We start from the raw sequence: 56,191 nt of genomic DNA, 5'->3' as shown, positions 1-56,191 counted from the left end.
CAGCCCGCGCGGCCCAGGCCAACGCCCATGCGCCGTACTCGCGCTACAAGGTCGGCGCCGCGCTGGCCACGCCCGACGGGCGCGTGTTCGCAGGCTGCAACGTGGAGAACGCGGCCTACCCGAGCGGCACCTGTGCCGAGGCCGGCGCCATCGCGGCCATGGTTGCGGCCGGCGGGCGCGCCATCGCCGAGATCCTGGTCGTGGGCGACGGGCCCGAGCCCATCACGCCCTGCGGCAACTGCCGCCAACGCATCCGCGAGTTCGCCATCGACGGCACGCGCGTGCACGCGGCGGGCGCTGCTGGCGTGCTGGCCAGCTTCACACTCGACGAACTGCTGCCGGCATCGTTCGGCCCCCGACACCTGCCTTCCGCCCAGACCTGATCCCATGCCCCACATCGTCATCGAATACACCCCCAACCTCGGCGCGCTGCCGTTCGACGCCATGCTGGCCTCGACCACGCAGGCGCTGTCCGAGAGCCCCGAGGTCCAGGACGAGGCCGACCTCAAGGCCCGCGTGCTGCGCGCCGACCACTTCCGCGTGGGCCTCGCGGACCGCGGGCGCGGCTACCTGCATGTGCAGCTGCGCATCCTGGCAGGCCGCACGCCCGAGGCCAAGAAGGACCTGAGCCGCCGCGTGGCCGATGCGCTGCACGGTCACCTGAAAGCCCTGCCGCCGGGGCTCGAAGCCTTTCTGAGCGTGGAGGTGGTCGACATGGACCGCGGCAGCTACACCAAGGTCAAGCTGGCCTGACGCTCGTCGTACACTGGTCGGGCCGCGCTTACCCGCGCGGTACCCAGGGGCCGGCCGCTTACCCGTGACCATGCCCTGTACCAACCCAGGCACGCCACCGCGTGCGGAGACATCGATGCGCGAGCACCCAGCCCTGCGGCTGCACGTGCCGGAGCCCACTGGGCGGCCCGGCTGTGCGACCGACTTTTCCTTCCTGCAGATTTCCGGCGCGGGCACCGTCCGCAAACCGCCGGTCGACACCTCCCACTTCGAGACCGCGGACCTGGCCTACGCCCTGATCGGCGTGCTCGACCGCGACGGCCAGGCCGTCGGCCCCTGGGCGCCGCAGATCGACGGCACCCAGCTGCGCCGCGGCCTGCGCGCGATGATGAAGACGCGCATCTTCGACGCGCGCATGACCATTGCCCAGCGCCAGCGCAAGACCTCGTTCTACATGCAGTGCCTGGGCGAAGAAGCCATCGCGGTCGCGCAAGGCATGGCCCTCGCCAAGGGCGACATGCACTTCCCGACCTACCGCCAGCAGGGCCTCTTGCTGAGCCGCGACGACGTGTCCATGGTCGAGCTGATCTGCCAGCTCATGAGCAACGAAGCCGACCCCATGAAGGGCCGCCAGCTGCCCGTGATGTACTCGTTCAAGCGGGCCGATTTCTTCAGCATCTCGGGCAACCTGGCCACGCAGTATCCGCAGGCCGTGGGCTGGGCCATGGCGTCCGCCATCAAGGGCGACACGCGCATCGCCTCGGCCTGGATCGGCGATGGTGCGACGGCCGAGTCGGACTTCCACACCGCGCTGACTTTCGCCCATGTCTACCGCGCGCCCGTGATCCTCAACGTGGTCAACAACCAGTGGGCGATCTCGAGCTTCCAGGCCATCGCGGGCGGGGAGTCGACCACCTTCGCCGCGCGCGGCGTGGGCTGCGGCATCGCCTCGCTGCGCGTGGACGGCAACGACTTCCTGGCGGTCTATGCCGCCTCGCAGTGGGCGGCCGAGCGCGCGCGCAGCAACCAGGGCCCCACGCTGATCGAGTGGGTGACCTACCGCGCCGGCGCGCACTCGACATCGGACGACCCGTCCAAGTACCGGCCGGCCGACGACTGGGAGCGCTTCCCGCTCGGCGACCCGATCGAACGGCTCAAGGCCCACCTGATCGTCCTGGGCATCTGGTCCGAACAGGAGCACGGGCAGGTGCACAAGGAGCTGGAGGCCGAGGTGGCCGCCGCGCAGAAGGAGGCCGAAGGCCACGGCAGCCTGCTGGACGGCCACATCCCGAGCGCCGCGACGATCTTCGAGGATGTCTACGAGACCATGCCCGAGCACCTGCGCCGCCAACGCCAAGAGTTGGGAGTCTGAAGATGCTGACCGAAGTCAAGAACCCGGCGGTGGAAACGGCAGAGACCACCAGCAAGCCCATGACCATGATCCAAGCCCTGCGCTCGGCGCTGGACGTGGTGATGGCGCGCGACCCCGACGTGGTCGTGTTCGGCCAGGACGTGGGCTATTTCGGCGGCGTGTTCCGCGTGACCGAAGGCCTGCAGGCCAAGTACGGCAAGACGCGCTGCTTCGACGCGCCGATCAGCGAGGGCGGCATTGTGGGCGTGGCCGTGGGCATGGGCGCCTACGGCCTGCGCCCCGTGGCCGAGATCCAGTTCGCCGACTACTTCTACCCGGCCTCGGACCAACTGGTCTCCGAGGCCGCGCGGCTGCGCTACCGTTCGGCCGGCGACTTCACCTGTCCGATCACGGTGCGCATGCCCTGCGGCGGCGGCATCTACGGCGGGCAGACGCACAGCCAGAGTCCCGAGGCGCTGTTCACGCACGTCAGCGGGCTGCGCACCGTGCTGCCCAGCAACCCGTACGACGCCAAAGGCCTGCTGATTGCCGCCATCGAGTGCAACGACCCCGTCATCTTCCTGGAGCCCAAGCGGCTGTACAACGGCCCCTTTGACGGCCACCACGACCGGCCGGTCGTGCCCTGGTCCAAGCATGCGCTGGGCATGGTGCCCGAGGGCTACTACCGCGTGCCGCTGGAGTCGGCGGCCGTGTTCCGACCCGGCAGCCAACTCACGGTGCTGACCTACGGCACCATGACCTGGGTGGCCGAGTGCGCGGCGCGCGAGACCGGCATCGACGCCGAGATCATCGACCTGCGCTCGATCTGGCCGCTGGACCTGGACACCATCGTCGCATCCGTCAAGAAGACCGGCCGCTGCGTGATCGTGCACGAAGCGACCAAGACCAGCGGCTTCGGCGCCGAACTGTCGGCCCTGGTGCAGGAGCACTGCTTCTACCAGCTGGAGGCGCCCATCGAGCGCGTGACCGGCTGGGACACGCCGTACCCGCACGCCCAGGAATGGGCCTACTTCCCGGGGCCCGACCGCGTCGGTGCCGCGTTCCAACGCGCGATGGAGAAATCATGACCCCCCACGCTCATCACTGCGTGTATCGCTGCCCCCCCGAGGGGGAGCTTCAGTGCCTTCGGGCGGCCGGGCGGCACTGACATGGGCCACTACACCATCAAGATGCCCGACATCGGCGAAGGCATCGCCGAAGTGGAACTGGTCGAATGGCGCGTGCAGCCCGGCGACACGGTGGCCGAGGACCAGATCCTGGCCGACGTGATGACCGACAAGGCGACCGTGGAGATCCCCTCGCCAGTGGCGGGCACGGTGCTCGAACTGGGTGGCCAGCCCGGGGCGCTGCTGGCGGTCGGTGCCGAGTTGATCCGGCTCGAGGTCGCGGGCGCTGGCAACGTGGCGGCCAAAGCGCCGCAGGTGGCCGCTGTTGCCACACCGGTCGCCACACCGGTCGCCGCACCGGTCGCCGCCCCTGCAGCGGCAGCACCGGTCCCCGTGCAGCGCCCACCGGTCGCCGCCCCCGTGGCCATGCGCGCGCCCGGCGAAAAGCCGATCGCCTCGCCGGCCGTGCGCCAGCGCGCCTGGGAACTCGGCATCGCGTTGCAGTTCGTGCACGGCAGCGGCCCGGCCGGCCGCATCACGCACGAGGACCTGGACGTCTACCTCGTCTCGGGCGGCCAGCCGCGCACGCCCAGCGCGGGCAGCGGCTACGCCCAACGCCATGGCGAGGAGGCTGTACCGCTGATCGGCCTGCGCCGCAAGATCGCGCAAAAGATGCAGGAGGCCAAGCGCCGCATCCCGCACTTCAGCTACGTGGAGGAGATCGATGTCACCGATCTCGAGGCCTTGCGCGCGCAGCTCAACGAACGCTACGGGGCCACGCGCGGCAAGCTCACGCTGTTGCCGCTGCTGGCCCGTGCGCTGGTGATCGCGCTGCGCGATTTCCCGCAGATGAATGCGCGCTTCGACGACGATGCCGGCGTGGTCACGCGCTTTGAGGCCGTCCATCTGGGCATGGCCACGCAGACCGACAACGGCCTGCTGGTGCCCGTGCTGCGCCATGCCGAAGCCATGGATCCCTGGGCCTGCGCGCGCGAGATCGCTCGCCTGGCCGAGGCCGGCCGCAGCGGCAAGGCCGGGCGCGACGAACTGTCGGGCTCGACCATCACGATCAGCAGCCTGGGCCCCTTGGGCGGCCTGGTGACCACGCCCGTCATCAACCATCCCGAGGTGGCCATCGTCGGCGTCAACAAGATCGTCGAGCGCCCGGTGTTCCGTGGCGGCGCCGTCGTGGGGCGCAAGCTCATGAACCTGTCGTCGTCCTTCGACCACCGCGTGGTCGACGGCATGGACGCGGCGCAGTTCATCCAGGCCGTGCGCGCCTTGCTGGAAACCCCGGCCCTGTTGTTCGTGGAGTGACCATGGCATCGAAGACAACGACATTGCTCGTCATCGGCGGCGGGCCGGGCGGCTACGTGGCCGCCATCCGCGCGGCGCAGCTGGGCGTGGCCACGACCCTGGTGGAAGGCATGGCGCCGGGCGGCACCTGTCTGAACATCGGCTGCATCCCCTCCAAGGCGCTGATCCACGCGGCCGACGAATACGACCGCGTGCGGCGTGCCACGACCGCTTCGCCGCTCGGCATCCGTGCAGGGTCGGCCGGCATCGACCTCGCGGTCACGCAGGCCTGGAAAGAGGGTGTGGTCGGCAAGCTCACGGGCGGCGTGGCCGCACTGCTGCGCAAGGCCGGCGTGCAGGTGGTGGCAGGCTGGGCCCGCATCGTCGACGGCAAGACCGTGGACGTGGCGCGCGAGGACGGTGAGGCCGTGCGCATCCAGTGCGAGCACCTGTTGCTGGCCACGGGCTCCGAGCCCATGGCGCTGGCGCAGCTGCCGTTCGGGGGCAAGGTGCTCTCGTCCACCGAGGCGCTGGCGCTGACCGAGGTGCCGCGGCAGCTGGTCGTGGTCGGCGCCGGCTACATCGGCCTGGAACTGGGCATGGCCTGGCGCAAGCTGGGCGCCGAGGTCACGGTGGTCGACGTGGCCGAGCGCGTGCTGCCCGGCTACGACGAGGATCTGGGCAAGCCGGTACTGGCCGCCTTGAAACGCATGGGCATCGTGCTGCACCTGGGCTGCACGGCCGAGGGCCTCACGGCCGACGGCAGCGGTCTGCGCGTACGCAGCCGGCATGCCGACGAGTTCGTGCTGCCGGCCGACCGGGTGCTGGTCGCGGCGGGCCGGCGCCCGCGCACGGCCGGCCTCGAATCGCTGCAGCTGGAGATGGAGGGCCGGGCCGTGAAGGTGGACGCCACGGGCCGCACCTCCATGCGCAACGTCTGGGCCATCGGCGACCTCACCGGCGAACCCATGCTCGCGCACCGGGCCATGGCCCAGGGCGAGGTGGCGGCCGAGTGCATCGCGGGCCACAAGCGCCGCTTCGCGCCACTGGCGATCCCGGCCGTGTGCTTCACCGACCCCGAGGTGGTGGCCGTGGGCCACACGCAGGCCCAGGCCGCGCAGGCCGGCATCGCGGTGCTCGCTGCGCAGTTCCCGTTCGCGGCCAATGGCCGGGCGCTGACGATGGAGGGCGGCGAGGGCTTCGTGCGCGTGGTGGCACGCCAGGACAACCACCTGGTGCTGGGCTGGCAGGCCGTGGGCCACGGCGTGTCCGAACTCGCGGCGGCCTTCAGCTACGCGATCGAGATGGGCGCGCGGCTGGAGGACGTGGGCGGCATCGTCCACGCCCATCCCACGCTGGGCGAGGCCGTGCAGGAGGCGGCCCTGCGCGCACTGGGCCGGGCCATCCACGTGTAGCCGCGCCCGCGGCCCCGGTCAGCCGATGAAGGCGAAGCGGGGCTGCTCCCGGCCGTCGATCTCCACACTGCCGACGAACATGGCGTGCGGCCGCACCCACCAGCCCGTGGTGTTGTAGAGGGGCCGGTAGACGACGAGCGGCTCCAGCGTCTCGCTGTGCCGCGCGACGGCGAGCACCTCGTACTCGCCGCCCTTGTAATGGCGGTAGCGGCCGGGCGCGATGGGGGGCAGGGGCGGCAGATCGTCGTCCATGGAAGCGGTGCAAAGCGGCGAAGCTTGCCACAGCCGTGGGAGCGGCCTGCGGACGAGGCCTGTGCGATGGCCGGTCGCATCCGTGTCGTCAGCGGATATTCCGATCCAATAACAGAAATAATTTGCGCAGAAAATAGACAAATTGATGCACCCGCCCTGACAGGGCCGGGTCACTGCCTTTGTCCTTTTCGTTTCTGCTCGCATGAAGAATCTACGCATCGGTACCCGCCTGGGCGGCGGTTTCGCGCTCATCCTGGTCGTGATGGCCCTCATCACGGCGGTCGGCCTGTGGCGGCTGCAGACGGTGGCCCAGGCCACGCAAGCCATGACCCAGCAGCCGCTGGCCATGGAGCGCATGATCAGCGACTGGTACCGCTACGTGTACAGCGGTGCGCGCCGCACCACGGCCATCGTCAAGAGCACCGACCCCTCGCTCGGCCAGTTCTTCGCCGCGGACGCTGCCACCAGCACCAAGGAATCGGGCGAGCTGCAAAAGCGCATCGAGCCGCTGCTGACCAGCCCCGAGGAGCAGGCGCTGTGGGCCCAGATCCAGCAGGCGCGCGTGCTCTACCTGTCCTCGCGCGACCAGGCCGTCAAGGCCAAGACCGACGGACAGGCCGAGGAGGCCGAGCGCCTGCTGACCCAGGTCTACCTGCCCGCCACCGACAAGTACACCGACCTGATCCAGAAACTGCTGGACATGCAGCGCGCCAGCATCGACGCCACCGCCGCGCGCATCGACGGCATCTACGCGCAGAGCCGGCTGCTCATGACCGGCCTGGGCCTGCTGGGCCTGCTGGCCGGCGGGCTGTTCGCCTGGCGTCTGACCGTGGGTATCACGCGGCCGCTGTCGCAGGCCGTTCGCGTGGCGCGCGCCGTGGCCGCCAGCGACCTCACGAGCCGCGTGCACGTGGACTCGCGCGACGAGACCGGCCAGCTGCTGCAGGCGCTGCAGGACATGAACGCCAGCCTGGCGCAGGTGGTGGCCAGCGTGCGCTCGGGCACCGACAGCATCGCCACGGCCTCCAGCGAGATCGACGCGGGCAACCAGGACCTGTCCTCGCGCACCGAGGAGCAGGCCAGCTCGCTGCAGCAGACGGCCGCCTCGATGGAGCAGCTGACCAGCACCGTGCGCCAGAACGCCGACAACGCGCGCCAGGCCAACCAGTTGGCGGCCTCGGCGTCCAAGACCGCCGTGCAGGGCGGCGAGGTGGTGGCCGGCGTGGTCGGCACCATGGGCGCGATCAACGACAGCAGCCGCAAGATCGCCGACATCATCGGCGTGATCGACGGCATCGCGTTCCAGACCAACATCCTGGCGCTCAACGCGGCCGTGGAGGCGGCGCGTGCCGGCGAGCAGGGCCGCGGCTTCGCCGTGGTGGCGGGCGAGGTGCGGGCGCTGGCCCAGCGCTCGGCCGCCGCGGCCAAGGACGTCAAGCAGCTCATCGGCGACTCGGTGGCCAAGGTCGAGGAGGGCAGCGCCCAGGTGGCGGAGGCCGGCCGCACCATGGACGCCATCGTGCAGAGCGTGCAGCGCGTGAGCGACCTGGTGGCCGAGATCACGGCCGCCAGCCAGGAGCAGAGCCAGGGCATCGAGCAGGTGCACCAGGCGGTCTCGCAGATGGACACGGTGACACAGCAGAACGCGGCGCTGGTCGAAGAGGCGGCCGCTGCCACCGGCGCCTTGAAGGCCCAGGCCGGCCAGCTGGCGAGCGCCGTGAGTGTGTTCCGGATCGAAGGCGGGCCCGCGCTGCAACCCGCCGCAGCCGCGCCGCAGGCGCCGCGCAAGAAGCCGCAGCCGGCGCCGCGCGCCCGTCCCGTGGCCGCAGTCAAGGGCGCTCCGGCGCTGAAGGCCGCTGCCCCCGCCCCGGCCAAGGCAGCCCGGCCGGCACCGGCCCTGGCGCACGAGCAGGGCGACTGGGAATCCTTCTGAACGCAGCGGCGTCCAAGGCCCATCAAAAAACCCCGCCGGGGCGGGGTTCCTGGAGGCTCGACGACCTGTTCAGGCCTTGTTCAGCCGCCGGCGGCGCGTGCCGGCCAGGCCCACCAGGCCGAGGCCCAGCAGTGCGACCGATGCCGGCTCGGGCACTTCGACCACCAGCGGCGTGCTGGTGACCTTCAGCAGGAAGTTGACGGCGTTCTCCTGGCCTTCGACCGTCGTGAAGCCGATGCAGCCATCGGCGGCGCCCGCGGCGGCGCAAACGGCATCGGGCAGCGTGGCCAGTGCGGGAGCGGCGAAGAAGCTGAAGAAGTACTCGTCACCGCCCAGCGTGATCGTCTCGTTCAGGGAACCGTCCAGCACCCAGATGTCGTTGCAGGGATTGCCGACCGGGCTGGTCGCCGCACAGGTGCCGGCCGTGTTGGGCGTTTCGGCGAACAGGATCTTGTAGGTGGCGGTCTTGTAGATGTAGGGATCGGCCGAGCCGGCGGCCCGCAGTCCCAGCGTGGCGTTGATGGTGGCGCTCTTCAGCGTCGCATAGGCACCGGACACCACGTTGTTGCTGTGCGTGTAGGTGTTCGCGCTTTCGGCTGCGCCGTTGGTCGTCAACATGCCGGTCTGGGGGTTGTTGCTGATGCCGATGCCGCTGCGGCCGGGACCGGCGGGACCGGTGGGACATGCCCCCCAGGTGATGGACGAAGCCGAGACGCTCTGGCAGCCGGAGCCGCTGGTGAAGGTGGTCGAACCGGGGAGAACCGAGAAGGAGCTGGTGACTGTGTAGTCCCAGTTGATCGGGGCGGCGGCCGCATTGCCGCTTGCGATCGCCAGGGCGAGGCCGGCGGCCGCGATCGCGGCAATGGATGTCTTTTTCATGTGTACTCCTTTTGCATTCAATGCTGTCTGAACATAATGGGATCGACTGCAGTCGACCCTGTCAGAAATAGCAGCATGCATGCCACATGTGCGACGGCGTTGTTTCCAAAAGAAATTTTGTATGGAATTTACGAGACGGCCAGGCGGGCTGGAAATCTTGTCGACACGGTGGGGCGCGCGCCAACAGGTGCTTTCAAAATCAACGGCTTGCATTGCGCGCCAATGCTGGCCGTGATTTGCGCGGGGGCCAGATCAAGTCTCCCTGCGGGGCGGCGGCGCCTGCTCCAGCAGCTTGACCAGCGCCCACATGGCGCGGTTGACCGGTGTGGCGATGCCCCGCGCCTTGCCGCGCTGCACCACCAGGCCGTTCAGGTGGTCGATCTCGGTGGACTTGCCGCGCGCCAGGTCCTGCGCCGTGGAAGAACTCTGCGTGGGCATGGTCTGCGCCAGGCGCTCGACAGCCTGGTGGATGTCTGCCGGCAGTGCCACGCCCTCGGCACTGGCCACGGCCAGGCATTCGGCCACCAGGTCGGCCATGACCTGTGGCACGCCCGCGCCCTGCACCATGCGGCCGTAGGGCAGTTGGGTGATGGCCGACAGCGCGTTGTACGCGCAGTTCAGCACGAGCTTGGACCACAGCGCGGCGCGCGCATTGGCGGACACCTCGGTCGGCACGCTGGCCGCGCGCAGATGCTGCGCCAGCGCCTCGCTGCGTGGGCCGGGCTCGATGACCAGTTCGCCGCGGCCGTGGTGGCGCATGTGGCCGGGCCCGGCCATCTCGGTGGCGACGTAGACCACCGCGGCCGCCACCTCCTGCGGCAGCACCGTGCGCAGGCGCTCCGCGTTGTCCACGCCGTTCTGCAGGGTCAGCACCAGGGCCTGGCCGGGCAGGTGGGCCAGCAGCTGGCGGCCCGTGGCTTCGGTGTCGGGCGACTTCACGCTGAACAGCACGAGATCGGTGCCGGCCACGGCGGCGGGGTCGGTGCTGGCCTGCACGCGGACCTGCTCGTCGAAGCCCAGCGTCTGCATGCGCAGGCCCTGCGCACGGATGGCGTCCACGTGCTGCGGCCGGCCGATCAGCGTGACGGCATGGCCGGCGCGGGCCAGCATGCCGCCGTAGTAGCAGCCGACGGCACCGGCGCCGACGACGGCGACCTGCAGGCGGGAGGGGAGCGAGGCGGTCTGGGACATGGCACGGTGGTCGAAATGGGAGAGCTGCATTGTGGCGGCCCCGCCTACACTCGCGCCCCATGCCCATCGCCCGCCGTCTTTCGCTCCTTCCCCTGTGCCTGGCCGCGGCGCTGCTGCTCGCCGGGCCTGCCCATGCGCAGTCGCCCGCCCCGGGCGCGGCGCCCGAGATGGCGGCCCGGCCCGCGGGGCCGCCGCAGCCCGGCGGCCGCTACGTGGTGGACCCGACCCACACCTTCGTGCTCTACGAGATGGGCCACTACGGCACCAGCACCAACCGCGGCCGCTTCGGCACGCGCGACGGCCAGGTGCAGGTCGATGCCACCGGCCAGCTGGCGCGCGTGGACGTCGTCTTCGACATGGCCAGCATCAACACCGGCGTGGACCTGCTGAACCGCCATGTGCAGAGCAGCGACTTCCTGAACGTGGCCGACTTCCCCACCGGCCGCTACCAGGCCGAGGACGTGCGCATCGAAGCGGGCCGCGTGCAGGCGCTGCAGGGCCGGCTCACGCTGCTGGGCCAGACCCATCCGGTGGACCTGCGCGCCGTGCGCTTCAACTGCTATGTGAGTCCGCTGCACGGGCGCCAGGTCTGCGGCGGCGACTTCGAGGCCGAGATCCAGCGCAGCCAGTGGGGCATCAACTGGGGCCTGCAGTTCGGCTTCGAGGACCGCGTGCGGCTGCTGGTGCAGGTCGAGGCGGTGCTGGTCCCCACGGCCGCACGCTGAGTCAGAGCATGTGCTCGGGCGTGAACGGCGCCACGAGTTCCAGCAGCAGCCGGTCCCACCAGCTCGCGTCGGGCTCGTTGTGCAGCACCGTGGGCGCGCCGTCGTCCTCGCCATGCCATTCCAGTGTGCCGCCCGCGCCGGCCCGCACGCGCCAGACGCCCTGTTCGCGCAGCACCTGGGCCAGCCGCAGCATCTGGGCCGCCAGCGGGCGGCTGCGGATGAACAGGCCGATCTCGGTGTTGTGCAGCTCCGAGCGCGGGTCGAAGTTCAGCGAGCCGACGAACAGCAGCTCGCCGTCGAGCACCGCGGTCTTGGTGTGCAGGCGCCCGACGGCGGCGCCGAACAGCGGCAGCCGGGGGCTGCCGGCCACGCGCCGGCTGCTGACCTCGTCGATCTCCACGCCCAGCGCCACGAGTTCGACCCGGTAGCGCCGGTAGGCGGTGTGCACGAAGGGCTCGTCGCTGGCTGCCAGCGAGTTGGTGATGAGCTGCACGGTGGCGCCGCGCGCGCGGGCCTCGCGCAGCACCTGCAGGCCGTACGCGCCGGGCACCAGGTAGGGCGAGCACAGCAGCACGCTGCGGCGCGCGCGGCGGATGCTCTCCACCAGGTTGTAGCGCACGCTGTCCACGTCTTGCAGCGGCACGCCGCCGTACTGGGCCTGGTAGCCGATGGCGCGCTCGGGCGTGTCGGCATAGGCCTGGGCCGGGGCCCAGATGAGGCTGAGCTGGCCCGCCTGCAGCTCCTGCGAGACCGGTGCATAGCCCAGCATGTCGTTGGGCGGTGGCGCGCGCGGCGCGGGGGCGTGGGTGGCATCGGTTCGCGCCTCGAAGCGGGCCTGCCGGGCGGCGGCATCGCCGTCGGGCGGGACCAGGCGCGCCAGCGGCACCACGTGCGGGCTGTTCCAGTAGCGGTCGAACAGTTCGCCCAGGCGCGGCAGCAGCGCGCCGGCCACCAGCACGTCCAGGTCGAGGAAATTCTCGCCCGCGGTCTGGAAGAAGTAGCGCCCACCGATGTTGCGGCCCCCGGCCACGGCCAGCGCACCGTCGGCCACCAGCAGCTTGTTGTGCATGCGGCGCTGCAGCCGGTCGAACTGCCACAGCGAGGCGGCGAAGCGCAGCGCCACCTTGGGGCTGCGCAGCGGGATCGGGTTGTACAACCGCAGTTCCAGGTTGGGCGTGGCCGCCAGCGCGTCGAGCAGGGCGCCGTCGCCGCCCGTGTACAGGTCGTCCAGCAGCAGGCGCACGCGCACGCCGCGTTGCGCCGCATCGCGCAGCGCACGCAGGAAGAAGAGTCCGGTGGCGTCGGTCTCCAGGTGGTAGTACTGCACGTCCAGCGTGTGGCGCGCACCGGCGATCAAGGCCAGCCGTGCGTCCAGCCCGTAGTCGCCGCTGGGGATCAGGCGAAAGCCACTGAGTTCGGCGTCGGGCTGGGTGGCACGGGCGGTGCGCACCAGCGGCGCGTCGGCGACTGCGGGCAGAGCCCGGGCAGGCGGCCCGGCCAGATCGGGCGGCAGGCTGGCGCAGCCGGCCAGGCACAGGACCAGCAACAGCCATGGCATCCAGCGGGTCAGGGCGGCGGCACGGCTGGTGGGGGAGGGGGGCATGGCGCGACGGGCATGGGGCGGTGCCGTAGTGTGCCAACTTCAACCTGCGCAACAAACCGCAGCCCGGCGCTTCTGGCAACGTGCGGCGCGCGCCCGACGTGCGGTCGATGCCCGCCACCCGCCTGTGCCAACGTGCCGGGCATGTCGTTCCCGGTTTCCCGCCTGGGCTGAGGGCGAACCTGGCTGTCGTCAGGCGCGCCGGGATGCCTCCTGGTCTTGAATTCGCCGGCGCGAGATCTGCGCGAGCCGATCGCCAGCGTTCATCGCACCGCGGGCAATGCTGGCGAAGAGTGCGATGGCGGAGAGGGTCAGGATGGTCATGGGGCCTCGCGAATGGCGTGACGTTGCAATGGATCTGGCTGCGTCGCTGACTTCTGGCACAGGCCTGGTCGAGCGATCGGATTGTTCTGCGCGGCAGCAGCGCAATGTGGCGGAACTGTGTCGCGGTGTTCGCGCCGCGGCCTGCCACAGCGCGCACAGCCCTTACAGCGCGTGCGTCACGAGCCGGAAGTCCGGGTCTTCCGGGAACGGCTTGATCGCGAAACCGAGCGAACGCATGAGCTTGAGCATGTTGGGGTTGACCGAGAGCACCAGGCCCTGGATCTCCGACAGGCCCTTGTCGCGCGCCACCTGCATGATGGCGTCCATGAGCCGCGAGCCAATGCCCTTGCCGGCCATGTCGTCGGCCACCACGAGCGAGAACTCACAGCTGGTCTGGTCCGGGTTGGTGACGTAGCGCGAGACGCCGACCACGCGCTCGGTCTCGACGATGGAGCCATCTGTGGCCGCGCTGCGCTGCTTCATGACGGCCACCAGCGCCATCTCGCGGTCATAGTCGATGAGCGCGAAGCGCGCCAGCATGGACGGCGGCAGCTGCGTCATCGAAGAGACGTAGCGGAAGTAGCGGCTCTCGGGCGACAGCGCCTGCACGAAGGTCTGCAGCATCTGGGCGTCGCCCGGGTGGATCGGCCGGATCGTGTACTCGCCGCCGCCGCGCAGCGGCAACTGCTGTTCGTAGCGCGCGGGGTAGGGCAGGATGGCCAGGTGGTCGTAGCTGCCGCCGGCCTGGCCCAGGCTCTGCGGTGCGTGGTCGACGACGATGCGCGCGTCCACGGCCACCACGCCGTTCTCGTCGACGATGAGCGGGTTGATGTCCATCTCGCGCAGCTGCGGCAGTTCGCAGACCATTTCGGACACGCGCAGCAGCACGCGCTCGAGCGCCTCCATGTCCACCGGCGCGGCGCCGCGCCACTCGACCAGGGTTTCGGCCACGCGCGCGCGCTCGATGAGCCGGCGCGCGAGGAACTGGTTCAGCGGCGGCAGCTCCATGGCGCGGTCGCGGATCAGCTCGATCATGGTGCCGCCTGCGCCGAACACGATGACCGGGCCGAACGGCTCGTCCGTGACCATGCCGATGCAGATCTCGCGGCCACGCTGGGCGCGCGCCATCTTCTGCACCGTCACGCCGTGGATGGTCGCGCCGGGCTGCAGGCGTGCCACGCGTTCGACCATGTCCTGGTAGCTGTCGCGCACGGCCGCGCCGCTCATGATGTTGAGGGCCACGCCCTGCACGTCGCTCTTGTGCGTGATGTCCGGCGAATCGATCTTGAGCGCCACCGGAAAGCCCAGCTGCGTGGCGATCATCATGGCCTCGGTGGCGTTGCGTGCCAGCGTGGTCTGCGTGACCGGGATGTGGAAGGCCGACAGCAGCGTCTTGCTCTCCATCTCGGTCAGCACCTTGCGGCGTTCGGCCAGCACGCTCTCGATGACCAGGCGCGCGGCTTCGATGTCGGGTTTGGCCAGGGTGGACAGCGGCGCCGGCGTCTGCTGCAGCAGCTGCTGGTTCTGGTAGAACGAGGCGATGTTGCCGAAGGCGCCGACTGCGGCCTCGGGCGTGCGGAAGTTCGGGATCGCGGCCGCGTTGAGGGCCTGGCGCGCCGCGCCGACCGAGGCGTCGCCCATCCAGCAGGCCAGCAGCGGCTTGGACATGCCCGGCTTGGCCGCCGCCAGGGCCTGGGCCACGTCGTCCGCCGGGCCACCGGGCTTGGCCGAGTAGATGGCCAGTACGCCATCGACCTGGCGGTCGCGTGCGGCGGCCTCCACGGCCGCGCGGTACTGCGCGGCGTCGGCCTCTTCCGAGAGGTCGACGAGTTCGGTCAGCGAGGCATGGGCCGGCAGCTGCGGCGCGAGCGCCGCCGCCGTCGCATCGGACAGCCGGCCCAGCGCCAACCCGATCTCGTTGGCCCAGTCGGCCGCCAGCACACCGGGGCCGCCGCCGTTGGTGACCACGGCCAGGCGCCGGCCCACGGGCCGGTAGCGCGATGCCAGGCATTTGGCGGCCGAGAACAGCTCGACGAAGGAGCGCACGCGCACGGCGCCGGCGCGGCGCAGCGCGGCGTCGAAGACTTCGTCGGCGCCGACGATGGCGCCGCTGTGGGTCTGCGCCGCGGCGTTGCCGGCCGGGCGCCGGCCGGCCTTGAGCACCAGCACGGGCTTGGCGTTGGCGGCCGAGCGCAGTGCGCTCATGAAGCGGCGCGCGCACAGGATGCCCTCCAGGTACAGGATGATGCTGTGCGTGGCCGGGTCGTTGGCCATGAAGTCCAGCGCCTGGGCGACGTCCACGCCGGGATGGGGGCCCAGTGCCACCACCGAGGAAAAGCCCACGGCATTGCTGCGCGCCCAGTCCAGCATGGCGGCCGTCAGCGCGCCCGATTGCGCAATGAGGCCCAGCGGCCCGGGTGCGGCCAGTGCGCCCAGGGCCGAGGCGTTCAGCCCCAGCGCGGGGCGCTGCAGCCCCAGGCCGTTGGGGCCCATCAGGTGAAAGCCCTCGCGCTGCGCGATGCGCTGCAGTTCGGACGCCAGGCCCGCATCGATGCCGCTGCCCAGCACCAGCGCGGCGCGGCAGGCGATGCGACCGACCAGGTCCAGCGCCTGCGCGATCTGGTCCGGCGGCAGCGCGACGATGGCCAGGTCGGCGCGGGCCTGGGCCAGGTCGGCCAGCGTGCCGCTGGTGCGCACGTCCAGGAAGCTGAGCGTTCCCTGGAAGCGCTGCGCGCGCAGGGCCTGGTGCAACTGGCGCGCCTCGCGCGTGAGGCTGTCGGGGGCCTCGGGGTCGCCGGCCAGCACGACGACGGCCTGCGGTGCGAAGAGCGGAGTCAGGTAGTGCTTGTCCATGGTGGATCGATTGTGAAGGGCGCGGACGCGAGAATCGCTTGATGCAAAGCAAGCAGAACAAGGGGCCGGCGCGCTGCGTCATGGTGCTGGGCACGACCAGCGGCGCCGGCAAGAGCTGGCTCGCCACGGCGCTGTGCCGCTGGTATGCGCGCCAGGGTCTGAAGGTGGCGCCGTTCAAGGCCCAGAACATGAGCAACAACGCGCGCGTGGTGGAGGGCGGCGAGATCGGCAGCGCGCAGTACTTCCAGGCCCTGGCCGCGCGCGCCGTGCCGGAGGTGCGCATGAACCCGCTGCTGCTCAAGCCCGAACGCGACACGCACAGCCAGGTGGTGCTGCTGGGCCGCGTCGACGCCGAACTGACGGGCATGCCCTGGCGCGGGCGCAGCGCCAGGGTCTGGCCGCAGGTGGCGCAGGCGCTGGACGCGCTGCGCGCGGAGTACGACGTGGTGGTCATCGAGGGCGCGGGCTCGCCGGCCGAGATCAATCTCGCGGACAGCGACATCGTCAACATGCGCGTGGCCGAGCATGCCGGCGCGCGCTGCCTGCTCGTGACCGACATCGACCGCGGCGGCGCCTTCGCCCATCTGTACGGCACCTGGGCGCTGCTGCCGCCGGCCCAGCGTGCGCTGATCCGCGGCTTTGTGCTCAACAAGTTCCGCGGCGACGCGGCCCTGCTCGCACCCGCACCGCAGATGCTGGAGCAGATGACGGGCGTGCCCACGGTGGCCACGCTGCCGATGTGGTGGCAGCACGGCCTGCCCGAGGAGGACGGCGTGTTCGACGACCGCAGCACGGCGTCCGGCCAGGTGCAGCGCACGGTGGCCGTCATCGCCTACCCGCGCATCAGCAACCTGGACGAATTCCAGCCGCTCAAGAACGTGGCCGGGCTGCGCCTGGTGTGGGTGCGTTCGCCGGCGCAGCTGGCCGGGCTGTCGGTGGCGACCGACTGGATCGTGTTGCCCGGCTCCAAGCACACCAGCGGCGATTTGGCCTGGCTGCGTGCCCAGGGCCTGGACGCCGCGATCGCGGCCCACGCCGGCGGCGGCGGCGCCGTGCTGGGCATCTGCGGCGGGCTGCAGATGCTGGGCGAGGCGCTGGTCGACCCGCATGGCATCGATGGCAACGCGCCCGGCCTGGGCCTGCTGCCGCTGGTCACGCAGTTCGCGCCCGACAAGACGGTGCGTGCCACGCGCACGCGCTTCGGCACCCTGCAGGGGCCCTGGCGGGCGCTGTCCGGCCTGGCGGTGCAGGGCTACGAAATCCACCACGGGCAGACCGCCGCCCACGCGGCCATGGCGCACGGCGGCGACCTCGCGACGGCCGTGCTGCCCGGGGGGCTGGGCTGGCAGGGCGGGCAGGGCGGTGTGCTGGGGCTGTACCTGCATGGCTTGTTCGAGGATCCGGGCGTGCTGCGGGCGTTGTTCGGCGCCGCCGGCAAGACGCTGGACCAGGTGTTCGACGGGCTCGCGGACTTTCTGGACGGCCATGTCGACCCGACGGTGCTCGGCGAACTAATGCACTCATAATGCAACAAATCAGTACACTTTGCCGCTCGTAAACCGCGCGACCGAAACCTTGACCACCAGCTACAACCTTTGGCTCGTTGCGCTGTCCGTGGCCATCGCCGTGGTCGCTGCCTACGCCACGCTCGGCCTGGCCGGACGGCTGGCCTACAGCCGCGACAAGTCCTGGCGCGGCTGGCTGGCCGGCGGCTCGCTGGCCATGGGGTTCGGCATCTGGGCCATGCACTTCGTTGGCATGCTGGCCTTGCGCGTGCCGATCGAGTTGAGTTACCAGGCGCTGTGGACCGGGCTGTCCATGCTGCCGGCCACGCTGGCCTCGGCCGGACTGCTGATGCTGATCCGCAAGGTGCCCAAGCCGCACGCCGGCCACATCCTGCTGGGTTCGGTGATCCTGGGCTCGGGCATCGGCGCCATGCACTACAGCGGCATGCTGGCGATCGAGCTGGCGCCGCCGATCCGCTTCGACTGGGGCATGGTGCTGGTGTCCGTGGGCGTGGCCGTGGGGCTGTCCATCGCTGGCGTCTGGTTGGCCTTCCGCCATGCGCGCCAGGCCGGCGCGGCCTGGACGCGTGCACTCGGCGCGCTGGTCATGGGCTGCACCGTGGCGGCCATGCACTACACCGGCATGGCGGCGGCACGCTTCGCCGAGAACTGCGTGAGCGTGCCCAGCGCCTGGGGCCTGCCGGGCACCGGACTGGCAGCAGCCGTCAGCGTGCTGGCCTTCGTGGTGCTGGGCTTCACCATCATCCTGACGGTGCTGGACGCGCGCATGAGCGAGCGCAACTCCGAGCTCATGCACGACCTCATGGCGGCCAAGGAGCAGGCCGAGCAGGCGGCGCGCGCCAAGAGCGACTTCCTGGCCAACATGAGCCACGAGATCCGCACGCCCATGAACGCCATCATCGGCATGTCGCTGCTGGCGCTGCAGACCGACCTCACGCCGCGCCAGCGCAACTACGTGGAGAAGGCGCACCGCGCGGCCAAGGGCCTGTTGGGCATCATCAACGACATCCTGGACTTCTCCAAGATCGAGGCCGGCAAGCTGACCATCGAGCAGGTGCCCTTCCGGCTGGACCAGGTGCTGGACGACCTGGCCAACCAGGTCGGCTTCAAGGCCGACGAGAAGGACCTGGAGCTGGTGTTCGACCTGCCCAGCGAGGTGCCGACCCTGCTGGTCGGCGACCCGCTGCGCCTGGGCCAGGTGCTGCTGAACCTGGCGAACAATGCGATCAAGTTCACCGACCGGGGCGAGGTGACGGTCAGCGTGCGTGCTCTGCGCGCCGATACCGGCCACGCCGAACTGCAGTTCCAGGTGCGCGACACCGGCATCGGCATGACGCCGGCCCAGGTGGAGAAGGTGTTCGAATCCTTCACCCAGGCCGACAGCTCGACCTCGCGCCGCTACGGCGGCACCGGGCTGGGGCTGGCGATCTCGCGCCACCTCGTCAGCCTCATGGACGGGCGCATCTGGGCCGAGAGCCAGCCCGGCAAGGGTTCGTGCTTCCAGTTCGTGCTGCCCTTCGTGCGCCAGACCGAGACCACCGACCAGGCCGCCCCGCGCATGCCGCTGGCGCAGCAGCTCGAGGGCCTGCGCGCGCTGGTGGTGGACGACAACGCCATGGCGCGCGACATCACGGCCGCGCTGGCGACCGAGATGGGGCTCAAGGTGGACACGGCGACCAGCGGCGAGGCGGCCGTGAAAGCCGCGGCCGAGGCGGCGCGCGGCGGCATGCCCTACGAGCTGCTGCTGGTGGACTGGAAGATGCCCGGCATCAGCGGCGTGGAGGCCCTGCGCCAGCTGCAGGAGCAGAAGGTGGACCATGCGCGCGCGAGCATCATGGTCACCGCCTATGCGCGCGAGGAGGTCATGGAGTCGGCCCGCTCGGCCGGCGTGTCCCTGCAGGCCGTGCTGACCAAACCGGTCACGCCCTCGACGCTGCTGGAAACCATCGGCGAGGTGCTCGCGCCCAAGGCCGCGACGGCGCAGGCCACGCCCACGCTGCTGCCGGGCGCTGCGGCCGCGGCGCTGGCCGGCGCGCGCGTGCTGCTGGTGGAAGACAACGCGCTCAACCAGGAGCTGGCGCTGGACCTGCTGGCACAGGCCGGCCTGCACGTGGTGGTGGCCGAGCATGGCCGTCAGGCGCTGGAGACGCTGGCGCGCGACGCCGATTTCGACGGCGTGCTGATGGACTGCCAGATGCCCGTGATGGACGGCTTCGAGGCGACGCGCGCGATCCGGGCCGAGGCGCGCTGGGCCAATCTGCCGGTGCTGGCCATGACCGCCAACGCCATGGCCGGCGACCGCGAGCGGGTGCTGGCGGCCGGCATGAACGACCACATCTCCAAGCCCATCGACGTGGACGAGATGTTCGTCACCATGGCGCGCTGGATCCGGCCCAAGGTGCGGCGCCCGGCCGTGGTGGCCAAGGCCGCCGCGCCCGTGCCGGCCAGCGGTGCGCCCGGCGCGCTGCCCGGCATCGACGTGGCCGGCGGCCTGCGCCGCACCCAGAACAACGCCCAGCTGTACCGCCGCATGCTGGACAAGTTCGCCAGCAGCAACGCGCGCTTCTCGCAGGCCTTCACGGCGGCGCTGGATGGCGGCGACCTGGCCCTGGCGGCGCGGCTGGCCCACACGCTGCGCGGCACGGCCGGCACCATCGGCGCCAACGGCGTCTGGGAGGCCGCCACCGAGCTGGAACTGGCCTGCAACCAGGGGCGCGCACGCGCGCAGCAAATGGCGGCGCTGGCCCGCGTGGGCCGGGAGCTGTCGCCCGTGCTGGCCGGCCTGGCCACGCTGCTGGCGCCGGCGGACGAGCCGGTCGTGCCCGTGGCCAGCGTGCCGCCGGCGCAGGCGCAGGCGCGCCTGCTGGAATTGGCGGGCGAACTGCGCGCGCTGCTGCTGGACTCCGACCCCGATGCCCTGAACCTCGGCGAGGCGCTGCGCGCGGCCGCCGCCGGCAGCAGCGCGCAGCCGGTCATGGAAGAGGTGATGGAAGCCGTGGGCGACTACCGCTTCGACGAGGCGCTGGACGCACTGGACCGCTGGAGCGCCCACCACGCCGGCGCCTGAAGCAGCTAGGCGATGGCCGGCGAATCGGCGCCGGAGGCCAGCACTTTGCCGCTGGCCGAGTGCAGCACCTTGGGGGCGCCGCTCTTTTCGCGTGCGGCGGCCTTGCGGCTGCGTGCGGCCTCGGCCTCTTCCTTGGCGCCCTTGACCATCTCGCACACCCAGTTGACCAGCACGTTGGTGTAGGACTGGCTCCAGGCCTTTTGCGACAGTGCGTGGTCCGCGCCCTTGATCACGCGGTAGGTCATGGAGTGGGCCTTCTGGAAGGCGTCCAGGTAGTTCTTGATGACCGGGTGCGGCACCATGGTGTCGAACTCCGACTCGACCAGCAGCACGTCGCCTTCGAACTGCGCGGCGGCCGACAGCGCCCGGTTGCTGGCCGGCGCGACCACGCTGTTGCGGTAGGCCACGAGCTCCTCGCGGCTCAAGGCGCGTTTGGGCACCAGCCAGTCTTCGTCCTTGTAGAGCGCCGGCACGCGCAGACCGAGCCAGCGCACGGGGCGCAGGGTGGACAGGATGGCTGCCAGGTAACCGCCGTAGCTGCTGCCGACCACCGCCACGGCCGAGCCGTCCACCGAGGGGTGGCCGACCAGCACGTCGTATGCCGCGAGCATGTCGGCGAGGTTATCCTCGCGCGTGACGGCGTCGCGGGCGGCGCGGTCCTGGGCGTGGCCGCGCAGGTCGAAGGTCAGGCAGATGCAGCCCAGCGCGGCGATCTCGTGGGCCCGCGCGATGTACTGCTCCTGGCTGCCGTCCCAGCCATGCACGAGCATAACGCCGGGCATCAGGCTGTTGGGCCCGACCAGGGTGCCGGCGATGCTGCGGTCGCCGACCGGGATGTGGATGCTGTTATGCCGGGTGGTGGTCATCGCTCGCCGTGACGGTGTATTTGGTGAGCGGGCCGACCTGGTCGTCCACACCGCGGAAATAGACCACCGCGCCGGGCGGCAGCGTCTCGCACGGGCCGAAAACCTCGTAGCCGCTGGCGCGCACGACCTGGCGCTGCGGGTCGGCCTGGAACGCCTCCAGCGCGGCGATCTCCGCGCCGGTGGCGCCGCCGGCGCGCCAGGACTGCTCCAGCACGCCGGAGCGCCACTGCCCGTCCGGCATCAGGCCCTGGGCCACGTCGTAGTTGATGCGCGAGGCGAAGAAGCCCGGGAACGCGGCCTGGGCGGCGCTGTCGTACAGCAGTGCCTGCTCGACCGCGGTGCGCACCTCGGGCGCCAGCACGAGCGACAGCAGCGCCTGGAAATCCCCGCGCACCACGGTCAGATCCGAGCCACCGTAGACCTCGGCGCCCTGGTGGTTGTGCGTCAGCCGCTGTTGGCCGAAGTAGGTCGCCACCATGCCGGCCACGTGCACCTGGCCGACGCTGAGCGTCTGCACCTCACGCAGGTTCTGCTCGATGACCACGCCGTCCTGCGCGAGCATCTCGTCGGCAATGCCGGCCAGGCAGGCGTCGAAGGCCGCGCGGTCCCGGGCCACGGTCTGCCCGTTGCCACCGGTTTCGCGCACCAGCTTGATGCGGACCGGGCCGGCCTGCAGCAGTTCTTCGGCCGCCACCGCCGCATCGGCGCGCGTGAAGGCCGTGTAGCCGGGCAGCACGGCGTCGCCGACCATGCGGCTGAAGGCAGGGTTCCAGCCTTCGGGTGCCTGGGCGTCGGCCGCGACCAGCGGATGGGTGATGGCCTTGGTCGAGACGAAGGGGTAGGGCACCACGCCGCCGAAGAAGTCCTCGCGGCCGTGGATGCCCAGGGCCTGCGCGCGCTCGGTGCCGACCAGCGTATCGCTGGGCACGAGGTAGACCGGGCCCAGCGGCGCCTGGGCGAATTCCTCGGACACCGCGTAGCCCTTGAGGCGGGCCAGGCGGCGCACCACCTCCATGCGCGTCATCTGCTCATGGGCGCTGGCGTAGCCGCGCAGGCCCTGGGTGTAGGCCATGGCCGTGCCGGCACCGCGCGGGGCAGCAGGCCCAGCCGGGCAGGCCAGTGGCCCGGCCCGCTCGGCGGGCAGGGCGCTCATGGCGGCCAGGGGGGACGGGAGCAATGTCATCGGGCACCTCGTGCGGTCAAAGTGCCCCACTGTCGCCAAGGTGGCGCACGGTCTGCCATCCGCCGATCCCGTCATCGCGCGTCGGTGCCGGCCTACGCCCCGGCGCGCGACAATCGTGCGGTGACCGAATCCGACATCCTTTCCCTGCTGCGCCTGCCGGCCATCGCCGATGCCGAGGACAGTGCGCAAGCCCTGCGTCTGCAGCAACTGCTGGACGACAAGACCAAGCCGCCCGGATCCCTGGGCCGCATCGAGCAACTGGCCCAGCAACTGGGCCTGATCCTGGCCAGCGAGGCGCCCGTGCTGCAGGCGCCGCAGATGCTGGTGTGCGCGGCCGACCACGGTCTGGCGGCGCAAGGCGTGTCGGCCTTCCCGCAGGAAGTGACGCGCCAGATGGTGGAGAACTTCCTGGCCGGCGGCGCGGCCGTGAGCGTGCTGGCGCGCCAGCACGGCATCGCGCTGACGGTGGTCGATTGCGGCGTGGCGCACGATTTCGGCGGCGACCGGCCCGGCCTGCGCGTGCGCAAGGCGGCGCCCGGCACGGCCGATGCCTCGCTCGGCCCGGCCATGCGCGCGGCCGAGTGCGCCCAGGCCATCGCCCACGGCATGGACCTGGTGCGCGAGTTGCCCGGCAATGCACTGCTGCTGGGCGAGATGGGCATCGCCAACACCTCGGCCGCCACGCTGCTGACCGCCCGCCTGACCGGCCACGAGGTGGCGGCCTGCACCGGCTCGGGCACCGGCCTGGTCGGCCCGGCGCTGGCGCACAAGCTGCGCGTGCTGCAGTCCGTCTATCTGCGCCATGCCGATGCGCGCACGCCGCTGGCGGCGCTGGCGGCCTTCGGCGGCCTGGAGATCGCCACGCTGGTCGGCGTGCTGCTGCAGGGCGCGCGCGAACGCCGGGTGCTGGTGGTGGACGGCTTCATCACCACCGCGGCCGTGCTAGTGGCGCAGGCGCTGGCGCCGGCCGTGCGCGGCTACTGCGTGTTCTCGCACTTGTCGGGCGAGCGCGGCCACGCGATCGCGCTGGCGCACCTGGGCGTGCGGCCCCTGCTGGATCTGGGCCTGCGTCTGGGCGAAGGCTCGGGCGCTGCGCTGGCCTGGCCGTTGCTGCAGTCGGCCAGCCTGTTGTTGCGCGAAATGGCCAGTTTCGCGGGCGCAGGTGTGTCCAAGCGCGGCGAACTGGCCGTTTAGACTTTCCCGATGGCCCACGACGCTTCCCTGCAGACCTTGGCGGCGCTCGTGGTCGAGGCCAGCGACAACGCGGTCGTGGTCTGCGGCCCCGATCTGCGCACGCTGTACGTCAACCCCGGCTTCTGCCGGCTGATGGGCTACCAGCTCGAGGATCTGAAGGGCAAGCGCCCGGCCGACGTGCTGGCCGGCCCCTCGACCGATCTGCAGGCCCTGGCCGCCGCGCGCGATCCGGAGCGGCCCGCCAACTTCCGGCTCGAGCTGCTGCTGTACACGCGTGCCGGCCAGCCGCTGTGGGTGTCGATCACCAGCAACGTGGTGCGTGATGACCAGGGCAGCGTGCAGTACATCTGTTCGATGTTCTCGGACATCACGCTGACCAAGGTGCACGAAGTGCTGCAGCACCGCGTGCTCGACGCCATGGTGCACGAGCTGCCGGTGGCCGCGCTGATGGACCTGGTCTGCGAGGAGGTCGAGCGCATCGCGCCCGAGCTCTTCTGCACCGTGCTGGATGTGGACGATTTCGGCCGGCTGCATCCCCTGGCCGGCCCCAGCCTGCCGAGGGCACTGGGCGAGGCACTGGACGGTCTGCCGATCGGGCCGCAGACCGGCGGCGGCGGGGCGGCGGCCTGGACCGGCGCCGACGTGGAGGTCGTCGACATTGCGGCCGATCCGGCCTGGCAGGGCCTGCTGCACCTGGTGCTGCCGCAGGGCCTCAAGGCCTGCTGGGCCTGCCCGGTGCGGGCCAGCGACGGCACCGTGGTCGGCGTCTTCGGCCTGTACTTCGCCAGTTGCCGGGGGCCCAGCGCGTTCCACCGCAGCCTGGCCGGGATCTGCGTGCGCCTGTGCGCGCTGGCGCTGGAGCGCGAGCGCGCCCGGCTGCGCATGGAGCGCCTGGCCAGCGTCGACATGCTGACCGGCCTGGCCAACCGCATCGCGCTCAAGTCGCGCGCGACGCAGCTGCTCGAGGAGCTGGCCGGCAAGGGCGCGCCCATGGCCGTGCTGTGCCTCGACCTGGACCGCTTCCGGCTCGTCAACGAGACCCAGGGCCCGGACAGCGGCGACCAGCTGCTGCGCGAAACCGCGCGGCGGCTGATGGGCTGCGTGCGCAGCATCGACCTGACCGGCCGGCTCGGCGGCGACGAGTTCGCGGTCATCCTGCCGTCCTGTCCGGTGCGGCAGGCGGCGACCGCGGCCGAGCGGCTGCTCGCGGCGGTGGCGGCACCGCTGGTGCTGCCGGGTGCGACGCTGCAACCGACCGCCAGCATCGGCGTGGCCATGTTCCCCGATGACGGCACGGACGTGGACACCTTGCTGCACCACGCCGACATGGCGCGCACGCAGGCCAAGCTGGGCGGGCGCGGCGGCGCGCGCTTCTTCAACGAGGAGATGCAGCAGCGCACGCGCGAGCGCGTGGCGCTGGAGGCCGCGCTGCGCCTGGGCCTGCGCGACGGCGGCCTGCGCCTGCACTACCAGCCGCAGATCGACCGGCGCTCGGGCAGCCTGTACGGCGTGGAAGCACTGGCGCGCTGGTCGCACCCGCAGCTGGGCGAGATTCCGCCGGCGCGCTTCATCCCGCTCGCCGAGGAAGCCGGCCTGGTGGCCGAACTGGGCCGCTGGGCGCTGGGCGAGGCCTGCCGCCAGATGGCGCAGTGGCGGCGCGCGGGCATCCCGGTGCCGCGCGTGGCCGTGAACCTGTCCACGCGCAACTTCGAGGAAGAGGGGCTGGTGCCCATGGTGGCCGGCCTGCTGGACGCCCATGGCCTGGTGCCCGGCGACCTCACGCTGGAGATGACCGAGAGCATGCTGCTGGACGCCACGCCCAGCGTGCTGGCCGCGCTGCAGGCGCTGCGCGCCATGGGCGTGCACCTGTCGCTGGACGACTTCGGCACCGGCTACTCCAGCCTGAGCTACCTGCACCGCCTGCCGATCCACGAGCTCAAGCTCGACCAGAGCTTCGTGCGCGACCTGGCGGACAACGCCACCGCGCGTGCGCTGACCAACACCATCCTGCGCATCGGCGACAGCCTGAAGCTCACGGTGGTGGCCGAGGGCGTGGAGAACACGTTGCAGGCGCAGCTGCTGGCCGAGCGCGGCAGCACCATCGTGCAGGGCTACCTGTACGGCCGGCCCATGCCGGCGCAGGCGCTGGCCGACTGGATCGCGGGCAAGCCGCAGCAGTAGGGCTCAGGGCGCGACGGTCTTGGGTTCGTAATCGCACCACGGCGCCACGCTGCAGCGCCAGCATTGGGGCTTGCGCGCCTGGCACACGTAGCGGCCGTGCAGGATCAGCCAGTGGTGCGCGTCGACTAGGTAGCGCGGCGGCACGCGCGCGAGCAGGCCTTGCTCGACCTTGTCCGGGGTCTTGCCCGGCGCGAGGCCCGTGCGGTTGGCGACGCGGAAGATGTGCGTGTCCACGGCCATGGTCGGTTCGCCGAAGGCCACGTTGAGCACCACGTTGGCGGTCTTGCGGCCCACGCCGGGCAGGGCCTGCAGCGCCTCGCGCGTGCGCGGCACCTCGCCGCCATGGCGTTCGACCAGGATCTGGCAGGTGGCCAGCAGGTTCTTCGCCTTGGTGCGGTACAGGCCGATGGTGCGGATGTAGCTCTCCAGACCCTCCAGGCCCAGCGCCAGGATCTTTTGCGGCGTGTTGGCCACGGGGTAGAGCCGGCGCGTGGCCTTGTTCACGCCCACGTCGGTGGCCTGGGCCGACAGCAGCACGGCGGCCAGCAGCTCGAACACGCTGGTGTATTCGAGCTCCGTGACGGGTGTCGGGTTCGCTTGCTGCAGTGTGGCGAAGAACTGCGCGATGTCGTCGGATGTCATGGCGCGGCAGTGTAGGAGCACGGCCGCGTGCCCGCGGGGTGCCCTCCTACAATGGCCGGCTTGCCAGGAGACTGCCCCGCCATGCATTTCGACTTCGCCAACCCCTATCCCTCCGTGCGCACGCCGGTGTTCGCACGCAATGTCTGCAGCACGTCGCATCCGCTGGCCGCGCAGGCCGGCCTGCGCATGCTGCAGCAGGGCGGCAACGCGGTCGACGCCGCGGTCGCTGCGGCCGCGGTGATGACCATCGTCGAGCCGGTCAGCAACGGCCTGGGATCGGACGCCTTCTGCATCCTGTGGGACGGCCGGCAGCTGCACGGCCTCAACGCCTCGGGCCGCGCGCCGGCCAGCTGGTCGCCGGGCTATTTCCAGGCCAAGTACGGGAAGGACGCGGCCCATCCGCCCAAGCGCGGCCTGGACTCCGTCACCGTGCCGGGTGCCGTGAGCGCCTGGGCGGCACTGTCCGAACGATTCGGCAAGCTGCCCTTCGCCGACCTCATCGCGCCGGCCATCGACATCGCCGAGCGCGGCTACCTGCTGCCCGTGGTGGTGCAGCAGAAATGGGAAGCCGCGACCGAGGAACTGCGCAGCCAGCCCGGCTTCGCCGACGCCTTCCTGCCCTGGGGCCGGGCGCCGCGCGTGGGCGAGCTGTTCCAGTTCAAGGCCGCGGCGCGCGGCTTGCGCGCGATTGCGCAAACGCGTGGCGCAGCCTTCTACGGCGGCGAGATCGCGGCCGCCATCGCCAGATTCTCGGCCGCGCACGGCGGCAGCCTCACGGCGCAGGATTTCGCGGCCTACCAGCCCGAGTGGGTGACGCCGCTCGCGCGCAACTACCGCGGCCACACGCTGCACGAGATCCCTCCCAACGGGCAGGGCATCGCGGCGCTCATCGCGCTCGGCATCCTCGAGAAGTTCGACATCGCCGGCATGGAAGTGGACGGCGTGGATTCGCAGCACGTGCAGATCGAGGCCATGAAGCTGGCCTTCGCCGACGTCTACCGCTACGTGGGCGAGCCCGGCAGCATGGAGGTCACGGCCGAGCAGCTGCTGGACGACGCTTACCTGAGCGAGCGCGCCAAGCTGATCGACCTGGGCCGCGCGCAGGACTTCGGCGCCGGTAACCCGGTCAAGGGTGGCACCATCTACCTGACCGCGGCCGACGAGAACGGCATGATGGTCAGCTTCATCCAGAGCAACTACATGGGCTTCGGCTCGGGCGCGGTGGAGCCGGACTTCGGCATCAGCCTGCAGAACCGCGGCCACGGCTTCGCGCTGGCGCCGGGCCACAACCAGGTGGCGCCGGGCAAACGGCCGTTCCACACCATCATCCCCGCCTTCCTGACCAAGGACGGCGAGCCGGTCATGAGCTTCGGCGTGATGGGCGCCAACATGCAGCCCCAGGGCCATGTGCAGACCCTGGTGCGCATGCTGGACTACGGCCAGAACCCGCAGGCCGCCTGCGATGCGCCGCGCTGGCGCTACAACGCCGGCCTGGAGCTCAACGTCGAGTCCGCCATGCGCAGTGCCACCATCGAAGGCCTGGCCGCCCGCGGCCACCGCATGGAGGTGATCCAGGACTCCTACCAGGACTTCGGCGCCGGCCAGTTCATCTGGCGCGCCGGCGATCCCAAGGTCGAGGGCTACGTGGCTGCCAGCGATGCGCGCCGCGACGGCCTGGCCGCGGGCTTCTGATACCCACGAAAGACACGCATGCAATTCGCCGACCGTCTCCAGAACGTCGAAACCTCCGCCATCCGCGAGCTGTTCAAGCTGCTGGGCAAGCCCGGCATCATCAGCTTCGCCGGCGGCTTTCCCGACCCCTCGCTGTTCGATGTCGAAGGCATCCGCGAAGCCACGGCCGCCGTGCTGCGCGACACCCCTGGCCCGGTGCTGCAGTACGGCGCCACCGAGGGCTATGGTCCGGCGCGCGAGCAACTGGCCCGCTTCATGGCCGGCAAGGGCGTGCAGGTCGCGCCCGAGGGCCTGATCGTGACCACGGGCAGCCAGCAGGCGCTGGATCTGATCGGCAAGACCATGATCTCGCCCGGCGACAAGGTCATCGTCGAGGCGCCGACCTTCCTGGCCACGATCCAGTGCTTCCGCCTGTATGGCGCCCACGTGATCGGCGCGCCCATCGATGCCGACGGCGTGCTGGTCGAGCCGCTCGAGCGCCTGATCGCGGAGCACCGCCCCAAGCTGGTTTATCTGATCCCGAACTTCGGCAACCCGCATGGCGCCATGCTGAGCCTGGAGCGCCGCCGCCGCATCCTGGAGATTGCCGCGCGCACCGGCACGCTGGTGGTCGAGGACGACCCCTATGGCGAGCTGTACTTCGACCAGCCCGCGCCGCCCTCGCTGCTGGCGCTGTCCGCGCAGGTGCCGGGCAGCCGCGAATGGCTCGCGCACTGCGGCTCCATGAGCAAGATCCTGTCGCCCGGTCTGCGCGTGGGCTGGCTCATCGCCCAGCCGGCGCTGCTGGCCAACGCGACCATGTGCAAGCAGTTCAGCGATGCCCACACCTCCAACCTCACCCAGGCCACGGCCGCGCACTATCTGACGCTGAACCGCCTGGAAGGCGCGCTGGACCAGGTGCGCAAGGTCTACGCCGAGCGCGCGCGCGTGATGGCCGCGCGCCTGCGCGCCGAATTGGGCGACGCGATCACCTTCGATGCGCCCAAGGGCGGCATGTTCTTCTGGGCCCGGCTGACCGGCGGCCGCGACGCGAGCGCGTTCGCGCAGCGCGCGATCGAGAAGCTCGTGGCCTTCGTGCCCGGCGCGCCGTTCTTCGCGCACGACCCCGACCTGTCCACGCTGCGGCTGAGCTTTGCCACGGCCGACGTGGCGAAGATCGAGGAAGGCATCGCGCGGCTGGGCCAGGCCCTGTGATGAAGGGCGGTGGTGGCGGTCTGGTCTATTCGACCGAGGCCGGCCGCATGTGCCCGGCCTGCCGCCAGCCCGTGGCGCAGTGCGTCTGCAAGAAAGCGTCCGCTGCGCCGCAGGGCGATGGCACGGTGCGCGTGCGCCTGGAAACCAAGGGCCGCAAGGGCAAGGGCGTGACCGTGGTGTGGGGTGTCCCCGTCGACGAGGATGGCCTGCAGAAACTGGGCAAGCAGCTCAAGGCCGCCTGTGGCACGGGCGGCACGGTCAAGGACGGCCAGATCGAGGTGCAGGGCGACCACGTCAGCCAGGTCATGGAAGCCCTGCGCAAGCAGGGCTACCAGGTCAAGCGCGCTGGCGCTTAGGCGCCTGCAGCCTCCTCGGCCAGCGCTTGTCGCACGGCCGGCCGTTGCGCCATGCGCTCCATGTGGTCGCGCGTGGCCGGCAGGCCGGCCAGGTCCACGCCGTCGCCTTCCAGCCAGCCGGCGATCGTGAACAGGTAGGCGTCGGCCACGGAGTACTGTGCGCCCATGACCCAGGGGCCGCGCAGCATCTGCGCCTCGATGAGCTCGAAGCACTCGCGCATGTTGGAGGCGACCTTGCGCTGCATGGATTCGTGGGCCGACTTGTCGTCGGCCCAGCGCGCGCCGCGGAAGCGGTGGGCATGGGCCACGTGCACGGTCGAGCACAGGTAGCTGTTGAAGGCCTGCAGCTCGGCGAACGCAAAGGCGTCGTCCAGCGGTGCGAGGCGGGCTTGCGGTGCGCTTTGGGCGATGAAGGCGAGGATGGCAGGCGTTTCCGTCAGCGCGCCGCGTTCGGTGACGAGGGCCGGCACCCGGCCCTTGGGGTTGATCGCCAGGTAGGCGGGCTGGCGCTGTTCGCCCTCGGCGAAGTTCAGCCGCTGGGTGCGGTAGGGCAGGCCGCTTTCCGCCAGGGCGATGTGGGAAGCGCGTGCGCAGGTCTTGGGGGCGTAGTAGAGCGTCAGCATGGTGGATGTCTCGTCATGGGAACGGGCGCGAGTGTAGGCGGCGACCTGCAGGCAGCCTTGTCCTACAGGCTGGCGGGCGTTCGGGGTGCGGACGGCGCCGGTGCCGTCCGGCGCGCCGGCGGCTGTACCGTTCCTAGACTTCGGAACATCGTCAGCCAGAACACGAGAGGTTCACCATGTCTGTGCAATACCGCAACGAACGCTTCCAGCGCAGCCGGCCCTTCGCGTACTTCGGGCTGGTCTGCGCCCTGGCCGTGGGCGCTGCCAGCGCCCAGGTCGCGACGTCGACCCAGACGGGCATCGACAACTCCGGCAGCTACGAGCGTGAACGCGCCGCCTGCCTGAGCGGGGCCACGCCGCAGGCGCAGGACACCTGCCTGCGCGAGGCCGCCAACGCCCAGGCCGACAAGCGCAAAGGCGAGCTGCAGACGCAGGGCCAGGACCAATTGACGGCCAATGCCATGCGCCGCTGCGACGCGCTGGGCGGCGAAGACCATGCCGCCTGCACGGCGCGCGTCCTGGGCTACGGCAACCAGAGCGGCAGCGTGGGCGGCGGCGGCGTGATCCGCGAGGTCGAGACGGTGGTCGTGCCGCCCGGCCAGACCGAAGTGACCATCGAGCCCAAGACCGAGAACCCGGTGCTGGTGGTGCCGCGCTGAGGCGCGGCCGCGCTCAGCGTGCGGCGCGCACGCGGCGGTCGTCGCGGGCCTGTGCGAGCAGGGGTGCCACGGCCTCGGGCGCAAGGCCGTACTGGTCGGCAAACACCGCTTCGCTGAGCCCGCCCAACTCGAACGCGCGCAGCAGGGCCTCGCGCCGGGCGATGTCGGCGGCCTGGTCCTGGTCCGCGGCGTCCAGCAGAGCGGCCAGCGTGTCGGGATTCACCTTGGCTGTGGCCGCATAGCCGGCGCGGTCCAGCCCGCTCTGCACGAACAGTTCGCGCACGCGCGCACGCAGCGCAGGCTGCAAATCTTCCTTGCTGCGGGCCTGGCGGCGCTTGAACAGCTCGACCAGGGCATGGTGCTGGTGGTCCAGCGCCAGCGGCGCGACGGGATGGCCGTCCAGGTCGTGGCGCTGGTCGCCACGCGCCAGGCTCTCGAGATAGCGCGATGAACGCGCGTGCTGGCCCAGCGCCTCCTTCAGTGCGGCAGGGTCGAACAGGCCCGCATGGCGCTCCATGAGGTCCTGGAAAGTGCCGAGCTTGAGCGGGCGGAAGCGCGCACCGAACAGCGCCGGGTGCAGTTCGGCCAGCTGCTCCAGCAGCGGGTGGACCGGACGGCCCTGCGGGCGCTGCTGCTGGCCTTTGCGGCCGGGCTGGCGGCGACGCTTGCGTTGCTGCGAGGGTGCGTCGGCGGGGGCCGAAGAGGTGGTGGAGGCGTCAGTCATTGCGGGGGCGATTGTAGGAAGCCGGCCGTTGTCACAACCGTTTGCAAATTTCTGGGTCGGAACGTGCATACGTCACGTTGCGTGCGTGCCCATGTCACGCGGTGTTCATCGGGTGCTCCTTACACTTTCGTTGCCCGAACGCAACAGGAGCCGCGCCATGCCATCCCCCCACGACGCCCCGCCTTCCGCCCCGTCCTTCGCCGCCTTCGCACGGCATGAAGGCCAGCAGTTCATGCAGCGCCTGGCAGGCCGTGGCGTGGTCCGGTCGGACGCCGCGCCGCAGGCTCCGGAGGCCGCCGACGGCCAGGGCGACTGGCCCGACCTGGACCAGCGCGTGCGCGCCGTCGGAGAGTGGTGAGCGCCTGCATCAGCCCTGGTGCACCTGCGCCAGGATCTCGTAGGACCGCACACGGGCCGCGTGGTCGAAGATCTGCGTGGCGACCATCAACTCGTCCGCGCCCGTGCGGGCAATGAATTCCTTCAACTGGCGACGCACCGTGTCCGGTGAACCGATCGCCGCCGCACTCATGGTCTGGGCCAGGATGGCCTGCTCGGGCCCCGTGAGTTGCTCCAGATAACCCGGCTTGGGCGGCTGCAGCCGCGACGGCCGGCCGCTGCGCAGGTTGACGAAGGCCTGCTGCATGGAACTGGCGAGCAGCTGCGCTTCTTCGTCGGTGTCGGCGGCGAACACCCCCATCCCCAGCATCACGTGCGGCTTGGCCAGTTGGGCCGAAGGCTTGAAGCGCGCGCGGTAGATCGCGATGGCGTCCATCATCGCGGCCGGCGCGAAGTGCGAGGCGAAGGCGTAGGGCAGGCCCAGCTCCGCGGCCAGCTGGGCCCCGAACAGGCTGGAGCCCAGGATCCAGATCGGCACCTGCAGCCCGGTGCCCGGGATCGCCTGGATGCGCGCATGGGCGGCCTGGGGCGAGAGGTAGTGCATGAGCTCCACCACGTCCTGCGGAAACTGGTCGGGCGACTCGAAGGCATCGCGGCGCAGCGCGCGCGCCGTGGCCTGGTCCGAGCCCGGCGCGCGGCCCAGGCCCAGGTCGATGCGGCCGGGAAACAGCGACTCCAGCGTGCCGAACTGCTCGGCGATCACGAGCGGCGAGTGGTTGGGCAGCATGATGCCGCCCGCGCCCACACGGATGGTCTTGGTGCCGCCCGCCACATGGGCGATGACGACCGAGGTCGCGGCGCTGGCGATGCCGGGCATGCCATGGTGCTCGGCCAGCCAGAAGCGCTGGTAGCCCAGGCGCTCGGCGTGCTGCGCCAGGTCGCGGCTGTTGTGGAAGGCCTGGGCGGCGTCGCCGCCTTCCACGATGGGGCAGAGGTCGAGTACGGAAAGTGCGGTCATGGCCGGCGATGCTAGCCAGACCCGCGAAACCGTGCTGGCGTGGTGCTTCAGGCACCCAGCCGGGCGGCCAGGTCATTGAAGTCGCGGCAGTGCAGGTCGTTGCCAGGCTGTGGCGACACGTCCTTGGGCTGGTCCGCACCGAATTCCAGCGGACGCTCGATGTAGGCCGTCTGCAGGCCGCAGGCGCGCGCGGCGGCCAGGTCGCTGTGGTGCGCGGCCACCAGCATGACCTCGCCGGGCGGCAGGTCGAACACACGCGCCACGCCGAGGTAGGTGGCCGGGTCCGGCTTGTAGGCCCGGAACACCTCGGCCGACAGGATGCAGTCCCAGGGCAGGCCGGCGCGCTTGGCCATGTTGGTCAGGAGGCCGATGTTGCCGTTGGACAGCGTGCAGATGGTGTAGTGCCGCTTCAGGCGCGCCAGGCCGTTCAGCACGTCGGGCCAGGGGTCCAGCCGGTGCCAGGCCTTGTTGAGCTGCCGCCGTGCGTCCTCCGGCATGGCCTGCAGGCCGAAGCGCGGCAGGATCTCGTCCAGGATCAGGCGGTGCAGGTCGTCGATCAGCGTCCAGCCCAGCGCGCCCGAGCGCACGCGTTCCATGGCCGGCTGGTAGCCGGCACGCCAGGCCCGCGCGAAAGCCGCGCCATCGACCTGCGGATGCAGCGCGCGGATCTCGCGGGCGATGCTGCCGTGCCAGTCGACCACCGTGCCGAAGGTGTCAAAGGCCAGCACGGCGGGTGGCTGTGGCATGCGCAGTCTCCTTTTCGTTCGTGCTTTACATCCCATTCATGACCAAATGTTTCAAGCCGGTGTATCGTTGCGCGCTGGCCGCGGGCATCGCATTTGCTTGTGGTCCGGGAACCCCGCCATTGTGTCTGGTTTGCAAAGCTGGTACGTCGCGGGCCGTGGATGGGAACTCACCGGAGCCGGCCCGATCCACCGTGGCGCCCTCGCTGCCATGCCCGATCCGGCCGTTCCGGTTTCGAGAGCACGCCGTCCCCCACAGGTCTCTTCCATGCCGATTCTGAAACCTTTCTTGCGTCCCCGTGACCTGTGCCTGCCGCTGCTGTTGGCACTGCTGGCCGCCGCCGGCTGTTCGCGCGGCACGGGCGAGAGCAAGGCCGCTGCACCGGCCGCCGCACCCCAGGCCAAGGACGTGGGCGTGGTGACGCTCAAGACCGAGCGCATGCCGGTCACGACCGAACTGGCCGGCCGCACCGTGGCACCCGTGATCGCGCAGATCCGGCCGCAGGTCGGTGGCATCGTGCAGCAGCGCCTGTTCACCGAAGGCTCGAACGTCAAGGCCGGCCAGGTGCTCTACCAACTGGACCCGGCCAGCTTCGAGGCCACGGCCGCGAGCGCGCGCGCGGCCGTGCGCCGCGCCGAGACCACGCTGGCCACGGCCCGCAGCGTGGCCAGGCGCAATGCCGAGCTCGTCAAGATCGACGCCATCAGCCAGCAGGTCAACGAGCAGACCCAGGCCGCCGCCGAGCAGGCCGAGGCCGATGTGGCCGTGGCGCGCGCGGCCGAGCAGACCGCCCGCATCAACCTCGCGCGCACGCGCATCGTCGCGCCCATCAGCGGCTGGATCGAGCTGTCCAGCGTGACGGCCGGCGCGCTGGTCACGGCCGACCAGGCCACGCCGCTGACCACGATCCAGCAGCTCGATCCGATCAACGTGCACGTGACGCAGTCCAGCGCCGAGCTGCTGCGCTTGAAGCGCGAACTGGCCAGCGGCCGCCTGTCGCGCGGCCGCGCCGACGAGGCGCCGATCCGCGTGCTGCTGGAGGACGGCAGCGTCTACCCCCATGCCGGCAGGCTGACCTTCGCCGGCGTGACCGTGGATGCCGGCACCGGCAGCGTGACGCTGCGCGCGGTGGTGCCCAACCCCGACCGCATGCTGATGCCCGGCATGTACGTGCGCGCCGTGCTCGAGGAGGGCGTGGCCGAGGACGCGCTGCTGGTGCCGCAGCAGGCCGTGACGCGCGCGCCGGATGGCAGCGCCTCGGCGCTCGTGGTGGGGCCGGACGACAAGCTGGTCAAGCGCCCCGTGACGGTCGGCCGCGCCGTGGCCAACCGCTGGCAGGTGCTCGATGGCCTGCAGGCCGGCGACCGCGTGCTGGTCGAGGGCTCGCAGCGCGCGCGCGCCGGCGACCTGGTGCGTGCCAGCGAGGTGACGCCCAAGGCCGGCACCGGTGCGCCGGCGCCGGTCAACGGCAAGGGCGGTCCCGGACCGGGCCCGGTGGCCAGCGCCAGCCCGCTGGTCGACGCCAAGATCGTGCGCTGAGCGCCGGGAGACCCGTCCATGGCGCAGTTCTTCATCGAGCGCCCCATCTTCGCGTGGGTGCTGTCCATCATCGTGATGCTCGCGGGTCTGCTGTCGATCCGCACGCTGCCGCTCGAGCAATACCCCGACATCGCGCCGCCGCGCGTGTCCGTGGGTTCCACCTACACGGGCGCCTCGGCCAAGACGGTCGAGGACTCGGTGACCCAGATCATCGAGCAGCAGATGAAGGGCCTGGACAACCTGCTCTACATGCAGAGCAGCAGCAACTCCTCGGGCCAGTCGCGCATCACGCTGACCTTCGCGCCCGGCACCGACATCGACGTGGCCCAGATGCAGGTGCAGAACAAGATGCAGCCCGCCATGTCGCGGCTGCCGCAGCAGGTGCAAAGCCGCGGCGTGTTCGTGACCAAGGGCGGCAACGACTTCCTGATGGTCATCGCCTTCTACTCGGGCGACGGCAGCGCTTCGGCCGTGGACGTGGGCGACTACATCACGAGCAACCTCGTGGACGTGATCAGCCGCGTCGATGGCGTGGGCGACGTGCAGGTGCTGGGCACGGGCTACGCGATGCGCATCTGGCTGGACCCGGACAAGCTGCGCAAGTACGCGCTGATGCCGTCGGACATCAACAGCGCGCTGCAGGCGCAGAACGCCCAGGTCTCGGCTGGCCAGCTCGGCGCACTGCCGGCCGTGGCCGAGCAGCAGCTCACGGCCACCATCACCGCGCGCAGCAAGCTGGAGACGCCCGAGCAGTTCGGCAACGTGGTGCTGCGCGTGACGCCGGACGGCGCCGTCGTGCGCCTGAAGGACGTGGCCCGGCTCGAACTCGGCGCCGAGAACCTGACGGTGCGCTCCATCCTGCGCGGCCGCCCGGGCGCCGGCATGGGCATCGTGCTGGCCGATGGTGCCAACGCCGTCAAGGTGGCCGAGGCCGTCAACGCCAAGATTGCCGAGCTGCAGCCGTTCTTCCCGAACCAGCTCGAGAGCTTCGTGACCTACGACACCACGCCCTTCGTGAGTGCATCCATCGAGGAGGTCGTCAAGGCCTTGTTCGAAGCCGTGCTGCTGGTCGTGATCGTCATGTACGTGTTCCTGCAGAACTTCCGCGCCACCTTGATTCCGGCGATCACGGTGCCCGTGGTGCTGCTGGGCACCTTCGGCGTGCTGTCGGCGGCCGGCTATTCGATCAACACGCTGACCATGTTCGCCATGGTGCTGGCCATCGGCCTCCTGGTGGACGATGCCATCGTGGTGGTGGAGAACGTCGAGCGCGTGATGAGCGACGAAGGCCTCTCGCCCAAGGAGGCCACCAAGAAATCCATGGCCGAAATCACGCCGGCACTGATCGGCATCGCGCTGGTGCTGTCGGCCGTGTTCATTCCCATGGCCTTCTTCGGCGGCTCCACGGGCGTGATCTACCGCCAGTTCTCCATCACCATCGTCTCGTCCATGGTGCTGTCGGTGCTGGTGGCGCTGTCGCTCACGCCCGCGCTGTGCGCCACGCTGCTCAAGCCCATTCCCAAGGGCGCGCACAGCCCGCACGGCGCGGCGCCGCGGCGCGGGCCGCTGGGCTGGGTGGACCGCTTCTTCGTCAAGTTCAACCATGGCTTCGACCGCAGCGCCGGTGCCTACCAGGGCGCGGTGGGCGGGATCCTCAAACGCGGCAAGCGCAGCCTGGTCGTCTATGCGCTGATCCTGGCCGGCGTGACGGTGCTGTTCATGCGCCTGCCCACGGCCTTTCTGCCCGACGAGGACCAGGGCTTCGTGACCGTGCAGATGAACCTGCCGCCCGGCGCGTCCAACGCCCGGCTGCAACCCGTCGTGAACCAGGTGCAGGAGTACTTCGCCCAGCAGCCCGAGGTGGTCAGCGTGAACGTGCTGACCGGCCAGAACGGCGATCAGAGCTCGGCACGCGCCTTCGTCAAGCTCAAGGAGTGGGACGAGCGCACCGAGGCTTCGGCCTCGGCCGCTGCGATCGCGGCGCGGGCCGGCCGCGAACTCGGCAAGATCCGCGACGCGCGCATCATCGTGCAACTGCCGCCGGCGGTGCGCGGCCTGGGCGCGGCCTCGGGCTTCAACTTCTTCTTGAAGGACATCAACGGCCTGGGCCATGACGCGCTGGTGGCCGCGCAGCGCAAGACCCTGGAGCTGCTGCAGGCCCGGCCCGAACTGCGCAACGTGCGCATGAACGGCCTGGAAGACACGCCAGAGTTCCGCATCGACATCGACGACGCGCGCGCCGGCGCATTGAGCCTGGCCACCAGTGCCGTGGACAGCACGCTGTCCACGGCCATGGGCGGCACCTATGTCAACGACTTCCTGAACAACGGCCGCGTCAAGCGCGTCTACATGCAGGGCGACACGGCCTTCCGCATGCTGCCGTCCGACATCGAGCGCTGGAGCGTGCGCAACAGCCTGGGCCAGATGGTGCCCTTCCATGCCTTCTCGAGCTCGCGCTGGAGCTATGGCTCGCCGCAGCTGGCGCGCTACAACGGCGCACCCGCCTACGAGTTCACGGGCGACGCCGCGCCAGGCGTCAGTTCGGGTGCCGCCATGGCGATCGTGGAAGAGATCATGCGCGAGATGCCGGCCGGCATCGACTACGAGTGGACCGGCGCCTCCTACCAGGAGCGGCTGTCGGGCGCCCAGGCGCCGTTGCTCTACGCCATCTCCATCCTGTTCGTCTTCCTGTGCCTGGCGGCGCTGTACGAGAGCTGGTCCGTGCCGTTCTCGGTGATCCTGGTGGTGCCGCTGGGCATCATCGGCGCGCTGCTGTTCACGAGCATGCGCGGGCTGACCAACGACGTGTACTTCCAGGTCGGGCTGCTGACCACGGTGGGCCTGTCGTCCAAGAACGCGATCCTGATCGTGGAATTCGCCAAGCAATTGCAGGAGCAGGGGCGCAGCGTGTTCGACGCCACCATGGAGGCGGTGCGTCTGCGCTTGCGGCCCATCCTGATGACCTCGCTGGCCTTCGGTTTCGGCGTGCTGCCGCTGGCCATCGGCACTGGTGCCGGCGCTGGCGGCCGCGTGGCCATCGGGACCGCCGTCCTGGGCGGCATGGCCATCGGCACGGCGCTGGGTATCTTCTTCGTGCCGCTGTTCTTCGTGCTGATCCGCGGCTGGCTGGAACGGCGTGGCCAGCGCAAGCAGGCGGCCGAGCCGCCGCAGCTGGCCGAACAGGGAGGCCGCTGACATGCGCCGTGCACTGATTCCCCTGGCCGTCGTGGCCGCTCTGTCCGGCTGCGCCAACCTGGCACCACGCTACGAGCAGCCCGCCGCCCCCATACCGCAGGCCTGGCCGGCCGACGGCCAGGCCGCGCCGCAGCCGCTGGCGGGCTGGCAGGAGTTCTTCGTGGACGAGCGCCTGCGCGGCGTGCTGGCGCTCGCGCTGGACAACAACCGTGACCTGCGCTCCGCGGCGCTCAGCATCGAGCGCGCGCGGGCGCTGTACGGCGTGAGCAGCGCCGCCACCTTGCCATCGGTCGATCTGGGCGCGGCTGCCAGCCGGGCGCGCACGCCGGCGGCGCTGACCACGAGCGGCAACGCCAGCATCGCCGACCGCTTCAGCACCAACTTCGGCCTCACGTCGTACGAGCTGGATTTCTTCGGCCGCGTGCGCAACCTGTCCGATTCGGCGCTCGAGGAGTTCTTGCGCACCGAGGACGCGCGCCGCAGCGCGCAGATCAGCCTGGTGGCTTCGGTCGCCCAGGCCTGGCTGCAGCTGGCGACCGACCAGCAGCGGCTGCGTCTCGCGCGCGAGACGCTGCAAAGCCAGCAGCGCTCCTACGACCTGATCCGCCAGGCCCATGCGTTGGGCGCGCAGTCCGGCGTGGCGCTGGCGCAGGCCCAGACCACCGTGGAGTCCGCGCGCGGCCAGGTGGCGGCTTTCGACACCTTGGTCGAGCAGGGCCGCAATGCGCTGGCGCTGCTGGCCGGCACGCAGCTGCCGGCTGCGCTGCTGCCAGGCGAGGGGGCCGTCGCGGTCGCATCCTTGCCCACGCCGCCGGCCGACCTGCCGTCCAGCGTGCTGCAGCAGCGGCCCGACGTGCTGGCGGCCGAGCACGCACTGCGCGCGGCCCACCACGACATCGGCGTCGCGCGCGCCGCGCTGTACCCGCGCATCACGCTGACCGGTTCGGCCGGCGTGGCCAGCCCCAGCCTGTCCAGCCTGTTCGAAGGCGGCAGCCGGGCCTGGAGCTTCGGTCCCTCGATCAGCCTGCCGCTGTTCGACAACGGCGCGCGCCGCAACCAGCTGCGCGCCACCGAAGTGCAGCGCGACATCGTGCTGTCCAGCTACGAGAAGACGCTGCAGACGGCCTTCCGCGAAGTGTCCGATGCGCTGGCCGAGCGCCGCACGCTGGCCGAGCGACTGGAGGCCCAGCGCGCCCTGGTCGCAGCCACGACGCGCAGCTTCGAGCTGGCCCAGGCCTTGTTCAAGGGCGGTGGCGGCAGCTACCTGGAGGTGCTGGACGCGCAGCGCGCGCTCTACGCCGCGCAGCAGACGCTGATCGGCCTGCAACTGACCGACCAGGCCAACCGCGTCACGCTCTACAAGGTGCTGGGCGGCGGCTGGCAGGCCCAGGCCGCTGCGCCGGCCGCGACAACGGGCTGAGGGGGCCAGGGGCAGAATCGGCGCCGCCGGCGGCCAGTGGGGCCGCCTTCTTCAGGAGACCGATTCCATGATCCAGGTGCTGGCCATCATCACCACCCACCCCGGCAAACGCGGCGACGTGCTGGCCGCCTTCCACGAAAACCGTGCCGCCGTGCTGGCCGAGGACGGCTGCCTCGAGTACGGCGCCGTGGTCGACGCCGCCAACCTGCCGCCCGGCTGGGCGACCTTCGGACCGGACACCTTCGTCGTCGTCGAGAAGTGGGCCAGCTTCGACGCGCTCAAGGCCCATGCCAAGGCGCCGCACATGGCGGCCTATGGCGCCAAGACCAAGGAATGGGTGGCGAACCGGGCCATCCACGTGATGGAGCCGGTCTGAACAACGGGGCCGCGGCCCCCGTTCTTCATTCCATGGCCCAGCCGTGGCTCACGATCAGCGACTGGCCCGTCAGCGCATTGCTCGGGAAGGCCGCGAACAGCAGCGCCACCTCGGCCACGTCGGCCACGGTCGTGAACTCGCCGTCCACGGTGTCCTTGAGCATGACCTTCTTGATCACGTCCTCCTCGCTGATCTTGAGCGTGGCGGCCTGCTCGGGGATCTGCTTGTCCACCAGAGGCGTGCGCACGAAGCCCGGGCAGATCACGTTGGCCCGCACGTTGTGCGGGCCGCCTTCCTTGGCCAGCACGCGGGCCAGACCCAGAAGGCCGTGCTTGGCCGTGACATAGGGCGCCTTCAGCACCGAGGCCAGCTTGGAGTGCACCGAGCCCATCAGGATGATGGAGCCACTGTTCTGCTTGTACATGAGCGGCAGCACGGCCTTGGTGGTCAGGAAGGCGCCGTCCAGGTGGATCGCCAGCATCTTCTTCCACTCGGCGAACGGGAATTCCTCGACCGGGTGCACGATCTGGATGCCGGCGTTGCTGACCAGCACGTCCACCGTGCCCCAGGCCGCCACGACCTCGGCCACGCCGGCGTTGACCTGCTCCTCGCTGGTCACGTCCATGGCCACGCCCATGGCCTGGTGGCCCGCCGCGCGCAGCTCGGCCGCCGTGGCGTCGGCGGCGGCCTTGTTCATGTCGGCGATGGCCACGCGCGCGCCTTCGCGCGCGTAGGTGCAGGCGATTTCCTTGCCGATGCCGCTGGCGGCGCCGGTGACGAGCGTGACTTTGTCCTTGAGTTTCATGGCAGGTCCTTTCGGGGAGCGGGGGGAAGCATTCAGCGGCCGGCCGGCCGCGGGACGAGGTCGAGCACCGTGATGCCGGCCTTCTTGCGCGGGCGCTCGCGCCAGCGCGGATCGGCGAAGCTGGCCTGCACGTCGGCGCGGCCGGCAGCCCAGTGGTCGGCCACGGTCTGGCGCGAGAACTCGTAGTCCTTGGACTGGCCGGCGTGGCTCTTGCTGCGGTGGATCAGGTGCATGACGGTGACGGCATTGCAGTTGCCGGCGTTCAGCAGGGCCTTGAGGTCCGGGTCGTCCTGCCATGCCGCGGGCAGCTTGTCGGCCAGGCGCTGCGCGGCCTCGGCCAGGCGCTGCTGCGCGGCCACGAGGTCGGTGTTCATGCGCGTGCGGCTCGCGTACTGGATGTCCTTGGCACGCTCGGCCACCTCGTCCAGGTTGCGCGGCAGCGCGCCGCGCGCGCTGAACAGGTCGACCTGGAACACCAGCATGTCCTGCACGGAGGGCTGGTCGATCACGTACTGCAACGGCGTGTTGGACACCACGCCGCCATCCCAGTACCACTTGCCGTCCACGGGCACGGGCGCGAAGCCTGGCGGCAGCGCGCCGCTGGCCATCACGTGCTCCGGACCGATGGGCTGGGTACAGGTCGGGTCGGCGGAATCGAAGTAGACCGAGTTGCCGGTCTCCAGCTCCACCGCGCCGACCGACAGCCGCACCTTGCCGCGGCAGTGTGCGTCGTTGATGCGGTCGAAATCGACCAGGCGTTCCAGCGTGCTCTTGAGCGGTGCCGTGTCGTACCAGCTCAGCGCCGCCACGGTGCCGGCCGGCTGCAGCGGCGCTGGCGGAATGCGCGGCATGAAGAAGCCCGGCACGCCGAAGCTGGCGACCAGCGCGGCGCTGGTGGTGTTGAACAGGCTGCGCGCCTCGTCGCCATAACGGGCCGGCAGCGCCGGCAGCGGCAGGCCCGACGAAACCTGGGCCCAGAACGTGCGCAACTGGTCGACGCGACGCTCGGGCGGGTTGCCGGCGATCAGCGCGGCGTTGATCGCGCCGATGGAGACGCCGGCCACCCAGTCGGGCGCCACCCCGCGTTCCGCGAGCGCCTCGTACACGCCGGCCTGGTAGGCGCCGAGGGCGCCGCCGCCCTGCAGCACGAGGACACAGTGTTCCGCTGGCGCTGCGAGGCTGCGCGCGGTGGAAGGGGATGTAGCCACGGGGACGCTTTCTGGGATGACGGAACTGGGGTCCGATTGCTGCGATGCAGTATAGGCCGCTGAAGCGTCCGGCCGCGGTCCGCGACTGCAGTGCCTCCTGGCCATAATGGTCGGCTTTGCCCCATGGCTTTCGAAGGAGACCGCATGCCCATCCGTACCCCTGTCGTCGTGCTCGCCGCGTTGTTCACCACTGCCGTCTTCGCCCAGTCCACCACCACGCTCGAAGCCGCCGCCAAGGAACCCGGCGCGCAGACCACGGCCTCCGGCCTGGTCTACCGTTCGCTGCAGGACGGCAATGGCGCGAGCCCCGGCGCCAGCGACAAGGTCAAGGTGCACTACCGCGGCACGTTCCTGGACGGCAAGGAGTTCGACAGCTCCTACAAGCGCAACGCCCCGATCGAGTTCCCGCTGAACGGCGTGATCCCGTGCTGGACCGAGGGCGTGCAGAAGATGAAGGTCGGCGGCAAGGCCAAGCTGACCTGCCCGGCGGCGATCGCCTACGGTTCGCGCGGCGCGGGCGGCGTGATTCCGCCCAACGCCACGCTGCAGTTCGAAGTCGAACTCCTCGGCATCAACGGCAAGTGATGCTGCGGGCGGCAGCATGCGCGGCTTGCACCTGACCGCCGACCTGCACGGCTGCCGCTGCGCACCGCAGTGGCTGGTCGATGCGCAGATGCTGGGCATCTGGTGCGTGCAGGCCGTGCGCGACGCCGGCCTGCAGCCCGTGGGCCAGCTGGTCCACCGCTTCCCCGACACGGCGCAGGGCCCGGGTGGCGTGACGGCCACCGTGCTGCTGGCCGAATCCCACTTGTGCGTGCACACCTGGCCCGAACAGGCGGCCGTGACGCTGGACGTCTACGTGTGCAATTTCGGCGCCGACCACCGTGGCCAGGCCCAGGCACTGCTGGAGGCGCTGGTGGCGCGCTTCGAACCGGCCCAGGTGCTGCGCCAGGCGCTGGAGCGCGGGCTCATCCCGCCGCCAGTCCCGCCAGGTGGCCACGCGTGAAGGCCTCCTCGAAGACCGAGTAGCCCGACCAGTCCGCGTGCGCGAACAGCAGCGCGCCGGCCCGTGGCGTTGCCGGGTTGGCGCGCAGCCGCCGCACCAGGCCCGGCACCGGCGTGGCCATGGCATGGCCGTAGCGCGCGATGGCGATGTGGCTGGCCTTGTCGCGCAGATCGGGGTGGGCCGCGCCGAGTTCGTCGAACAACTGCATTGCCCAGTGCTGCCAGGGCTGCTGCAGTAGCGCGCTGCGCGCGTCCGTTGCCAGGCCCAGTGCGTGGTACCAGCTCAGCACGCGCGGGCTGTCTGGGCGGCGCTGCCCCAGGCCCTGGTGGCCGGCATCGACATAGCCCAGGCCTTGGCTGCCGTAGACCACGTTGTCCCAGCTCGGCGCCGCGCCGCCGCGGTCGGCCAGGGCGGCGCGCAGGTGCACGTTGGCCACCAGCCAGGGCGCGTAGAGCAGCGCGGACGCGGCGTCGTGCACGAACGCCGGCGCATCGGCCAGCACGCGCGTGGCCACGAACACCGGCAGCGCGACGATGCAGTGCGTGGCCTCCCACTGCTCCAGCTGGCCGCTGCCAAGGTCCAGCGCCTGCACGGCCACGCCGTGCCGGTGCGTGGCGATGCGTCGCACCACGCGGCCGCAGCGCAGCCGATCGCCCAGCGGCTGCGCCAGCCGCTGCGCAAGCCAGGCGTTGCCCTCGGGCCAGGTCAGTACGGCCTCGCGTTCGGCATCGGCATCGCCTGGCGCATGGAAGCCGTGCCGGCTGGCGAAGTAGTGGATGCCGGCCCAGGCCGACACGCTCGCCAGGCCGGCGCCGAAGTCGTCGCGGCAGCAGTAGTCCAGGTACCAGAGCAACTGCGCGTCGTCCAGGCCTTCGCGGCCCAGCCACTGCGCCATGGTCTGCGCGTCCAGCGCCGCGTGTTCGGCCGTGAAGGCCGCGCGCTGCGCGGGCAGGGCGAACGGGGCGCTGCGCATCAGCGCGGCCACACGCGCGGCGAAGCGCCGGTACTGGGCCAGCGTGTCGGCGGCGATGTCTTGCACGGGCAGCAGGCCGTCCTGCCAATGGCCGTTGCGGTACAGCCGCTCCTGCGGGCTGTGGCACAGGTGGCGTTCGTCGTATTCCCAGCGGCCCGCCACGCGCCGGCGCAGGCCAAGCTCCTCCAGCAGGTCCTGCACCTCGCGCGCCGCGTCCGTGGGCAGCGGCAGGTAGTGCGCGCCGAGCGGGCAGGGCAGGCCCTGCAGTTGCATGGCGCGGCTGTTGCCGCCGGCCTGGTCTTCCAGCTCCAGCAGCACGAAGTCCTCCATGCCGCGCTGGCGCAGCGCGCGCGCCGCGGCCAAGCCGGCCACGCCGCCGCCGGCGATCAACACGCGCGTGCGCTGCGTGCGTGCCGGCGCCTGCGCCACGGCCGTGCGCAGCAGATGGCCACGCTCCGCGCTCGCGCCCACGAAGCCGCCGTCCAGCGGGGGCGCTGGCGCGTCGCAGCCGGGCAGCAGCGGCAGGGCCGCGCCGGCCAGCCAGGCGCGCCGCGAGATCATGGGCGCGCCTTGCCCCATTCGTCCTCGTAGAGGTTCACGAGCACCTGGTTGGACAGCCGGTTCACCTCGGCCGGCACACGTGCCATGTCGCGCGGGAAGTCGAACAGCGCCGCCACGCCCGCGCGGTCGAGGAAGCGCAGCCCTTCGGGCAACTGCGGCGGCGTGCGCCAGGGCCGCCGCCCGGCCAGCACGAAGCCCCACTCGCCGAAGCTCGGCACGTGGGCGTGGTAGGGTGCGGTCTGCAGTCCCACCGATTCGATGGTCTGCACCACGGTCCAGAAGCTCTGGCGCGCCAGCAGCGGCGAGGTCGACTGCACCACCGCGTAGCCGCTGGCCGCCAGGTGCCGGTCCAGCAGTGCGTAGAACGAATTGGTGTAGAGCTTGCCGATGGAGAAGTTGGTCGGGTCGGGGAAGTCCACGACGACCACGTCGTAGATCTCGCGCGTCTCCTCCAGCCAGCGGAAGGCGTCGGTGTTGACCACGGTGACCTTGGGCGAGCGCAGCGCGTGCCCGTTCAGCGCGGCCAGCGCTTCGTGGTCGCGGAACAGCCGCGTCATGGCCGGGTCCAGTTCGACCAGCGTGACCTGCTCGACCGTGGGGTACTTGAGCATCTCGCGCACGGCCATGCCGTCCCCGCCGCCCAGCACCGCCACCTTGCGCGGCGCGCCATGGGCGGCCATGGCCGGGTGCACCAGGGCCTCGTGGTAACGGTACTCGTCGTGCTCGGCGAACTGCAGGTTGCCGTTGAGGTACAGCCTGTGGCCGGCGCGCCCGTGCGTGACCACGATGCGCTGGTACGGGGTCTGTTCGCTGAACACGGCGCGGTCCTGGTAGAAGCGGTCCTCGGCCAGCGTGGTGATGCGGTCGGCGCCGACGAAGCCCGTGGCCAGCACGGCCAGCGTGCACGCGCAGGCCAGCGCATGGGCGCCAAACTGGCGCAGCTCATGGCGGAACAGCCACAGCGCCCACAGCGCCACGGCCGCGTTCATGAAGCCGAACAGCAGGCCCGTGCGCACCAGCCCCAGGTGCGGCACCAGCAGCAGCGGGAACGCCACCGACACGGCCAGCGCGCCCAGGTAGTCGAAGGTCAGCACCTGCGAGACCAGGTCCTTGAGCGCCACGTCGCGCTTGAGGATGCGCATGACCAGCGGGATCTCCAGCCCCACCAGCGTGCCGACCAGCAGCACCAGGCCGTACAGCAGCAGCCGGAAGGCGTCCGGCGTCCAGGCGTTGGCGATGAACAGCAGGGCCGGCAGCGCGCCGCCCACCAGCGCCACCAGCAGCTCGATGCGCAGGAAGTGCGCGGGCAGCTGGCGCTCGAAATAGCGCGACAGCCAGGAGCCCACGCCCATCGCGAACAAATAGCTGCCGATGATGGTGGAGAACTGCAGGATGGAGTCGCCCAGCACATAGGAGGCCAGGGCGCCCGCGGCCAGCTCGTAGACCAGGCCGCACGCGGCCACGACGAAGACGCTGGCCAGCAGCGCGACCGCCACCGGCCGCGAAGCGGCGCTCGTCACGCGCTCAGCCGTGCACCGCGGCGGCGACGATCACGGAGATGCCCAGGCACATGGCGCCGACCACGATGCCCAGCGCCACGTTCTGCTTCTCGACCAGTTCCTGCCACAGGTCGTAGGGCGTGATCTTGTCGATCACGACGAAGGCCAGCCAGAACACCACGACGCCGATGAGCGCGTACAGGATGGAGCCGAAGAAGGCGCCGGGTTTCAACCATTCCAGTCCCATGGGGAACCTCCGTCAGAAAGAGTCTTCATTTGTGGCCACCGCCGCTGGTGTAGCCCCCGTACGAGGCGCCGCTGGAGCGGCTGGAGTAGCTGCTGCCGCTGCTGCTGCAGTTCTCGCGCTGCGGGTCGCAGCCGTCGCAGCGCGCGACGAGCACGATGACCAGCACCAACAGCACGACCAGGATGATGGTGGTGCGGCTCAGGCCCGCGGCCGCGCTCAGCGGCGCCGCGTCGCTGCGCTGGAACAGATCCTTGCGGCCCTCCAGCTTGAAGGCCTGGGCCACGGTGGCGCTGTCCAGCTGGCCGCCGCTGGACCAGGTGATCTCGTGCGCCGTCCGCTCCATCGACAGCAGCGTGCGCCCCTTGGCGAAGTCGCTGTTGCTGGTCTTGTCGCCGCGCCGCACGGGCCAGTAGAACTCGCCGGCCACGTAATCGGTCTCGGCCTGGTAGCGCTCGCGCAGTTCGTAGCGGCTGCCCAGGTAGCTCGCGCTGCGGCCATCGCCCGAGAGCTGGGGCGCGCCCGTGGTCGGCGCCACCATGCTCCAGCCGTCCTGCGCATCGACCAGGAAGGAGAAGCCGCGCTTGGCGTGGTAGAGCAGGTACTCGCTCCATCCGAAGCTTTCGTCGGGGTCTTCGGGGTCGCGGCCCAGCCGGTGCTGAAAGCCCACCACCTGCCAGTCCACGCCCTGCAGCCGGCCGATGCTGCCGAGCGCGATGAGCGGGCGCAGCGGTTCGTCCTGCAGCGCATGGCGCAGCTCGCCACCGGTGCCGGCCGACAGGTCGATCACGGCGTGGCACTGCGGGCAGGTGACGGTCTTGCTGCTGGCCAGGCTCACCTGCACGGGCGCGCCGCACTGCGGGCAGGCGAACTGGCGCGCGCGCTCTTCCTTGGCGATGGCCTCGCGCAGGCCGCGCAACTGCAGATCCTCCAGCCGTACCGCGCGGCCGCGCGCCACCAGCGGCGGCTGGCGGCCGTGGTCGATGCTGAGCACCTCGCCGTCGGCGCTGCGCAGCTCCACCATCTCGAAGGCCTGGCCCAGCGGCGGCAGGTGCGGCAGCTCGCCCGCGGCCGCGATCAGCGCGGTCTGGTCGCGGCTGGCGACGCTGTAGGCCGTGCCCGAGAGTTCCACGCGCTGGCCCACGCGGAGCGTGCCGGCCGCGGGCAAGGCCTGCTGGGCCGCGCCGGGCCGGCTGAACACGTAGCTGCCGTTGTCCTCGCCCAGGGTGGCCAGGCTGCCGTCGGCCAGCAAGGCCTCCCATTCCGTCCAGGTGCCGTTGCTGCCGCGGTACTGCAAGCGGCCGATCAGCGTGAAGGCCTGGCCATCCCAGATGCCGCTGGCCTGCAGCTGCAGCGGGCTGTGGTCGTCGAACAGCTCGGCCATCTTGCCGAGCCGGCGCAGCACCGCGCCGTTGCGCACCACCGTGCTCTGGCAGTAGGCGCAGACGGCGTGGGTGGACTGCGCGTGCAGGAACGTGACCGGCGCGCCGCAGCCGGGGCAGGGCGCGCTGTAGCTGCGCTGTGGGATGTCGTTGGCCATGCGGGGCGTGCGGCAGGCGCACGGCGGGCCCGGCCCGTCAGGGCGACGCCGCCGCGCGGTGCAGGGTCAGACCAGCTTCTTGAGCAGCTCGGCCTTCTTGCCGGCGAACTCTTCGTCCGTCAGGATGCCCTTGGCCTTGAGTTCGCCCAGCCGCTCCAGCGTGGCCAGCACGTCCTCCGGCTTGAGCACTGCTGCTGCGGCGGTCGCAGGCACGGCCGGGGCTGGCTGCTGCAAACCCTGCTGCAGGTTCTGCGCGAGCACCTGGCCCAGCGCCACGCCGGCGCCCAGGCCCATGGCGTCGCCGGCGATGCCGCTGCCGCCACCGCCCTGGGCGATGTTCGGGATGGCCTGGGCGGTCTGGTACTGCATGAACCTGCCCATGTCGTTGCCCACCATGCCCATGCCGATCTTCTGGTCCAGGATCTTCTGCAGCTCCTCGGGCAGCGAGACGTTCTGCACCGTCATGCCTTCCAGCTTGAGACCGATGGCCGCGAAGGCCGGGCCCAGCTCGGCCGCCAGGGCCTTGGCGAACGCGATCTGGTTGGCCGCCAGGTCCAGGAACGGGATGCCGCTCTGCGCGATGCCGTCCGACAGGTGCTGCAGCACCAGGCCGCGCAGCTGCCCGTCCAGGTCGGCCACGCCATAGCGTTCGCGCGTGCCCGAGATCTCGGTGTGGAACAGCCGGGGGTCGGCGACGCGGTAGCTGTAGTTGCCGAAGGCGCGCAGCCGAACGGCGCCGAAGTCCTTGTCGCGGATCGTCACGGGCTGGGGCGTGCCCCATTTCTGGTCGACCTGCTGGCGCGTGCTGAAGAAGTAGACGTCGCTCTTGAACGGCGACTCGAACAGCTTGTCCCAGTTCTTGAGGTTGGTCAGCAGCGGGATGTTCTGCGTGGTGAGCTTGTACAAACCCGGGCCGAACACGTCGGCCACCTTGCCCTCGTTCACGAACACCGCCATCTGCGACTCGCGCACGGTCAGCGAGGCCCCGTACTGGATCTCCATGTCCTGCATGGGAAAGCGCCATGCCAGCGTGCCGTCGCCGTCTTCCGTCCACTGGATGACGTCGATGAATTGCTTGCGGATGAAGTCCATCAAGGCCATGGTGCCCCTCCTCATGTTCTTGGGTCGCGGGATGATAGCCCGCACGCCGCGGCGCTACTGCGCGTCGTAGACCGTCGCCAGCGAGCGGAAGCCCTTGACCTCGATCGGGTTGCCGAAGGGGTCGAGGAAGAACATGGTCCATTGCTCGCCGGGTTGGCCTTCGAAGCGGCCTTGCGGCTCCAGCACGAAGTCGGTGCCGGCATCGGTCAAGCGCTTGGCCATCGCCTGCCAGTCGGCCAGTTGCAGGATCAGGCCGAAGTGCGGCATGGGCACGAGCTTGTCGCCCACGTGCCCGGTGCGGGCCGTGGCGAAGGGCTCGCCCAGGTGCAGCGAGATCTGGTGGCCGAAGAAATCGAAATCGACCCAAGTGGCGGTGCTGCGGCCTTCGCGGCAGCCGAGCACGCCGCCGTAGAAGCGGCGCGCCGCGTCCAGGTCACGGACATTGAAGGCGAGATGGAAGATGCTTTGCATGGTGCGATTGTGCGCCGCCCGCGACAGCAGAGCCGGCTCCCCTCTGCTATGGTGCCGTGCCCATGAGCACCCCCCAGACCGCCGCGCGCGACCGCGCGCCCCATGTCGGCGTGCAGCGCCTCGACTTCGGCCGTGTCTCGGTCTACTTCGGCGAGCGCAACGGCAAGTACCCCGACGGCAACCAGGTGCTGGTGCGCGGCACGGACACGCGCGCGGCCATGGACACGCCCATCGTCTCCAACTTCATCGGCGCGGCCTTCGACACGAGCGAACTCGTGGTCATGGGCCATGTGCACGAGGACCACATGGCCGGCTTGCACCGCCTGCCGCACGCCCCCGTGCACGTGCACCATGCCGACCTGCCGGCCGCGCAGAGCTGGCCGGGCCTGCTCGCGGCCATGGGCGTGGCCAGTGCTGCGCTCGGCGACGAGGTGCTGGCCCGCTACCAGCGCGACTTCTTCTACGCGCCGCGGCCGGATGCCCAGGGCTATGCCGATGGCGCCTGCTGGGAACTCGGCGGCGCACGCATCCGCGCCTTCCACATGCCGGGCCACACGGCCGGCCACAGCGTGCTGCTGGTCGAGCCCGAGGGCGTGGCCTTCATCGGCGACATCGACCTGAGTGGCTTCGGTCCCTACTACGCCGACGCGGGCTCCAGCCTGCGCGACTTCCGCGCCACGCTGCGACGCTTGCCGGAACTGCCGGCCAAGGTCTGGGTGACTTCGCACCACCGCGGCGTCTACACCGAGCGCGAACGCTTCCTGCGCGACCTGGCCGCATTCGCGGCCAAGATCGACGAACGCAGCGCCCGCCTGCGCGCGCTGCTGTCGGAGTCGCCGAAGACGCTGGGCCAACTCGCCGCGTGCCGGGTGTTGTACCCGCCGGACCACCAGAGCTGGTGGGTCGATTCCGCCGAAACGCGCACCATCGCCCAGCACCTCGACGAAATGCTGGCAGAGGGCGAGGTCCAGGTCGACGCCGAGGGCTTCTGGCGGCTCAGAACGTGTGAATGAACCGGTCGCGCCCACGACGGGGTGCGGCGGGCCGCAGGCGAAGGCGCAGGCCGCAGCCCGGGCTGGTGCCCGGGCAAGGACTGCAACGCCCGCATGCGGCCTGGCGCGCCCCGGCCCGAAGGGCGAGGCCCCGGGCGCGACGATCAGGATGGAAGCAGGTGCTCACCGGGGCCTCGCGTGGGTGTGAGCGGTTCGTTCACACGTTCTCAGTACTTCTTGAAGTTGGCCGCGATGCGCTGCTGCAGGAAGTCCCCGGCCGTGATGGCCGGGTACTTGCCCGAGGGCGTCTCGATCAGCGTGCCGCGGTTGGCCTGGGCGAAGAAGGCCAGGCTGTAGCGCGCGCCCTGGTACTCGTGCGCCGCGGGATTCTTCACGCGGTGGAAGTTGCTGGGGAGCTGGTCGTCGCTCCAGCGCATCAGCATGTCGCCGATGTTGCAGGTGATCAGCTCGTCGGCCGGCGTGATCGAGGTCCAGGCCTGCGTGTCCATGTCCTTGCCCGGCAGCAGCTGCAGCCCGCCCTGGCCGCTGCGCTGGAACAGCAGGGTGAGGCAATCGAAGTCGGTGTGCGCGCCGGCGCGCCACAGGCCCATCTGGTCGCGCAGGGCCGGGTCCACCGCGAAGTAGTGCAGCATGCGCAGCGTGCTCTGGTAGTCCGGCTGGCTGGGATCGTGCGCGGCCGTGAAGAACTCGCGCGCAAAGCCCAGCTTCACGGCGAAGCACGACAGCACGCGCATGGCCACCGTCCAGGCCTGGGCTTCGAAGGCCAGCATGGTCTGCTGGAAACCGGGCAGCACCTCCTCGCCGGGCCACAGGCCTTCCATGTGCGGGCGCGTGATCTGGTAGCTCTCCTTCTGGTCCGGCGTGCCTGTCGAAGGGCGTACCTGGGCGCGGCTCTCCCAGCCGGCGTTCAGGCCCTTCTTGAGCGGGTGGCGCGCCTTCACGGCGTCCGGCAGCGCGAAGAAGCGCTCCGTCATCGCAAAGGCCTCGCGCACCTTCTCGAGCGCGATGCCGTGGTTGGCCAGCTGAAAGAAGCCCACGTCGACGGCGGCGTCCCAAAGCTGGTCGGCGATCTCGGCGTGGCGGTGTTCGAAGTCGGCCAGGTCGATCACGCGCACCTCGCGCGCGGCTTCGGTGCCGACCGCGCCCATGCGCGATTCCTTGGTCAGTTCATGCAGTGCATAGCTCATCATTCCATTCCCCAGTAGGCTTGGTGCGGCGCCGTGGCTTCGGCAAGAAGCGCAGGGCCGATCACGGTGAAAGGCTCCGCGCTGTGGGCAAACACCTCGCGGCAGGACATTTGCAGGTCGGCCGCGGAAGCGTCCTTGGCGCGAAAGCGCCGCAGGCTCACGGCGTCGATGCCGAACACCACGCGGCGGATGCCGCTCCAGAAGATCGCGCCCGCGCACATCACGCAGGGCTCGCCCGAGGCGTACATGGTCGCGCCGGCCATGGCCTCGCGCCGCAGCTGGCGCAGCGCATTGACTTCGGCATGGGCCGTGCAGTCGCCCGTGGCGGCGTTGTCGTTGTGGGCCTCGGCCAGCAGCTGGCCGTCGGCCGAAACGACGACCGCGCCGAAGGGCCGGTTGCCGCGCGCGCTGCCGATGGCCGACAGTTCGATGGCCCGGCGCAGGTAGCTGCCGTCGGCTTCGTCCAGTCCTTGCTGCATGCTCAGGCCTTGATGGCGCGCTCGCCGGCCGCCGGCAGGAACGTCGCGTTGAACACGTTGGCGGCCACCGGCGCCGTCTTGAGACCGAAGGTCTGCGTGATCTCCTCGATCTGCCGCGCCAGCAGCTCGTGTTGCACGCTGCCCAGGCCGTGGGCGCGGGTATCGGCCGTCACCATGTACCGGGCCGTAAGCGCGAAGCGCTGGGCTTCGAGCTTTTCGTCGACCATGGGCTCGCGCTGCTTGACGAAGGCCATGGCCGCCAGCGGATCGGCCAGCGTATCCTGGATGCCGCGGTTGGTGGCGCGCAGGAAGGCACGCACGGTCTCCGGCTTCTCGCTGGCGAGCTTGCTGGAGGCCAGGATGGCGTTGCCGTAGAGGCTGGCGCCGATGTCCGCATACGACAGCACGGCCAGCTGGGCCGGATCGATGCGCTGGAACAGCGACAACGCCGAGTCGTGGAAGTAGGTTGCGCCGTCCACGTCGCCGCGCACGATCACGTTGTCGCGCTGCGAGAAGTCCGTCGTGACCCATTCGAAGGCATCGGCCTTCAGGCCCGCATGCCGGGCCGCGATCGGCCAGGCGCGGCGCGTGGACTCCACGGCCGCCGCCGCGATGCGCTTGCCGGCCAGGCTCTTGAAGTCGCTCACGCCACGGTCCTTGCGCGCGATGATGACGAAAGGCGCGCGGTTGTAGTACTGGTAGACGGCCTGCACCAGCGGCCCCTGCGTGGCCTGGAACTCCATGAGTGCGCTGAGGTCGCCAAAGCCCATGTCGTAGGCGCCGCTGGCCACGCGCGTGATGGCCGCCACCGAGCCGCTGCCCACGTCGAAGCTGGGCGCGAGGCCCTCCTGCGCGTAGTAGCCCTTGGCCAGCGCGACGAAGAAGGGCGCGACCTGGCCCGAGATGCGGAAGTCCAGCGTGAACTTGAGCGGCTGGAGCTTGCCGCTCTGCGCGAAGCTGAACGCGGGCAGGGCGGCGGCGGTGGCCAGGGTGAGCAGTTGGCGGCGTTGCATCGTGGGTTCCTCGGGAATGGCTCTGTCGCAGACAGTCTAGGAACCGCCGCGCCATGGCGACAGCCACGCCCAGGCCATGTCCGGCATAGCAGGCGTGTTATGGCGACAGGGCGTTGCGCGCGGCTGGACGATAATCCGCGCGGGCCGTGGCGGTCGTCCTCCTGGAGGTCGGTGCCACGCCCCGGTTGCAAGGTGCCGCCGGCCGCAAGGTCGGAGGTCAAACGGGAAGCAGGTGAGATGCCTGCGCTGCCCCCGCAACGGTCAGCGGATCACAACCCCTCATGCCGGCGCCTCGCGCCGGCAGCCACTGCGTCCTCAGGGCGTGGGAAGGCGAGGGGCCTGGTGCTTGTCGAAGCACCGCTCCGCGAGCCCGGATACCGGCCTTGCAGTCGAATCGGACACCGCGGGCGTGCGTTGGTCCGACGCGGTTCTGCGCCCGGGCGGCGCGGCCCGGGTCGTGCCCTGTGCGGCTGCGGTGTGTTCCAGAGATCGGCCCTGCGGGAGAGCGGGGCCTGAACGCAACGACACATGCACGACCACCAGCCCTGCAGCCGCCCCCGCGCGGCCGCGCTCCGCGGATTCCTTGCCCCTTCCTCCTTCCTCGCCACCGCGCTCGCCCTGTGCGGCACGGCCCAGGCCCAAGCACCCACCACGGGCGCGCTCGACGAGGTGTTCGTCACGGCCACGGCCCGGCCCGAGGACCGCAGCCGCATCGCGGCCACCACGCAGACGATCGAACGGGACACGATAGAGCGCTCCAGCGCGCGCTCGGTCACCGACCTGCTGGCCGAGAACGCCGTGGGCTTTCTGAGCGAGTGGACCGCGGCCCAGACCTCGATGAACATCCGCGGCGCGTCCACCGACGGCCAGGGACGCGACTTCCGCAGCCAGGTGCTCGTGCTCGTGAACGGCCGCCGCGCGGGCACGGCCAATCTGTCCAAGCTGAGCCCGTCCGACGTGGAGCGCATCGAGATCGTGCGCGGCCCGGGCTCGGTCGTCTACGGCAGCCAGAACATGGGCGGCGTGGTCAACATCATCATGAAGACCGGCGCGACCCAGCCCGGTTCCAGCGTGGACCTCACGGCCGGCTCCTGGGGCCTGTGGCGCGCCCATGCGCAGACGGCGGGCGCCAGCGAGAGGTTCGACTGGTACATCGGCCTGTCCGGCGGCGAGCGCGGCGACTACGATGCGGGCCGGGGCGGCGGCACCCTGGCCAACACGGGCTGGGAGCGCCGCGGCGCCAGCGGCGCGCTGGGCTGGCAGCTGGCCGACCACCACCGTGTGCAGCAGCAGCTGCGCACCGACGGCATCTACAACGCGGGCTTCCGCGGATCGGGCGCCAACATCCACAGCCGCGACGACCGCACCAACCACTCGCTGGACCTGAGCTACGAAGGGTCCACGGCCGACCAGCGCATCGGCTGGATGGCCCAGGTCTACGACCTCAGCGACATCGACGAACTCCACTGGGCCTCGCCCGTGGTCCGCTCCGGCACCGCGGCTGTGCCGGGCACCTCGCGCGACCACAACAAGCGCACGCTGGACGTGAGCGGCCTGCGCCTGCAGCCGCGCTTCAAGCTGGGGCAGGGCAACGACCTGCTGCTGGGCCTGGACTGGGAGAAGAGCCGGCTGCGCTCGGTGCGCGAGCGCGTGGCCATGCCGGGCGGCCCCAGCGGCCAGGTCGCGCCCTACGACAACAACCAGACCGAAGAGGTGCACGCGCTGTACTTCGAGGACGCGCAGACCCTGCTCGACGACCGGCTCACGCTGCGCGCGGGCCTGCGCAAGACCTGGGGCCGGACGCGCTTCGACGCCACGCCCAACCTGCCGCTCGCGGTGAGCACCACGCGCAGCTACGACACCCACACCTGGTCCACGGGCGCGACGTGGAAGGCCAGCGAGCTGTTGAACCTGCGCGCGGGCGCCTCCACGGGCTTCCGTGCGCCCACGGCCACGGAGCTGGCCTCGGACTTCACGGCCGTGGGCGGTGGCCGCATCTTCGGCAATCCCAACCTGAAGCCCGAGACCAGCCGGCAGATCGAGGTGGGCGCCACGCTGCAGGCGCCGCTCTGGCGGCTGGATGCGGCGTTGTTCCAGAACACGATCTCGGACCGCATCACCACGGTTTCGCGCGGACCCACGACCAACACCTCTGACTACGCCAACAACGCGGCCGACATCGTGGCGCGCGGCGTCGAGTTCCAGGGCAGCGTGGACCTTGCGCGGACGCTGCAACTGCCGGGCCGCGTGTTCGACGCCTTCGCCAGCGGCTACTACCACCTCGACATGCGCGACAAGGGCGCGGCGGCCACGGCCAACACCGACAAGGTGCAGCGCATGTACCGCTACGAGGCCTCGGCCGGCGTGCGCTACGGCCAGGGCGGCCCGCGCGATGCGGGCGCCTGGACGCTGCAGGTCTCTGCCTTGCTGCGCGGTCCGATGTGGTACGACACCGAGGAGATCCTGCTGATCCCGCAGGGCGAGCCCGGCAGCACCTTCATCCACCGCAAGGGCGCCTTCACGGTCTGGAACCTGCGCGCGGACTACCGGGTCTCGCCGGGCGTGAAGCTGTTCGCCGGCGTGAACAACCTGTTCGACCTGAACCGCCACCCGGTCTTCATCGCGCTGGACCGTTCGCCCTGCACGGCGAACCCAGCCTTCCAGAACGGGGGCTGCGGCACCTCGATGCCAGGGCGGGAGCTGCTGGTCGGACTGCACATCGACTTCTGACATGGGCCTCTTCCCCACCCTGGGCCGAGCACAGCGAAGGCCCGAGTCCCAGGCCGAGCGCAGCGATGGCCCGAATCGGAATTTCCCCTGTGCCCCTGCCGAGGAGCGCAGCGCCATGGGCTGCGCAAGGGCACCTTGCGCTTTGTCA

49 protein-coding genes and 1 riboswitch (1 of these 50 cut by a window edge) are annotated in these 56,191 nt (G+C 70.7%); of the genes, 25 read left to right on the top strand and 24 right to left on the bottom strand.

Going from position 1 to position 56,191, the window contains the following annotated elements; all coding sequences use genetic code 11:
• From IE209_RS29720 to lpdA, 6 genes are all read left to right on the top strand, one after another.
• Positions 1-383 carry the 3' portion of a cytidine deaminase gene (locus IE209_RS29720; protein WP_189690503.1) on the top strand. 22 nt of this gene lie to the left of the window's left edge, so the window shows 383 of its 405 coding nt (coding positions 23-405); its start codon lies beyond the left edge, outside the window; it ends in the stop codon at positions 381-383.
• A 4-nt stretch (positions 384-387) separates the two neighbouring features.
• The gene (locus IE209_RS29715; protein ID WP_189690502.1) at positions 388-753 is read left to right on the top strand and encodes a 5-carboxymethyl-2-hydroxymuconate Delta-isomerase; all 366 of its coding nucleotides are present in this window, start codon (positions 388-390) and stop codon (positions 751-753) included.
• A gap of 115 nt (positions 754-868) precedes the next feature.
• Positions 869-2,104: a 3-methyl-2-oxobutanoate dehydrogenase (2-methylpropanoyl-transferring) subunit alpha gene (locus IE209_RS29710; protein ID WP_189690501.1), complete on the top strand. Its 1,236-nt coding sequence runs from the start codon at positions 869-871 to the stop codon at positions 2,102-2,104.
• 59 nt (positions 2,105-2,163) lie between these two features.
• Positions 2,164-3,171 carry an alpha-ketoacid dehydrogenase subunit beta gene (locus tag IE209_RS29705; RefSeq protein ID WP_373305459.1) on the top strand — a complete coding sequence of 336 codons (1,008 nt, stop codon included), beginning with the start codon at positions 2,164-2,166 and terminating at the stop codon, positions 3,169-3,171.
• Positions 3,172-3,252: 81 nt separating this feature from the next.
• The gene (locus IE209_RS29700; RefSeq protein ID WP_189690499.1) at positions 3,253-4,527 is read left to right on the top strand and encodes a dihydrolipoamide acetyltransferase family protein; all 1,275 of its coding nucleotides are present in this window, start codon (positions 3,253-3,255) and stop codon (positions 4,525-4,527) included.
• A gap of 2 nt (positions 4,528-4,529) precedes the next feature.
• Complete coding sequence (lpdA, locus tag IE209_RS29695; protein ID WP_189690498.1) at positions 4,530-5,921, top strand: dihydrolipoyl dehydrogenase; 1,392 nt, start codon at positions 4,530-4,532, stop codon at positions 5,919-5,921.
• 18 nt (positions 5,922-5,939) lie between these two features.
• Here the strand turns inward: lpdA and IE209_RS29690 are convergent, their stop codons facing one another.
• On the bottom strand, positions 5,940-6,173 hold the full coding sequence (locus IE209_RS29690; protein WP_189690497.1) for a DUF1653 domain-containing protein: 234 nt from the start codon (positions 6,171-6,173) through the stop codon (positions 5,940-5,942).
• Positions 6,174-6,375: 202 nt separating this feature from the next.
• On the opposite strand from IE209_RS29690, the gene IE209_RS29685 reads away from it, so the two are divergent.
• Positions 6,376-8,106 (top strand): methyl-accepting chemotaxis protein, encoded by a 1,731-nt coding sequence (locus IE209_RS29685; RefSeq protein ID WP_189690496.1) that lies wholly within the window; start codon positions 6,376-6,378, stop codon positions 8,104-8,106.
• Between the two features lie 69 nt (positions 8,107-8,175).
• On the opposite strand, the gene IE209_RS29680 is transcribed toward IE209_RS29685, so the two are convergent.
• Positions 8,176-8,985, bottom strand: a complete 810-nt coding sequence (locus IE209_RS29680; protein ID WP_189690495.1) for a THxN family PEP-CTERM protein — start codon at positions 8,983-8,985, stop codon at positions 8,176-8,178.
• A gap of 252 nt (positions 8,986-9,237) precedes the next feature.
• Complete coding sequence (locus tag IE209_RS29675; protein WP_189690494.1) at positions 9,238-10,176, bottom strand: ketopantoate reductase family protein; 939 nt, start codon at positions 10,174-10,176, stop codon at positions 9,238-9,240.
• Between the two features lie 59 nt (positions 10,177-10,235).
• On the opposite strand from IE209_RS29675, the gene IE209_RS29670 reads away from it, so the two are divergent.
• Entirely contained in the window at positions 10,236-10,901 is a 666-nt protein-coding gene (locus tag IE209_RS29670; RefSeq protein ID WP_189690493.1) for a YceI family protein, read from the top strand.
• 1 nt (position 10,902) lies between these two features.
• Here the strand turns inward: IE209_RS29670 and IE209_RS29665 are convergent, their stop codons facing one another.
• From IE209_RS29665 to IE209_RS29660, 3 genes are all read right to left on the bottom strand, one after another.
• Entirely contained in the window at positions 10,903-12,504 is a 1,602-nt protein-coding gene (locus tag IE209_RS29665; protein WP_189690492.1) for a phospholipase D family protein, read from the bottom strand.
• A gap of 189 nt (positions 12,505-12,693) precedes the next feature.
• Positions 12,694-12,825 carry a hypothetical protein gene (locus IE209_RS34270; protein ID WP_268245983.1) on the bottom strand — a complete coding sequence of 44 codons (132 nt, stop codon included), beginning with the start codon at positions 12,823-12,825 and terminating at the stop codon, positions 12,694-12,696.
• A 162-nt stretch (positions 12,826-12,987) separates the two neighbouring features.
• On the bottom strand, positions 12,988-15,678 hold the full coding sequence (locus IE209_RS29660) for a bifunctional acetate--CoA ligase family protein/GNAT family N-acetyltransferase (protein WP_189690491.1): 2,691 nt from the start codon (positions 15,676-15,678) through the stop codon (positions 12,988-12,990).
• 41 nt (positions 15,679-15,719) lie between these two features.
• Here IE209_RS29660 and IE209_RS29655 point away from each other — a divergent pair, with 41 nt between their 5' ends.
• Positions 15,720-17,204, top strand: a complete 1,485-nt coding sequence (locus IE209_RS29655; protein WP_229883130.1) for a cobyric acid synthase — start codon at positions 15,720-15,722, stop codon at positions 17,202-17,204.
• Between the two features lie 49 nt (positions 17,205-17,253).
• Entirely contained in the window at positions 17,254-20,271 is a 3,018-nt protein-coding gene (locus tag IE209_RS29650) for a response regulator (RefSeq protein ID WP_189690490.1), read from the top strand.
• Positions 20,272-20,276: 5 nt separating this feature from the next.
• On the opposite strand, the gene IE209_RS29645 is transcribed toward IE209_RS29650, so the two are convergent.
• Both IE209_RS29645 and IE209_RS29640 read right to left on the bottom strand, forming a co-directional pair.
• Positions 20,277-21,137, bottom strand: a complete 861-nt coding sequence (locus IE209_RS29645) for an alpha/beta hydrolase family protein (RefSeq protein WP_189690489.1) — start codon at positions 21,135-21,137, stop codon at positions 20,277-20,279.
• Positions 21,118-22,290, bottom strand: coding sequence for a DUF3182 family protein (locus IE209_RS29640; RefSeq protein ID WP_189690488.1), 1,173 nt, complete (start codon positions 22,288-22,290; stop codon positions 21,118-21,120). The genes IE209_RS29645 and IE209_RS29640 overlap by 20 nt, the downstream gene beginning before the upstream one ends.
• 150 nt (positions 22,291-22,440) lie before the next feature.
• Between IE209_RS29640 and cobT the strand changes: the two genes are divergently transcribed.
• Positions 22,441-23,514 carry a nicotinate-nucleotide--dimethylbenzimidazole phosphoribosyltransferase gene (gene cobT, locus IE209_RS29635; RefSeq protein ID WP_189690506.1) on the top strand — a complete coding sequence of 358 codons (1,074 nt, stop codon included), beginning with the start codon at positions 22,441-22,443 and terminating at the stop codon, positions 23,512-23,514.
• A 9-nt stretch (positions 23,515-23,523) separates the two neighbouring features.
• Positions 23,524-25,695, top strand: coding sequence for a sensor domain-containing protein (locus IE209_RS29630; RefSeq protein ID WP_189690487.1), 2,172 nt, complete (start codon positions 23,524-23,526; stop codon positions 25,693-25,695).
• Positions 25,696-25,698: 3 nt separating this feature from the next.
• On the opposite strand, the gene nth is transcribed toward IE209_RS29630, so the two are convergent.
• Positions 25,699-26,337: an endonuclease III gene (nth, locus tag IE209_RS29625; RefSeq protein WP_189690486.1), complete on the bottom strand. Its 639-nt coding sequence runs from the start codon at positions 26,335-26,337 to the stop codon at positions 25,699-25,701.
• Positions 26,338-26,418: 81 nt separating this feature from the next.
• On the opposite strand from nth, the gene IE209_RS29620 reads away from it, so the two are divergent.
• From IE209_RS29620 to IE209_RS29610, 3 genes are read left to right on the top strand one after another with little or no spacing between them, the layout of a single operon-like run.
• A complete protein-coding gene (locus IE209_RS29620; protein WP_189690485.1) occupies positions 26,419-28,029 on the top strand; it encodes a gamma-glutamyltransferase family protein in 1,611 nt (536 codons plus the stop codon).
• A gap of 18 nt (positions 28,030-28,047) precedes the next feature.
• Positions 28,048-29,223, top strand: coding sequence for an aminotransferase-like domain-containing protein (locus tag IE209_RS29615; protein WP_189690484.1), 1,176 nt, complete (start codon positions 28,048-28,050; stop codon positions 29,221-29,223).
• Entirely contained in the window at positions 29,223-29,579 is a 357-nt protein-coding gene (locus IE209_RS29610; protein WP_189690483.1) for a translation initiation factor Sui1, read from the top strand. The genes IE209_RS29615 and IE209_RS29610 overlap by 1 nt, the downstream gene beginning before the upstream one ends.
• Here IE209_RS29610 and IE209_RS29605 read toward each other — a convergent pair.
• Positions 29,576-30,202, bottom strand: coding sequence for a glutathione S-transferase family protein (locus tag IE209_RS29605; RefSeq protein ID WP_189690482.1), 627 nt, complete (start codon positions 30,200-30,202; stop codon positions 29,576-29,578). The two genes, IE209_RS29610 and IE209_RS29605, sit on opposite strands and share 4 nt — an antisense overlap.
• Positions 30,203-30,378: 176 nt before the next feature.
• Here IE209_RS29605 and IE209_RS29600 point away from each other — a divergent pair, with 176 nt between their 5' ends.
• Positions 30,379-30,861, top strand: a complete 483-nt coding sequence (locus IE209_RS29600; RefSeq protein WP_189690481.1) for a hypothetical protein — start codon at positions 30,379-30,381, stop codon at positions 30,859-30,861.
• 13 nt (positions 30,862-30,874) lie between these two features.
• On the opposite strand, the gene IE209_RS29595 is transcribed toward IE209_RS29600, so the two are convergent.
• Complete coding sequence (locus tag IE209_RS29595) at positions 30,875-31,585, bottom strand: ProQ/FinO family protein (protein WP_189690480.1); 711 nt, start codon at positions 31,583-31,585, stop codon at positions 30,875-30,877.
• 157 nt (positions 31,586-31,742) lie between these two features.
• Here IE209_RS29595 and IE209_RS29590 point away from each other — a divergent pair, with 157 nt between their 5' ends.
• Positions 31,743-31,943 (top strand): hypothetical protein, encoded by a 201-nt coding sequence (locus tag IE209_RS29590; RefSeq protein WP_189690479.1) that lies wholly within the window; start codon positions 31,743-31,745, stop codon positions 31,941-31,943.
• Positions 31,944-31,952: 9 nt separating this feature from the next.
• On the opposite strand, the gene IE209_RS29585 is transcribed toward IE209_RS29590, so the two are convergent.
• Complete coding sequence (locus IE209_RS29585; RefSeq protein WP_189690478.1) at positions 31,953-32,939, bottom strand: LLM class flavin-dependent oxidoreductase; 987 nt, start codon at positions 32,937-32,939, stop codon at positions 31,953-31,955.
• A 47-nt stretch (positions 32,940-32,986) separates the two neighbouring features.
• Positions 32,987-33,685, bottom strand: coding sequence for a haloacid dehalogenase type II (locus IE209_RS29580; RefSeq protein WP_189690477.1), 699 nt, complete (start codon positions 33,683-33,685; stop codon positions 32,987-32,989).
• 286 nt (positions 33,686-33,971) lie between these two features.
• On the opposite strand from IE209_RS29580, the gene IE209_RS29575 reads away from it, so the two are divergent.
• The 4 genes from IE209_RS29575 to IE209_RS29560 all read left to right on the top strand — a co-directional run bounded on the left by IE209_RS29575 (position 33,972) and on the right by IE209_RS29560 (position 40,213).
• Positions 33,972-35,222, top strand: coding sequence for an efflux RND transporter periplasmic adaptor subunit (locus IE209_RS29575; RefSeq protein WP_229883129.1), 1,251 nt, complete (start codon positions 33,972-33,974; stop codon positions 35,220-35,222).
• Positions 35,223-35,240: 18 nt separating this feature from the next.
• On the top strand, positions 35,241-38,417 hold the full coding sequence (locus IE209_RS29570; protein ID WP_189690475.1) for an efflux RND transporter permease subunit: 3,177 nt from the start codon (positions 35,241-35,243) through the stop codon (positions 38,415-38,417).
• Between the two features lies 1 nt (position 38,418).
• Positions 38,419-39,837 carry an efflux transporter outer membrane subunit gene (locus IE209_RS29565; protein ID WP_189690474.1) on the top strand — a complete coding sequence of 473 codons (1,419 nt, stop codon included), beginning with the start codon at positions 38,419-38,421 and terminating at the stop codon, positions 39,835-39,837.
• A gap of 67 nt (positions 39,838-39,904) precedes the next feature.
• Positions 39,905-40,213 carry a putative quinol monooxygenase gene (locus IE209_RS29560; RefSeq protein ID WP_189690473.1) on the top strand — a complete coding sequence of 103 codons (309 nt, stop codon included), beginning with the start codon at positions 39,905-39,907 and terminating at the stop codon, positions 40,211-40,213.
• A gap of 25 nt (positions 40,214-40,238) precedes the next feature.
• On the opposite strand, the gene IE209_RS29555 is transcribed toward IE209_RS29560, so the two are convergent.
• Positions 40,239-41,018, bottom strand: a complete 780-nt coding sequence (locus IE209_RS29555; protein ID WP_189690472.1) for a 3-hydroxybutyrate dehydrogenase — start codon at positions 41,016-41,018, stop codon at positions 40,239-40,241.
• Positions 41,019-41,050: 32 nt separating this feature from the next.
• On the bottom strand, positions 41,051-42,226 hold the full coding sequence (locus tag IE209_RS29550; RefSeq protein WP_229883128.1) for a patatin-like phospholipase family protein: 1,176 nt from the start codon (positions 42,224-42,226) through the stop codon (positions 41,051-41,053).
• 150 nt (positions 42,227-42,376) lie between these two features.
• Between IE209_RS29550 and IE209_RS29545 the strand changes: the two genes are divergently transcribed.
• Both IE209_RS29545 and IE209_RS29540 read left to right on the top strand, forming a co-directional pair.
• The gene (locus IE209_RS29545; RefSeq protein WP_373305458.1) at positions 42,377-42,811 is read left to right on the top strand and encodes an FKBP-type peptidyl-prolyl cis-trans isomerase; all 435 of its coding nucleotides are present in this window, start codon (positions 42,377-42,379) and stop codon (positions 42,809-42,811) included.
• A 16-nt stretch (positions 42,812-42,827) separates the two neighbouring features.
• Positions 42,828-43,232, top strand: a complete 405-nt coding sequence (locus IE209_RS29540; RefSeq protein WP_189690469.1) for an S-adenosylmethionine decarboxylase family protein — start codon at positions 42,828-42,830, stop codon at positions 43,230-43,232.
• On the opposite strand, the gene IE209_RS29535 is transcribed toward IE209_RS29540, so the two are convergent.
• The 6 genes from IE209_RS29535 to IE209_RS29510 all read right to left on the bottom strand — a co-directional run bounded on the left by IE209_RS29535 (position 43,195) and on the right by IE209_RS29510 (position 49,621).
• A complete protein-coding gene (locus tag IE209_RS29535) occupies positions 43,195-44,766 on the bottom strand; it encodes an FAD-dependent oxidoreductase (protein ID WP_229883127.1) in 1,572 nt (523 codons plus the stop codon). The two genes, IE209_RS29540 and IE209_RS29535, sit on opposite strands and share 38 nt — an antisense overlap.
• The gene (locus IE209_RS29530) at positions 44,763-46,286 is read right to left on the bottom strand and encodes a polyamine aminopropyltransferase (RefSeq protein WP_189690467.1); all 1,524 of its coding nucleotides are present in this window, start codon (positions 46,284-46,286) and stop codon (positions 44,763-44,765) included. The genes IE209_RS29535 and IE209_RS29530 overlap by 4 nt, the downstream gene beginning before the upstream one ends.
• Positions 46,287-46,290: 4 nt before the next feature.
• Positions 46,291-46,512: a DUF350 domain-containing protein gene (locus IE209_RS29525; protein WP_189690466.1), complete on the bottom strand. Its 222-nt coding sequence runs from the start codon at positions 46,510-46,512 to the stop codon at positions 46,291-46,293.
• Positions 46,513-46,537: 25 nt separating this feature from the next.
• Positions 46,538-48,049 carry a DUF4178 domain-containing protein gene (locus IE209_RS29520; RefSeq protein WP_189690465.1) on the bottom strand — a complete coding sequence of 504 codons (1,512 nt, stop codon included), beginning with the start codon at positions 48,047-48,049 and terminating at the stop codon, positions 46,538-46,540.
• Between the two features lie 66 nt (positions 48,050-48,115).
• On the bottom strand, positions 48,116-49,150 hold the full coding sequence (locus tag IE209_RS29515; protein ID WP_189690464.1) for an SPFH domain-containing protein: 1,035 nt from the start codon (positions 49,148-49,150) through the stop codon (positions 48,116-48,118).
• A gap of 54 nt (positions 49,151-49,204) precedes the next feature.
• Positions 49,205-49,621, bottom strand: coding sequence for a VOC family protein (locus tag IE209_RS29510; protein WP_189690463.1), 417 nt, complete (start codon positions 49,619-49,621; stop codon positions 49,205-49,207).
• 62 nt (positions 49,622-49,683) lie between these two features.
• Between IE209_RS29510 and IE209_RS29505 the strand changes: the two genes are divergently transcribed.
• Positions 49,684-50,634 carry an MBL fold metallo-hydrolase gene (locus tag IE209_RS29505; RefSeq protein ID WP_189690462.1) on the top strand — a complete coding sequence of 317 codons (951 nt, stop codon included), beginning with the start codon at positions 49,684-49,686 and terminating at the stop codon, positions 50,632-50,634.
• Positions 50,635-50,840: 206 nt separating this feature from the next.
• Here IE209_RS29505 and IE209_RS29500 read toward each other — a convergent pair whose 3' ends face one another.
• Genes IE209_RS29500 through IE209_RS29490 form a run of 3 tightly spaced genes read right to left on the bottom strand, consistent with a single transcriptional unit; the run spans position 50,841 to position 53,313 of the window.
• Positions 50,841-51,821, bottom strand: coding sequence for an isopenicillin N synthase family dioxygenase (locus tag IE209_RS29500; protein ID WP_189690461.1), 981 nt, complete (start codon positions 51,819-51,821; stop codon positions 50,841-50,843).
• Positions 51,821-52,300: a nucleoside deaminase gene (locus IE209_RS29495; RefSeq protein ID WP_189690460.1), complete on the bottom strand. Its 480-nt coding sequence runs from the start codon at positions 52,298-52,300 to the stop codon at positions 51,821-51,823. The genes IE209_RS29500 and IE209_RS29495 overlap by 1 nt, the downstream gene beginning before the upstream one ends.
• A 2-nt stretch (positions 52,301-52,302) precedes the next feature.
• The gene (locus tag IE209_RS29490; RefSeq protein WP_189690459.1) at positions 52,303-53,313 is read right to left on the bottom strand and encodes an ABC transporter substrate-binding protein; all 1,011 of its coding nucleotides are present in this window, start codon (positions 53,311-53,313) and stop codon (positions 52,303-52,305) included.
• Positions 53,314-53,486: 173 nt separating this feature from the next.
• Positions 53,487-53,713: riboswitch (cobalamin riboswitch) on the top strand.
• A gap of 128 nt (positions 53,714-53,841) precedes the next feature.
• Between IE209_RS29490 and IE209_RS29485 the strand changes: the two genes are divergently transcribed.
• Complete coding sequence (locus IE209_RS29485) at positions 53,842-56,043, top strand: TonB-dependent receptor (protein WP_189690458.1); 2,202 nt, start codon at positions 53,842-53,844, stop codon at positions 56,041-56,043.
• The last annotated feature ends 148 nt before the right edge of the window (positions 56,044-56,191 follow it).

The organism is Pseudorhodoferax aquiterrae, assembly GCF_014652235.1.
Lineage (GTDB): Bacteria > Pseudomonadota > Gammaproteobacteria > Burkholderiales > Burkholderiaceae_C > Pseudorhodoferax > Pseudorhodoferax aquiterrae.
Note: the sequence above shows the minus strand (reverse complement) of the source record. Positions and strands in the feature narration are given on the sequence as shown.

Coding starts and splice junctions, on each gene's coding strand:
- IE209_RS29570 (WP_189690475.1), top strand. CDS start 35,241: ATGGCGCAGTTCTTCATCGAGCGCCCCATCTTCGCGTGGGTGCTGTCC.
- IE209_RS29665 (WP_189690492.1), bottom strand. CDS start 12,504: ATGCCCCCCTCCCCCACCAGCCGTGCCGCCGCCCTGACCCGCTGGATG.
- IE209_RS29585 (WP_189690478.1), bottom strand. CDS start 32,939: ATGACCGCACTTTCCGTACTCGACCTCTGCCCCATCGTGGAAGGCGGC.
- nth (WP_189690486.1), bottom strand. CDS start 26,337: ATGACATCCGACGACATCGCGCAGTTCTTCGCCACACTGCAGCAAGCG.
- IE209_RS29525 (WP_189690466.1), bottom strand. CDS start 46,512: ATGGGACTGGAATGGTTGAAACCCGGCGCCTTCTTCGGCTCCATCCTG.
- IE209_RS29645 (WP_189690489.1), bottom strand. CDS start 21,137: ATGACCACCACCCGGCATAACAGCATCCACATCCCGGTCGGCGACCGC.
- IE209_RS29710 (WP_189690501.1), top strand. CDS start 869: ATGCGCGAGCACCCAGCCCTGCGGCTGCACGTGCCGGAGCCCACTGGG.
- IE209_RS29540 (WP_189690469.1), top strand. CDS start 42,828: ATGCGCGGCTTGCACCTGACCGCCGACCTGCACGGCTGCCGCTGCGCA.
- IE209_RS29505 (WP_189690462.1), top strand. CDS start 49,684: ATGAGCACCCCCCAGACCGCCGCGCGCGACCGCGCGCCCCATGTCGGC.
- IE209_RS29675 (WP_189690494.1), bottom strand. CDS start 10,176: ATGTCCCAGACCGCCTCGCTCCCCTCCCGCCTGCAGGTCGCCGTCGTC.
- IE209_RS29655 (WP_229883130.1), top strand. CDS start 15,720: ATGCAAAGCAAGCAGAACAAGGGGCCGGCGCGCTGCGTCATGGTGCTG.
- IE209_RS29670 (WP_189690493.1), top strand. CDS start 10,236: ATGCCCATCGCCCGCCGTCTTTCGCTCCTTCCCCTGTGCCTGGCCGCG.
- IE209_RS29490 (WP_189690459.1), bottom strand. CDS start 53,313: ATGCAACGCCGCCAACTGCTCACCCTGGCCACCGCCGCCGCCCTGCCC.
- IE209_RS29565 (WP_189690474.1), top strand. CDS start 38,419: ATGCGCCGTGCACTGATTCCCCTGGCCGTCGTGGCCGCTCTGTCCGGC.
- IE209_RS29590 (WP_189690479.1), top strand. CDS start 31,743: ATGCCATCCCCCCACGACGCCCCGCCTTCCGCCCCGTCCTTCGCCGCC.
- IE209_RS29595 (WP_189690480.1), bottom strand. CDS start 31,585: ATGACTGACGCCTCCACCACCTCTTCGGCCCCCGCCGACGCACCCTCG.
- IE209_RS29660 (WP_189690491.1), bottom strand. CDS start 15,678: ATGGACAAGCACTACCTGACTCCGCTCTTCGCACCGCAGGCCGTCGTC.
- IE209_RS29560 (WP_189690473.1), top strand. CDS start 39,905: ATGATCCAGGTGCTGGCCATCATCACCACCCACCCCGGCAAACGCGGC.
- lpdA (WP_189690498.1), top strand. CDS start 4,530: ATGGCATCGAAGACAACGACATTGCTCGTCATCGGCGGCGGGCCGGGC.
- IE209_RS29705 (WP_373305459.1), top strand. CDS start 2,164: ATGACCATGATCCAAGCCCTGCGCTCGGCGCTGGACGTGGTGATGGCG.
- IE209_RS29605 (WP_189690482.1), bottom strand. CDS start 30,202: ATGCTGACGCTCTACTACGCCCCCAAGACCTGCGCACGCGCTTCCCAC.
- IE209_RS29535 (WP_229883127.1), bottom strand. CDS start 44,766: ATGATCTCGCGGCGCGCCTGGCTGGCCGGCGCGGCCCTGCCGCTGCTG.
- IE209_RS29515 (WP_189690464.1), bottom strand. CDS start 49,150: ATGGCCTTGATGGACTTCATCCGCAAGCAATTCATCGACGTCATCCAG.
- IE209_RS29555 (WP_189690472.1), bottom strand. CDS start 41,018: ATGAAACTCAAGGACAAAGTCACGCTCGTCACCGGCGCCGCCAGCGGC.
- IE209_RS29495 (WP_189690460.1), bottom strand. CDS start 52,300: ATGCAGCAAGGACTGGACGAAGCCGACGGCAGCTACCTGCGCCGGGCC.
- IE209_RS29630 (WP_189690487.1), top strand. CDS start 23,524: ATGGCCCACGACGCTTCCCTGCAGACCTTGGCGGCGCTCGTGGTCGAG.
- IE209_RS34270 (WP_268245983.1), bottom strand. CDS start 12,825: ATGACCATCCTGACCCTCTCCGCCATCGCACTCTTCGCCAGCATTGCC.
- IE209_RS29700 (WP_189690499.1), top strand. CDS start 3,253: ATGGGCCACTACACCATCAAGATGCCCGACATCGGCGAAGGCATCGCC.
- IE209_RS29580 (WP_189690477.1), bottom strand. CDS start 33,685: ATGCCACAGCCACCCGCCGTGCTGGCCTTTGACACCTTCGGCACGGTG.
- IE209_RS29485 (WP_189690458.1), top strand. CDS start 53,842: ATGCACGACCACCAGCCCTGCAGCCGCCCCCGCGCGGCCGCGCTCCGC.
- IE209_RS29520 (WP_189690465.1), bottom strand. CDS start 48,049: ATGGCCAACGACATCCCACAGCGCAGCTACAGCGCGCCCTGCCCCGGC.
- IE209_RS29620 (WP_189690485.1), top strand. CDS start 26,419: ATGCATTTCGACTTCGCCAACCCCTATCCCTCCGTGCGCACGCCGGTG.
- IE209_RS29510 (WP_189690463.1), bottom strand. CDS start 49,621: ATGCAAAGCATCTTCCATCTCGCCTTCAATGTCCGTGACCTGGACGCG.
- IE209_RS29610 (WP_189690483.1), top strand. CDS start 29,223: ATGAAGGGCGGTGGTGGCGGTCTGGTCTATTCGACCGAGGCCGGCCGC.
- IE209_RS29685 (WP_189690496.1), top strand. CDS start 6,376: ATGAAGAATCTACGCATCGGTACCCGCCTGGGCGGCGGTTTCGCGCTC.
- IE209_RS29500 (WP_189690461.1), bottom strand. CDS start 51,821: ATGAGCTATGCACTGCATGAACTGACCAAGGAATCGCGCATGGGCGCG.
- IE209_RS29715 (WP_189690502.1), top strand. CDS start 388: ATGCCCCACATCGTCATCGAATACACCCCCAACCTCGGCGCGCTGCCG.
- IE209_RS29600 (WP_189690481.1), top strand. CDS start 30,379: ATGTCTGTGCAATACCGCAACGAACGCTTCCAGCGCAGCCGGCCCTTC.
- IE209_RS29640 (WP_189690488.1), bottom strand. CDS start 22,290: ATGAGCGCCCTGCCCGCCGAGCGGGCCGGGCCACTGGCCTGCCCGGCT.
- IE209_RS29615 (WP_189690484.1), top strand. CDS start 28,048: ATGCAATTCGCCGACCGTCTCCAGAACGTCGAAACCTCCGCCATCCGC.
- IE209_RS29680 (WP_189690495.1), bottom strand. CDS start 8,985: ATGAAAAAGACATCCATTGCCGCGATCGCGGCCGCCGGCCTCGCCCTG.
- IE209_RS29690 (WP_189690497.1), bottom strand. CDS start 6,173: ATGGACGACGATCTGCCGCCCCTGCCCCCCATCGCGCCCGGCCGCTAC.